This window comes from Gemmatimonadota bacterium (assembly GCA_016720805.1).
Taxonomy (GTDB): Bacteria; Gemmatimonadota; Gemmatimonadetes; order Gemmatimonadales; family GWC2-71-9; genus Palsa-1233.
The window spans coordinates 1-54,841 of the sequence record JADKJZ010000001.1; the positions used below are offsets into that span (position 1 = coordinate 1).

61 protein-coding genes, 1 tRNA gene and 1 pseudogene (1 of these 63 cut by a window edge) are annotated in these 54,841 nt (G+C 68.7%); 49 read left to right on the plus strand and 14 right to left on the minus strand.

Annotated features, from left to right (window positions below; all coding sequences use genetic code 11):
- Nucleotides 1–310 precede the first annotated feature (310 nt).
- The 7 genes from IPP98_00005 to IPP98_00035 all read left to right on the plus strand — a co-directional run bounded on the left by IPP98_00005 (nt 311) and on the right by IPP98_00035 (nt 6,440).
- Nucleotides 311–835, plus strand: coding sequence for a histidinol dehydrogenase (locus tag IPP98_00005; protein MBL0177502.1), 525 nt, complete (start codon nt 311–313; stop codon nt 833–835).
- Nucleotides 796–1,023: a histidinol dehydrogenase gene (locus tag IPP98_00010; protein MBL0177503.1), complete on the plus strand. Its 228-nt coding sequence runs from the start codon at nt 796–798 to the stop codon at nt 1,021–1,023. The genes IPP98_00005 and IPP98_00010 overlap by 40 nt, the downstream gene beginning before the upstream one ends.
- Nucleotides 1,023–2,078 carry a cation diffusion facilitator family transporter gene (locus IPP98_00015; GenBank protein MBL0177504.1) on the plus strand — a complete coding sequence of 352 codons (1,056 nt, stop codon included), beginning with the start codon at nt 1,023–1,025 and terminating at the stop codon, nt 2,076–2,078. The genes IPP98_00010 and IPP98_00015 overlap by 1 nt, the downstream gene beginning before the upstream one ends.
- Before the next feature lie 33 nt (nt 2,079–2,111).
- Nucleotides 2,112–3,965, plus strand: a complete 1,854-nt coding sequence (gene typA, locus IPP98_00020) for a translational GTPase TypA (GenBank protein MBL0177505.1) — start codon at nt 2,112–2,114, stop codon at nt 3,963–3,965.
- Nucleotides 3,966–4,025: 60 nt separating this feature from the next.
- Nucleotides 4,026–4,253 (plus strand): hypothetical protein, encoded by a 228-nt coding sequence (locus IPP98_00025; protein MBL0177506.1) that lies wholly within the window; start codon nt 4,026–4,028, stop codon nt 4,251–4,253.
- Between the two features lie 736 nt (nt 4,254–4,989).
- Nucleotides 4,990–5,199, plus strand: coding sequence for a hypothetical protein (locus tag IPP98_00030; protein MBL0177507.1), 210 nt, complete (start codon nt 4,990–4,992; stop codon nt 5,197–5,199).
- 62 nt (nt 5,200–5,261) lie between these two features.
- Nucleotides 5,262–6,440, plus strand: a complete 1,179-nt coding sequence (locus IPP98_00035) for a hypothetical protein (protein ID MBL0177508.1) — start codon at nt 5,262–5,264, stop codon at nt 6,438–6,440.
- 94 nt (nt 6,441–6,534) lie between these two features.
- Here IPP98_00035 and IPP98_00040 read toward each other — a convergent pair whose 3' ends face one another.
- Complete coding sequence (locus IPP98_00040; protein ID MBL0177509.1) at nt 6,535–8,292, minus strand: M20/M25/M40 family metallo-hydrolase; 1,758 nt, start codon at nt 8,290–8,292, stop codon at nt 6,535–6,537.
- Between the two features lie 115 nt (nt 8,293–8,407).
- Here IPP98_00040 and IPP98_00045 point away from each other — a divergent pair, with 115 nt between their 5' ends.
- Genes IPP98_00045 through IPP98_00055 form a run of 3 tightly spaced genes read left to right on the plus strand, consistent with a single transcriptional unit; the run spans nt 8,408 to nt 10,999 of the window.
- Entirely contained in the window at nt 8,408–8,902 is a 495-nt protein-coding gene (locus IPP98_00045) for a DUF3299 domain-containing protein (protein MBL0177510.1), read from the plus strand.
- Nucleotides 8,899–9,594 (plus strand): ABC transporter ATP-binding protein, encoded by a 696-nt coding sequence (locus IPP98_00050; GenBank protein ID MBL0177511.1) that lies wholly within the window; start codon nt 8,899–8,901, stop codon nt 9,592–9,594. The genes IPP98_00045 and IPP98_00050 overlap by 4 nt, the downstream gene beginning before the upstream one ends.
- A 1-nt stretch (nt 9,595) precedes the next feature.
- A complete protein-coding gene (locus tag IPP98_00055) occupies nt 9,596–10,999 on the plus strand; it encodes an ABC transporter permease (protein MBL0177512.1) in 1,404 nt (467 codons plus the stop codon).
- A 60-nt stretch (nt 11,000–11,059) separates the two neighbouring features.
- Here IPP98_00055 and IPP98_00060 read toward each other — a convergent pair whose 3' ends face one another.
- From IPP98_00060 to IPP98_00090, 7 genes are all read right to left on the minus strand, one after another.
- On the minus strand, nt 11,060–11,377 hold the full coding sequence (locus tag IPP98_00060) for a hypothetical protein (GenBank protein ID MBL0177513.1): 318 nt from the start codon (nt 11,375–11,377) through the stop codon (nt 11,060–11,062).
- Nucleotides 11,378–11,500: 123 nt separating this feature from the next.
- The gene (locus tag IPP98_00065) at nt 11,501–11,956 is read right to left on the minus strand and encodes a hypothetical protein (GenBank protein MBL0177514.1); all 456 of its coding nucleotides are present in this window, start codon (nt 11,954–11,956) and stop codon (nt 11,501–11,503) included.
- Nucleotides 11,956–12,348 carry a flagellar export chaperone FliS gene (gene fliS / locus IPP98_00070; GenBank protein MBL0177515.1) on the minus strand — a complete coding sequence of 131 codons (393 nt, stop codon included), beginning with the start codon at nt 12,346–12,348 and terminating at the stop codon, nt 11,956–11,958. Before fliS ends, IPP98_00065 begins: the two co-directional genes overlap by 1 nt.
- Before the next feature lie 10 nt (nt 12,349–12,358).
- The gene (gene fliD / locus IPP98_00075) at nt 12,359–14,299 is read right to left on the minus strand and encodes a flagellar filament capping protein FliD (protein ID MBL0177516.1); all 1,941 of its coding nucleotides are present in this window, start codon (nt 14,297–14,299) and stop codon (nt 12,359–12,361) included.
- 67 nt (nt 14,300–14,366) lie between these two features.
- Nucleotides 14,367–15,452 (minus strand): hypothetical protein, encoded by a 1,086-nt coding sequence (locus IPP98_00080; protein ID MBL0177517.1) that lies wholly within the window; start codon nt 15,450–15,452, stop codon nt 14,367–14,369.
- Nucleotides 15,453–15,630: 178 nt separating this feature from the next.
- On the minus strand, nt 15,631–16,059 hold the full coding sequence (gene fliW, locus IPP98_00085; GenBank protein ID MBL0177518.1) for a flagellar assembly protein FliW: 429 nt from the start codon (nt 16,057–16,059) through the stop codon (nt 15,631–15,633).
- Nucleotides 16,059–16,907: a hypothetical protein gene (locus tag IPP98_00090; GenBank protein MBL0177519.1), complete on the minus strand. Its 849-nt coding sequence runs from the start codon at nt 16,905–16,907 to the stop codon at nt 16,059–16,061. Before IPP98_00090 ends, fliW begins: the two co-directional genes overlap by 1 nt.
- Before the next feature lie 161 nt (nt 16,908–17,068).
- On the opposite strand from IPP98_00090, the gene IPP98_00095 reads away from it, so the two are divergent.
- From IPP98_00095 to IPP98_00260, 34 genes are all read left to right on the plus strand, one after another.
- Nucleotides 17,069–18,457, plus strand: a complete 1,389-nt coding sequence (locus IPP98_00095) for a sigma-54-dependent Fis family transcriptional regulator (protein ID MBL0177520.1) — start codon at nt 17,069–17,071, stop codon at nt 18,455–18,457.
- Between the two features lie 170 nt (nt 18,458–18,627).
- On the plus strand, nt 18,628–18,918 hold the full coding sequence (locus IPP98_00100) for a hypothetical protein (GenBank protein MBL0177521.1): 291 nt from the start codon (nt 18,628–18,630) through the stop codon (nt 18,916–18,918).
- The gene (gene flgC / locus IPP98_00105; GenBank protein ID MBL0177522.1) at nt 18,881–19,339 is read left to right on the plus strand and encodes a flagellar basal body rod protein FlgC; all 459 of its coding nucleotides are present in this window, start codon (nt 18,881–18,883) and stop codon (nt 19,337–19,339) included. The genes IPP98_00100 and flgC overlap by 38 nt, the downstream gene beginning before the upstream one ends.
- A gap of 22 nt (nt 19,340–19,361) precedes the next feature.
- The gene (locus tag IPP98_00110) at nt 19,362–19,631 is read left to right on the plus strand and encodes a hypothetical protein (protein ID MBL0177523.1); all 270 of its coding nucleotides are present in this window, start codon (nt 19,362–19,364) and stop codon (nt 19,629–19,631) included.
- A gap of 3 nt (nt 19,632–19,634) precedes the next feature.
- Entirely contained in the window at nt 19,635–19,940 is a 306-nt protein-coding gene (fliE, locus tag IPP98_00115) for a flagellar hook-basal body complex protein FliE (protein MBL0177524.1), read from the plus strand.
- A 4-nt stretch (nt 19,941–19,944) separates the two neighbouring features.
- Entirely contained in the window at nt 19,945–21,414 is a 1,470-nt protein-coding gene (gene fliF / locus IPP98_00120) for a flagellar M-ring protein FliF (protein MBL0177525.1), read from the plus strand.
- Nucleotides 21,411–22,439, plus strand: a complete 1,029-nt coding sequence (gene fliG / locus IPP98_00125) for a flagellar motor switch protein FliG (protein MBL0177526.1) — start codon at nt 21,411–21,413, stop codon at nt 22,437–22,439. Before fliF ends, fliG begins: the two co-directional genes overlap by 4 nt.
- Nucleotides 22,420–23,022, plus strand: coding sequence for a hypothetical protein (locus IPP98_00130; protein MBL0177527.1), 603 nt, complete (start codon nt 22,420–22,422; stop codon nt 23,020–23,022). Before fliG ends, IPP98_00130 begins: the two co-directional genes overlap by 20 nt.
- Nucleotides 23,015–24,358, plus strand: a complete 1,344-nt coding sequence (locus IPP98_00135; protein ID MBL0177528.1) for a FliI/YscN family ATPase — start codon at nt 23,015–23,017, stop codon at nt 24,356–24,358. Before IPP98_00130 ends, IPP98_00135 begins: the two co-directional genes overlap by 8 nt.
- Complete coding sequence (locus IPP98_00140) at nt 24,355–24,816, plus strand: hypothetical protein (GenBank protein ID MBL0177529.1); 462 nt, start codon at nt 24,355–24,357, stop codon at nt 24,814–24,816. Before IPP98_00135 ends, IPP98_00140 begins: the two co-directional genes overlap by 4 nt.
- On the plus strand, nt 24,813–25,313 hold the full coding sequence (locus IPP98_00145; protein ID MBL0177530.1) for a hypothetical protein: 501 nt from the start codon (nt 24,813–24,815) through the stop codon (nt 25,311–25,313). The genes IPP98_00140 and IPP98_00145 overlap by 4 nt, the downstream gene beginning before the upstream one ends.
- Nucleotides 25,313–26,851: a flagellar hook-length control protein FliK gene (locus IPP98_00150; GenBank protein MBL0177531.1), complete on the plus strand. Its 1,539-nt coding sequence runs from the start codon at nt 25,313–25,315 to the stop codon at nt 26,849–26,851. The genes IPP98_00145 and IPP98_00150 overlap by 1 nt, the downstream gene beginning before the upstream one ends.
- The gene (locus IPP98_00155; GenBank protein ID MBL0177532.1) at nt 26,848–27,564 is read left to right on the plus strand and encodes a hypothetical protein; all 717 of its coding nucleotides are present in this window, start codon (nt 26,848–26,850) and stop codon (nt 27,562–27,564) included. The genes IPP98_00150 and IPP98_00155 overlap by 4 nt, the downstream gene beginning before the upstream one ends.
- Nucleotides 27,561–28,811, plus strand: a complete 1,251-nt coding sequence (locus IPP98_00160) for a flagellar hook protein FlgE (protein ID MBL0177533.1) — start codon at nt 27,561–27,563, stop codon at nt 28,809–28,811. Before IPP98_00155 ends, IPP98_00160 begins: the two co-directional genes overlap by 4 nt.
- A gap of 250 nt (nt 28,812–29,061) precedes the next feature.
- Entirely contained in the window at nt 29,062–29,547 is a 486-nt protein-coding gene (locus IPP98_00165; protein MBL0177534.1) for a flagellar basal body-associated FliL family protein, read from the plus strand.
- A complete protein-coding gene (locus tag IPP98_00170; GenBank protein MBL0177535.1) occupies nt 29,548–30,555 on the plus strand; it encodes a FliM/FliN family flagellar motor switch protein in 1,008 nt (335 codons plus the stop codon).
- Nucleotides 30,552–30,896, plus strand: a complete 345-nt coding sequence (gene fliN / locus IPP98_00175) for a flagellar motor switch protein FliN (GenBank protein MBL0177536.1) — start codon at nt 30,552–30,554, stop codon at nt 30,894–30,896. The genes IPP98_00170 and fliN overlap by 4 nt, the downstream gene beginning before the upstream one ends.
- Before the next feature lie 3 nt (nt 30,897–30,899).
- Nucleotides 30,900–32,030 carry a flagellar type III secretion system pore protein FliP gene (gene fliP, locus IPP98_00180; protein MBL0177537.1) on the plus strand — a complete coding sequence of 377 codons (1,131 nt, stop codon included), beginning with the start codon at nt 30,900–30,902 and terminating at the stop codon, nt 32,028–32,030.
- 1 nt (nt 32,031) lies between these two features.
- The gene (gene fliQ / locus IPP98_00185) at nt 32,032–32,301 is read left to right on the plus strand and encodes a flagellar biosynthesis protein FliQ (GenBank protein MBL0177538.1); all 270 of its coding nucleotides are present in this window, start codon (nt 32,032–32,034) and stop codon (nt 32,299–32,301) included.
- Entirely contained in the window at nt 32,298–33,095 is a 798-nt protein-coding gene (locus tag IPP98_00190; protein ID MBL0177539.1) for a flagellar biosynthetic protein FliR, read from the plus strand. The genes fliQ and IPP98_00190 overlap by 4 nt, the downstream gene beginning before the upstream one ends.
- Nucleotides 33,096–33,097: 2 nt before the next feature.
- Nucleotides 33,098–34,195 (plus strand): EscU/YscU/HrcU family type III secretion system export apparatus switch protein, encoded by a 1,098-nt coding sequence (locus tag IPP98_00195; GenBank protein ID MBL0177540.1) that lies wholly within the window; start codon nt 33,098–33,100, stop codon nt 34,193–34,195.
- Nucleotides 34,196–34,356: 161 nt separating this feature from the next.
- Nucleotides 34,357–36,363: a flagellar biosynthesis protein FlhA gene (flhA, locus tag IPP98_00200; GenBank protein ID MBL0177541.1), complete on the plus strand. Its 2,007-nt coding sequence runs from the start codon at nt 34,357–34,359 to the stop codon at nt 36,361–36,363.
- Nucleotides 36,353–37,243, plus strand: coding sequence for a hypothetical protein (locus IPP98_00205; GenBank protein ID MBL0177542.1), 891 nt, complete (start codon nt 36,353–36,355; stop codon nt 37,241–37,243). Before flhA ends, IPP98_00205 begins: the two co-directional genes overlap by 11 nt.
- Nucleotides 37,240–38,070 carry an AAA family ATPase gene (locus tag IPP98_00210; GenBank protein MBL0177543.1) on the plus strand — a complete coding sequence of 277 codons (831 nt, stop codon included), beginning with the start codon at nt 37,240–37,242 and terminating at the stop codon, nt 38,068–38,070. The genes IPP98_00205 and IPP98_00210 overlap by 4 nt, the downstream gene beginning before the upstream one ends.
- A 5-nt stretch (nt 38,071–38,075) precedes the next feature.
- A complete protein-coding gene (locus IPP98_00215) occupies nt 38,076–38,840 on the plus strand; it encodes a FliA/WhiG family RNA polymerase sigma factor (protein MBL0177544.1) in 765 nt (254 codons plus the stop codon).
- Nucleotides 38,841–38,997: 157 nt separating this feature from the next.
- Nucleotides 38,998–39,684 (plus strand): flagellar hook basal-body protein, encoded by a 687-nt coding sequence (locus IPP98_00220; protein MBL0177545.1) that lies wholly within the window; start codon nt 38,998–39,000, stop codon nt 39,682–39,684.
- Between the two features lie 31 nt (nt 39,685–39,715).
- Nucleotides 39,716–40,498, plus strand: coding sequence for a flagellar basal-body rod protein FlgG (gene flgG / locus IPP98_00225; protein MBL0177546.1), 783 nt, complete (start codon nt 39,716–39,718; stop codon nt 40,496–40,498).
- Nucleotides 40,482–41,147 carry a flagellar basal body P-ring formation protein FlgA gene (flgA, locus tag IPP98_00230; GenBank protein MBL0177547.1) on the plus strand — a complete coding sequence of 222 codons (666 nt, stop codon included), beginning with the start codon at nt 40,482–40,484 and terminating at the stop codon, nt 41,145–41,147. Before flgG ends, flgA begins: the two co-directional genes overlap by 17 nt.
- Complete coding sequence (locus tag IPP98_00235; protein ID MBL0177548.1) at nt 41,144–41,755, plus strand: flagellar basal body L-ring protein FlgH; 612 nt, start codon at nt 41,144–41,146, stop codon at nt 41,753–41,755. The genes flgA and IPP98_00235 overlap by 4 nt, the downstream gene beginning before the upstream one ends.
- A complete protein-coding gene (locus tag IPP98_00240) occupies nt 41,752–42,777 on the plus strand; it encodes a flagellar basal body P-ring protein FlgI (protein ID MBL0177549.1) in 1,026 nt (341 codons plus the stop codon). Before IPP98_00235 ends, IPP98_00240 begins: the two co-directional genes overlap by 4 nt.
- Complete coding sequence (locus tag IPP98_00245) at nt 42,774–43,115, plus strand: rod-binding protein (GenBank protein MBL0177550.1); 342 nt, start codon at nt 42,774–42,776, stop codon at nt 43,113–43,115. Before IPP98_00240 ends, IPP98_00245 begins: the two co-directional genes overlap by 4 nt.
- A complete protein-coding gene (flgN, locus tag IPP98_00250) occupies nt 43,099–43,605 on the plus strand; it encodes a flagellar export chaperone FlgN (protein ID MBL0177551.1) in 507 nt (168 codons plus the stop codon). The genes IPP98_00245 and flgN overlap by 17 nt, the downstream gene beginning before the upstream one ends.
- A 3-nt stretch (nt 43,606–43,608) precedes the next feature.
- Nucleotides 43,609–44,976 (plus strand): flagellar hook-associated protein FlgK, encoded by a 1,368-nt coding sequence (gene flgK, locus IPP98_00255; protein ID MBL0177552.1) that lies wholly within the window; start codon nt 43,609–43,611, stop codon nt 44,974–44,976.
- Nucleotides 44,977–44,979: 3 nt separating this feature from the next.
- Complete coding sequence (locus tag IPP98_00260; protein ID MBL0177553.1) at nt 44,980–45,249, plus strand: carbon storage regulator; 270 nt, start codon at nt 44,980–44,982, stop codon at nt 45,247–45,249.
- Here the strand turns inward: IPP98_00260 and IPP98_00265 are convergent.
- The 4 genes and pseudogenes from IPP98_00265 to motA form a co-directional block, all read right to left on the minus strand.
- Nucleotides 45,199–45,903 (minus strand): sensor histidine kinase, encoded by a 705-nt coding sequence (locus tag IPP98_00265; protein MBL0177554.1) that lies wholly within the window; start codon nt 45,901–45,903, stop codon nt 45,199–45,201. The two genes, IPP98_00260 and IPP98_00265, sit on opposite strands and share 51 nt — an antisense overlap.
- Nucleotides 45,904–45,996: 93 nt before the next feature.
- Nucleotides 45,997–47,172, minus strand: a complete 1,176-nt coding sequence (locus IPP98_00270) for a hypothetical protein (GenBank protein ID MBL0177555.1) — start codon at nt 47,170–47,172, stop codon at nt 45,997–45,999.
- Nucleotides 47,169–47,939, minus strand: a pseudogene (locus IPP98_00275) (OmpA family protein). The gene IPP98_00270 and the pseudogene IPP98_00275 overlap by 4 nt, the downstream one beginning before the upstream one ends.
- A gap of 62 nt (nt 47,940–48,001) precedes the next feature.
- On the minus strand, nt 48,002–48,871 hold the full coding sequence (gene motA, locus IPP98_00280; GenBank protein ID MBL0177556.1) for a flagellar motor stator protein MotA: 870 nt from the start codon (nt 48,869–48,871) through the stop codon (nt 48,002–48,004).
- 145 nt (nt 48,872–49,016) lie between these two features.
- Here motA and IPP98_00285 point away from each other — a divergent pair, with 145 nt between their 5' ends.
- Complete coding sequence (locus tag IPP98_00285) at nt 49,017–50,537, plus strand: AMP-binding protein (GenBank protein MBL0177557.1); 1,521 nt, start codon at nt 49,017–49,019, stop codon at nt 50,535–50,537.
- A gap of 72 nt (nt 50,538–50,609) precedes the next feature.
- Nucleotides 50,610–50,683: transfer RNA gene (locus IPP98_00290), tRNA-Ile, on the plus strand.
- Nucleotides 50,684–50,911: 228 nt separating this feature from the next.
- On the opposite strand, the gene gltS is transcribed toward IPP98_00290, so the two are convergent.
- Together gltS and IPP98_00300 are read right to left on the minus strand one after the other, a co-directional pair.
- A complete protein-coding gene (gene gltS / locus IPP98_00295) occupies nt 50,912–52,141 on the minus strand; it encodes a sodium/glutamate symporter (GenBank protein MBL0177558.1) in 1,230 nt (409 codons plus the stop codon).
- Between the two features lie 134 nt (nt 52,142–52,275).
- Entirely contained in the window at nt 52,276–53,064 is a 789-nt protein-coding gene (locus IPP98_00300) for a hypothetical protein (protein ID MBL0177559.1), read from the minus strand.
- Between the two features lie 200 nt (nt 53,065–53,264).
- Here IPP98_00300 and IPP98_00305 point away from each other — a divergent pair, with 200 nt between their 5' ends.
- The 3 genes in view from IPP98_00305 to IPP98_00315 are tightly spaced (at most 2 nt apart) and all read left to right on the plus strand, a layout consistent with a single transcriptional unit that may run on beyond the window.
- Nucleotides 53,265–54,104 (plus strand): sugar phosphate isomerase/epimerase, encoded by an 840-nt coding sequence (locus tag IPP98_00305; GenBank protein ID MBL0177560.1) that lies wholly within the window; start codon nt 53,265–53,267, stop codon nt 54,102–54,104.
- Nucleotides 54,101–54,562, plus strand: a complete 462-nt coding sequence (locus IPP98_00310; protein ID MBL0177561.1) for a hypothetical protein — start codon at nt 54,101–54,103, stop codon at nt 54,560–54,562. Before IPP98_00305 ends, IPP98_00310 begins: the two co-directional genes overlap by 4 nt.
- A 2-nt stretch (nt 54,563–54,564) precedes the next feature.
- On the plus strand, nt 54,565–54,841 hold the beginning of the coding sequence (locus tag IPP98_00315; protein MBL0177562.1) for a hypothetical protein. Its footprint extends 368 nt past the window's final position; only the first 277 of its 645 coding nucleotides appear in the window; its start codon is at nt 54,565–54,567; the stop codon falls past the right edge of the window.

Genomic DNA, 54,841 nt, shown 5'->3' on the forward strand with positions numbered 1-54,841 from the left:
TGAGGCCCACGAGGGCGATCACCGACAGCGGCCCGACGGCGATCGAGGTCCAGCTTGTGGAGGGTTCCATTCTGCCGAAGGTTAGCGCGTCCGGGCATCCCGGGAGCGAGTTGGGGCGGTGATCCGCCGAGATGACGCCACCACGGCCCACTCGGGTTGGCGGGGCTGTCGGCTTTTCCTGCCGCCACGACCGATCGGATCACCCAGGAGGCCGTCGCGGCGATCGTCGCCGATGCTGTGGGCACCCGGGGCGACACGGCGGTCCTGGGTACACCCAGCGGTTCGACGGCTCCTCACCTGGCCCGACCGAATGGGAGTTGCCCCTGACCGCCTGCGCGAGGCGCTGGCGCGGATTCCGGACGGGGTGCGTGCCGCCCTAAGGTGGCGAGCCGAGCAGGTCCGGCGCAATACCCGCAGCAGCGCGATACCGGCTTCCCGCGAGGAACGTCCCGACGGCACCCCTGCTCGGGATGCGGGTGACCCCGTGGACGCCGCCGGGCTGGCGTGCCCTGGCGGGAAGGCGGCCTACCCCTCCTCCGTCCTGATGAACGCCATTTCCAGCCGCAAGTCGGCGGGGGTCAAGGAACTGGTGGCCCGCCACCCCGCCCGAACGGGATCAACGCGATCAAGTCCTCGCCGCCCTCGCCATCAGTGGCGTCACCCGGTGTTCAAGATCGGCGGCGCGCACGCCGTGGCGGCACTGGCCTTGGCACCGCAACTGTCCCCCGGGTCGACAAGATCGTCGGCCCCGGCAACAAGTGGGTCGCCGAGGCGAAGCGGCAGGTGTTCGGGCAGGTGGGGATCGACATGGTCGCGGGCCCGACCGAGGTGCTGATCCTCGCCGACGAGACGGCCCAAGCCGACCTGATTGCGGCAGACCTGATTGCCCGGGCGGAGCACGACGAAGACGCCGCCTCGTGGCTGGCGACGACATCGCGCGAGTTGGCCGATGCGATTCCCCGCAGCACTCGAGGCGGCGCGCTTACAGCCCCCCGGGCCGACGTCGCGCGTGCCCCTCACTGATGCGCAACGGATTGGTGGTGCTGGTGGCTGACCGCGCCGCGCTCGCCGAGGTCGCCAACATGCGCGCGGCGGAGCATCTCGAGATTGTCACGCGTGACGCGGACGAGCTGGCGGCACTGGTGCGCCACGCCGGCGCGATCTTCATTGGCGACTCCACGCCGGAGCCGGTGGGCGACTACATCGCCGGGCCGAGCCACGTCCTGCCGACCGGCGGCACCGCGCGTTACGCCTCGCCGCTCGGCGTCTACGACTTCGTGAAGCGCACGTCGCTCATTCGCTACTCGCGGGCGCAGTTGCTGGCCGATGCGCCGCACGTGATGGCGCTGGCAGAGGCCGAGGGGCTCTACGGACATGCCGAGGCGGTACGGCGGCGGGGTGGCCGGATGACCAGTCGCAAGCTGGCCACGGTGCTCGCGCTCACGGCGGGCTTCCTGCTGGTCGAGATCATCGGCGGCGTCATCAGCAATTCGCTGGCGCTCCGGGTGTTGCACGGGCACCATCACCATGACTTGAACGTCCGCGGCGCCTATCTCCATATCATGGGCGATGTGCTCGGCTCGGTCGGGGCCATCGTGGCGGCACTGGTGATCCACTTCTTCGGCTGGCTTCCGGCCGACGCGATCATCTCGGTGCTGGTCTCGGTGCTGATCTTCCGGAGCGCGTGGCGGCTGGTCAGCGAGAGCGGGACGATCCTGCTGGATCGGGTCCCCGAGCACATGCAGGTCTCCCAGGTCGAGGAGCGGCTGCTGGCGGTGGCGGTGTCTCCAGGTGCACGACGTCCACGTCTGGACCGTCACCACGGGGTTGGTGGCGATGAGCGCCCATGCGGTGGCGATCGACCTCGAGGGCCACCCGGCGGTGCTCAAGCAGATGGAGGGGGCGATGGCCGATCTGGGTATCGGGCACGTCACGATCCAGCTCGAGACGGGGGAGGCCTGTGGCGCCGAGGCGTGCGGTCACGAGCACCACGCCGCATCTCCCCTCCGGGGGGGTATGGCGCATCGTCACTGATTGCCTTGCGGCCCCCACCCTCGTCGGGTATTATGGCGCCCTGAGGTAACCTGACGGGCTCGTGGACAGGATTTGTCGTGGATATTCGTAACCTTGCCATCATCGCGCACGTGGACCACGGGAAGACCACCCTCGTGGACCAGATGCTTCGCCAAGCTGGCGCCTTCCGGGCCAACCAGCATGTCGAAGAGCGCGTGATGGATTCCAACCCGCTCGAGAAGGAGCGGGGGATCACCATTCTCGCCAAGAACACCGCCATCACCTGGCACAACGTGAAGATGAACATCGTCGACACGCCGGGGCACGCGGATTTCGGGGGCGAGGTCGAACGTATCTTGCGCATGGTCAACGGCGTGCTGATCCTGGTGGACGCGGCCGAAGGGCCGATGCCGCAGACGCGCTTCGTGACCCGGAAGGCGCTGGCGCTGGGCTTGCAGCCGATCGTCGCGATCAACAAGATCGACCGGCAGGACGCCGAGCCGATGCGCGTGCACGACGAAGTGCTGTCGCTGTTCATGGACCTCGACGCCACGGAGGCGCAGCTCGACTGCCCCTTCCTGTACACGTCGAGCCGCGCCGGAACCGCCACGCTCGAGCTCGACCAGCCCGGCACCACGCTGGAGCCGCTGTTCGAGACGATCCTCAAGACCGTGCCGCCGCCGTCGGGCGACCCGGAGAAGCCGTTCCAGATGCTGGTCTCGACGCTCGACTTCTCGTCGTTCATCGGCCGGATCGCGATCGGCCGGATCGAGCGGGGCCGCATCAATGTCGGCGACCAGGTCTCCCTGCTCCCGCTGGGCGAGCCGGGGATGGTGGCCGATGAGCCGGGCGTCGAGAAGGGGCGGATCACCAAGCTCTATACCTTCGACGGGCTGAACCGGATCGAAACGCCGGTGGCACAGGCCGGTGAGATCGTGGCGCTGTCGGGCTTCGAGACGCTCGAAATCGGCAAGACGTTCACCTCGGTCGAGTACCCGGAGCGGATGGCCGGCATCGCCGTCGAGGAGCCGACGATCTCGGTCGACTTCATCGTCAGCAACTCGCCGTTCGCCGGGCGCGAAGGCAAGTACGTTACGTCCCGGCAGCTGCGCGACCGACTCTTCAAGGAGCTGGAGCGGAACGTCGCCCTCCGGGTCGAGCCGACCGATTCGCCGGACACCCACTCGGTGGCCGGACGCGGTGAGCTCCACCTGGGCATCTTGATGGAGACGATGCGCCGCGAAGGGTACGAGTTCCAGGTTTCGCGGCCGCGCGTCATCCTGAAGGACGGTCCCAATGGCGAGCGCCTCGAGCCGTACGAGGAGTTGACGATCGACGTCCCCGAGGAGTACATGGGCGTCGTGATGGAGAAGCTCGGCCCCCGGAAGACCGAGATGACCGAGATGCGGAACCCGGGACAGGGGATGGTCCGGCTGACCTTCCGGATCCCGTCGCGTGGTCTCTTCGGCTACCGCTCGGAGTTCCTCACGGACACCCGCGGCACCGGGATGATGCACCACCGTTTCCTGGAGTACGGGCTGTGGGCGGGTCCGCTGGCGGGTCGCAAGCGCGGCGTGCTGGTGGCCGACCGCGAGGCGCCGGTGGTCGGTTTCGCGCTGGCCAACCTGCAGGAGCGGGCACAGATGTTCGTCGCCCCGGGTGAATTGGTGTACGAGGGGATGATCGTCGGCGAGAATTCGCGTCCGGGCGACATGGACGTGAACGTCGGCAAGGAGAAGAAGCTCTCCAACATGCGGACGACGTCGACCGACGAGAACATCCAGCTCGAGCCGCCGCGCCCGATCACGCTGGAGTACGCCCTCGAGTACATCGAAGAGGACGAGCTGATCGAGGTCACGCCGGAGAACATCCGGCTCCGCAAGCGGAGCCTGCAGGCCACCGAACGGAAGAAGGTGCAGCGTGCGGCGAACCGGGGCGTCGACGCCTCGTAAATGGTAGTCACCCGGCCCAACTGGTCATCACCCGGAACTGGTCACGTGGAGGAGCACATCATGTCGTCGTGGGAGACGTCCTGGGAGGCGTCGCTGGATACTGCGGTGATGCGCCGCCGGTTTGACGAAGATGGTGAGGAAATTTTCGACGTGGACGATCTCGACCTCGAGGACGAGGACGACGAACTCGACGGCGAAGAAGGTGACGATGACGATGATGAGGACGAGGATGATCTCGACGAGGACTTCGACGAGGACTTCGCGTTCGATGATGATGAAGAGGAGTAGTTGTGAGTCCTGAGTCGTAAGTCGTAGGTCCAAAACAAGGAGGGACCCCAATGCATCGCAGCGTTGGGGTCCCTCCTGACTTACGACCCACGACCGCGCCGAATCCGTGCTCTTCCGCGTCGCCTTGGACGAGTTGTTCGATTCAGGAAGCCGACAGGACTTGCCAAAGACCTCTGTCGGAGTTACCGTGAGTCTACCCCCAATTCATGGACCCCCGAAGATGAGCCGCTTGCTACGGGCGATTTTTTTTGTCGGAATCCCCATTCTCGTGGGTTGCGAACGAACCGCTAGGCAGGAGACTGGCACACCTGAATACCGGGTTGTGCGTGAAGCTGACCTTCGCGAGGCAATCGCGAGTGTCCCCGCGAAGTATGCTCTACTCGTCGATCCTCGCGACTGCTTCTCCTGCTTTCCCGTCCTCGACAGCGTCCGACGCAGCCATGCGGCCGGCATGTCTGGCCCGCCCATCGTCCTTTCCCGACAGCCAACTCCTACAGAAGCACGGTACCTCGTCCTTGCGGGCGTGAAGGCGATTGGTGTTGCGGCACCTGGAACCGATTGGGGAGGACGACTGACCCCTCCCCTCTCCGTTTCGGTGAATAGCGGTGCACTTGTCGCCTCACCGTTGGCTCCGCACAAGTCGGGCGGTGCCACCACGAAGTGACCTGCTGGCCGGCAAGTCACATTATGCCCTCCGGCCCACTCCGGCAGGGTGAACCTCGACCAAGGAGCTTCCATGTTTCCGAAATTGCGCAACCTGATCGTCGTGGCCGCCTGCGCCTTCATCCTCGCCCCGCGCATCCCCAACGCGTCGGCGGAGGAGACTCGCAAGTGGCTGGAGGTCTATCCCTTCTGTACCGGCTTCCCAAGTTGCAAGTTCGAGTGCGACCCGAATACGCCGGAATGTCAGACGGATCCCGACTGCATTTGCACTTGTTTCCGCTGAGGTGATTGGGGGCGGGGGAACGGCTCCGACCGGGCCCCCGCGTCATCAGTGGAATCCTCCCCTTGAAGAAGGACCTCGCCTCGATGAACGCGATCCGGTTGCTCATTCTCGCATTGCTTGCATCATCCACGACTAGCTGCTCGCGAGGTGACAAGGAGGTCGCGGGGCGATCACTGGTCTCGACCACTGCGACGCTGGTTCGAGAAGTCAGGGCCCAGGAACCCGATCCCCCCCTCGGGGCTTACACGTCGTTTATCGCGGTAGCCTCCAACGGCTCCTTCTTCATCACGGATATCGACCGTGGGAGAATTGTCGCTTTTGACCCAGCAGGCTCGGTAACGCGGTCGTTTGGGTCGCTCGGGGGCGGCCCGGGCGAGTTCTCGTTGGCAGCGACACCGGAGGTGATTGGTGATACACTGCTTGCCGTCGCAGACGTGAACGCGAACTCGTTGATGTTGTTCGATGTTCGAAACGGGCAGTACATGAGGACGGTGAAATTGGCAGGATTCAGAAACCTCGCCGGAGATTGGTCCTACGCTGGCGATACCGCCTACTTCGCCACCCTCGATGCGGGTGGCGTCCTCGGGGTCTGGCCGATGGTGAATGACACTGCTCGGCTTCGAGGTGAATTGCCGGCCGAGTATCGTTCCGGCCGACCGAGGGGGCTGGTACGTCGGTACGGCCGCATCGGAATCGCCCCCACTTCCGAAGGGTTCGCCGTGCATCTTCCGACCGAGGACGGAGTCCGTCGGCTTTCCCTGGGCGGAGAAGTCGGGCCTCTCATCGGAATTCCGGCACGCCATCGTCGAGGGATTCCGCCTGAGCTGGTGCAGCTCAAGGCGAACACCAGTCGCTCTCGCACGACGAATTTCCCCCTCGCCTCCTTCAATACTGGACTTGCGCGCCGGGGCGATGGATTGCTCGTTGCATACCATTGGGAATTCGATCATGATCCAAAGTCAAAGGGGTCAGAGTCTGGGGGTGGTCCCGGGATGACAAACCTCCGTCTCTTCGCGACTTTGATCAAACCGGCTCTTGATTCCGCCTGCATCGACATTCGAATTCCAATCGAGACTGACATTCCCCCATTTCCGGTAACGCGCGGGGATACGACCTTCGTCTTTACTCGCTCGGTGAACGTCGCCCAGGGGACAGTCAATTCAAGGCTGGTCGCGTTCCGAGCTGACCCTCGCTCCTGTCAGTGGGAGCCGATCGGTGGAGCGCCTCCCCGTCAACAGTGAAGGGCCGGACACCGGACGCTGCACACGAAAAGGGACCCCAACGCCGAGCGCCGGGGTCCCTTCTCTGTGTCTACGACCTACGACTTACGACCTCCTACCGTGCCGAATCCGTGCTCTTCCGCGTCGCCTTCGACGAGTTGTTGGTCCCGCACATCGGATAGGTGAGCGCGGCCTGGGTGGCCGGGTTCACGCTGATCAGCTGCGGCGCCTGCAGCGTCGGGTCCTTGTCGGCCATGTAGGTCAGCATGGCGACAAGCGTCGCGTTGTTCTTGAGGTCGTCGATCACGACCTTGTCGTAGGTGTCGCGGTTGGTGTGCCAGGTGGTGTTGAAGTAGTCCCAGTTGAGGGCGCCCATCCCGTGCACCGGCGCGCCGCGGCACTGGAAGGTCCAGCCGTCCGTGCTGCCGCTCCCACCGACCGGCGAGGCGGTGGCGCCCAGACGGACCCAGCCGCTGATCGACGACGGCACCGCGTGCAGCCACGAGATCAGGTTGTCGGTCGCGTTGGTGACCGGGCCGGCGCCGAGCGAGGTGACGCGCCCCGTGCCGTTGTCCTGGTTCCAGCCGGCGCGGATCCCCTTCACGATCTCCGGGTGATCCTCGGCGAACGCCTGCGAGCCGTTGAGCCCCTGCTCCTCGCTGCCCCAGTTCCCGATCAGGATGGTGCGCTTCGGGTTCGGGTACACCTTCTTGAGGATGCGGATCGCCTCCATCATCGTGATGGTGCCGGTGCCGTTGTCCGTCGCGCCCGAGCCGCCGTCCCACGAGTCGAAGTGGGCCGAGAGGAGGATGTACTCGTTCGGCTTCTCGGAGCCCTTGATCATCCCGACGACGTTGTACATCGGGAGCTCACCGAGGAACTCGGCGTCGGCATTCACGCGGACCTTCGGGCCCTGATTGTTCTGCGCCAGGCGGAACAGCAGGTTGTAGTCTTCGCAACTGGCATCGAGCGTCAGCACCGTCTGCTTCGGCGAGCCGAAGATCTTGTTGATGCCGGGGTACTGCGACCAGTTCATGCCGATCACGCCGGCGACGCCATACTCCTTGGTCCAGACGTTGATGTTGCCGCCCTGCTTGGTGCGGTCGGCCCACGCAGCCCGCGCCTGGCTGTTGATCGCGGCGAGCTGCTGCGAGGCGCCCGGCTGGCCGAACTCGGTCCACTGCGACGCCATGCGGCAGGAGGCGAGTGGCGCCGAGATCAGCACGAACTTCCCCTTGGCGTTGGCCTTGGCCCACGCGGCGAACTCGTCCGGCGACTTCGTCTCCGGGAAGAGGATCACATCGCCGATGACGTCCTTGCCACCGGTGCCCGGGCTCCAACCCAGCATCGTCGCCTCGAGGGAACGGACGCGCGGTGCAATCATGTCGACGTGGGTGTGCCCGCGGCGCCACGAGTTCCAGGTACCGTACTGCTGCTTCTCGGCCGGGATCCCCCACGAGGCGTACGTCTTGACGGCCCAGTTGGCGGCGTTCATGTAGCCCGGCGAGCCGGTGAGGCGCGGCCCGATCGAGTCCATCAGTACCTGCGCCAGCTTGCCGGCCTGGCCGTTGGTCATCCCTTCGTCAAACATCTTCTGGATGATCGGATCGTCCGGCGGCGTGGTGCGCACGTACTTGGTGCTGTCGACCGACGCGCCACCGCGGCCACCGCCGGCACGACCGCCCGCGGCACCCGGCGCGCCCGCGCCACGCCCACCCGGCGCTCCGGCCGGGGCGGCAGTGGGCGTCGGGGCCTGCGCAGCAGGGGCCGCGGCGGGACGCGCGGCAGGAGCGGGGGTGGTGGCTGGGGTCTTGGAGCCGCCGCATGCGGCGATCCCGAGAACCAGGCCGAGGCCGACTGTCAAACGGGCCATGGGGACTTCTCCGAGCAGTTGGAATTGGGAGGGGAACGGGGCAACTTATTCCGGCGATCATACGTATCATAGTCAATTGCTGTTGTTGCGAAATGGTTCTCAGAGAGGTTCTGCCATGCTCCTGTCCTCGCTCTTGCTTGCCTCGGTGACGGCCTTTGCTCCGGCGCGTCTCGCCCCGATCGTCTTCACCGGCTCGCCGGCCGCCGTGGCCGCCGAGACGTTCGCGACCGACCCGGTCCTGGTCGACTGGCGGATTCTGGGGGGCCTCGACCTCAACACCGGCAAGGCCCCGGCATCCCTTGAGGCGCTCGACGGCAAGCTGGTGAAGATCGCGGCGTTCATCGTCCCGCTCGAAGACAACATGCAGGAATCCGACGAGTTCCTCCTGGTGCCGTACTTCGGTGCCTGCGTCCATACGCCGCCGCCGCCGCCGAACCAGATGGTCTACGTCAAGATGAAGGGCGGCAAGACCGTCAAGATCGGCTGGTGGGATCCGGTGATGTTCGAGGGCGTGCTGCACCTCAAGCAGACCGAATCGGCCTACGGTGCCAGCTACTACGAAATGGAAGGGATCGACAGCAAGCCGTACGCGCCGCCCGCCAAGAAGTGAGCGATCGCCCCACGGCGGTCGCCATCAAGGACCTCGTGTTCGGGTATCGCCCAGGGCGCGAGGTCCTTCGCATTGCCGACCTCTCGATCGCCCCCGGCGAACGCGTCTTCCTTCATGGCCCCAGTGGATCCGGCAAGACGACGCTACTCGGCCTCACGGCCGGCGTCCTGAACCCCACGTCGGGCCGGGTGTCGATTCTCGGCCAGGATCTCGCCGGGCTGCACTCGTCGCATCGCGATGCCTATCGCGGCAGTCACATCGGCTACCTCTTCCAGCTCTTCAATCTGATCCCCTACCTCTCCGTGCTGGAGAACATCGCGCTGCCATGCCGGCTGCACGCGCTGCGACGCGAGCGACTTGGCGGTGCGCTGATCGAACGCGAAGCACGCCGGCTTGCCGAGCGGCTCGAATTGGGCGGGTTCATCGACACCGCGGTGACCGAGTTGAGCGTCGGGCAGCAGCAGCGCGTGGCCGCCGCGCGCGCACTCATCGGGGCGCCCGAGCTGGTGATTGCCGACGAGCCCACCTCGGCGCTCGACACCGACCTGCGCGACCGCTTCCTCGAGCTGCTCTTCGAGTGCTGCGCCGAGGCGAAGGCGACGCTGCTCTTTGTGTCGCATGATCTCTCGCTCGGCGCCCGCTTCGACCGCGTGCTCTCGCTGCCGACCCTCAACACGGCCGGAGGGCGCTGAGATGCTGACCCTGCAACTCGCCCTCCGCTCGCTGCGCAATCGGCGGCTCACCACCATCCTGACGGTGTTGTCGATCGCCCTCTCGGTGTCGCTGCTCGTTGGCGTCGAGACGGTGCGCCGCGGCATCCGCGAAAGCTTCGCCGGCACCATCCGCGGCACCGACCTGATCGTCGGCGCGCGTGGTGGCTCCCAGCAGTTGCTGCTGTCGTCGATCTTCGGCCTGGGGGCGCCCGCGGGATCGGTGGAGTGGAGCACCTACCAGCGTTGGTCGCACCATCCGGCGGTGGCGTGGACGATTCCGATCTCGCTGGGCGACTCCTACTTCGGCTACCGTGTCGTCGGCACGACCTCAGCCTTCTTCGAGCACTACAAGTACCGCAACGACGGCCGCGTGACGGCCGCCGAAGGCCACCTGCTCGAGGGCGATCGCGAAGTGGTGATCGGCATCGAGGTGGCGAAGACGCACAAGCTCTCCATCGGCAGCAAGGTGGTGCTCACGCACGGGCTCCGCGGGACGGGGATCTCCGATCACGAGGAGCATCCGTTCACCGTGGTCGGGATTCTCGTGCGCACGTCGACGCCGGTCGATCGCTCGCTCTTCATCACCCTCGAAGGGATCGAGGGGATGCACGAGGGGATGCCGCAGGATTCGCCGAATGGCTGGGCGCAGCCGAAGTTCGCGCCGCTACAGCGGCCTGGTTCCTCGGCACCAGCTGCGGCCGCCTCACCCGCGGCGACGCCGGCCGTGACCGCCATGTCCGGCGCGGAACCGCCGCCCCCCTCACCTGGGGCGCAGGCGATGCCGGGCGCGGAGCCACCGGTCGTCGGCGGCGACGAACACGCCGACCACGATCACAAGCTCACCGCCTTCCTCCTCGGCACGAAGGCGCGCGCGGCGTCGCTGATGCTGCAGCGACAGATGAACACCGACAAGGTCGAGCCGCTCACCGCGATCCTGCCGGCGGTGGCGCTCACCGAATTGTGGCACGCGATCGGGTACGCCGAGGATGGCGCGCGGATCATCACGGGCGCGGTCCTGCTCGTTGGGCTGCTCGGGATGTTGGTGGCGCTGTATAGCACGCTGCAGGAGCGGCGGCGCGAGATGGCCATCCTCCGCTCGCTCGGCGCGGGACCGGGGCGGATCGCAGCGCTGCTGGTGCTGGAGTCGGGGCTGCTGGCGTTCGTTGGCGCGGTCGTCGGTGTCGCGCTGGTGTATGCGTTGCTGTTCGTGGGGCAGGGACTCGCCGAGGAGCACTTCGGAGTCTACATCCCGATCACGGCACCGCAGGCGCTGGAGTGGTTCTACTTGGCCGGCGTGGTGGTGGCAGGGATTCTCGTCGGGCTGGTGCCGGCGTGGCGCGCCTACCGCAACACGCTGCAGGATGGGCTGACCATCCGACTGTAACGCAGCACGGCGGGGCATCTGCCCCGCCGTGCGGTGGACCTGCATTCAGTTCCCTCGCGGTCATGCGCCGCCGAGGAGTTCCTTCATGATGCGGTCCGTCAGCATCGCCAAGGTTGGCGGTGCCTCGTACTGACCCTCGGCGATCTTCTTGGTGATCTCCCGGAGACGGATGGGCTCGATCTCTGCCTTGGGGATCTCGGCGCCGGCCAGCGCGATCGCTTCGGGGGACAACTGCACTGTGTCGGCTGCGGCCGCATCGGCGCGCACTCGCTCGATGCCGGCGGCGGTGGCCGCCACTGCGGCGCCCTTCGCGGCGGCGTCCGCGCGGCGTGGGTCAGGCTGGGGTGTCCCGGAGCGGCCAAGACTGTCGATCGTCATTGCGTCCTCCTTTTCCTGGTGAAGCGCCCTGGCCCAGTCCCGGTTCCGACCACCAGAGTAACTGGTCGGTGCGGGAGTAGCCATTGAATACACTATCGGCCAAGTCCCTGAGAGTCTGAGCAGCTACCCCGTACGGTCAATCATGACGGGGGCGGCGGAGTCGCCGGCGCCCCGATAGGCGCCGTTGGTGCGGTCGAGTTGGCCGGTCACGTCGGCGATTTCATGGGCGATCGAGACCGCCTCCCGCCCCATCTGGGCGGCCAGATCCCGGGCCGCCGCCGAGGCCAGGGCCCGTTCTCGCTCGACCCGGGCATGCAGCTCGGCCACCGGATGGCCCGCTGCCATATGGGCCGGGGCCGCCTGGACCGCGGCCCGCACGGCCAGCAACTGGACTTCGCGGGCCGAGATGTCGGCGACGATGCCGTCGGCCTCGTTGGCGAAGATCTCCAGCAACCCCGCATCGCCCATCCTCAGCACCGCGCGCTGCGCCTGCACGACATGGCGGTAGCGCGCCAGGTCATCCAGCTGGGCCGCCAGCAACGTGGCGGCGCGTTCGCTCTCGGCGGGGGTGTTCAGCATCAGGCCGCCGCGTTTCCGCCGGCGAGTTGCGCGGCGGCTGCCTGCCAGGCACCGTGCAGTTCGGTGACGATCGCCACCACCGCGTCGAGCTGGGCCAGGTTCGGCTTGGCCTGAATCGTCGCGAACTGGCCCAGCATCCAGCCGTAGAGGGCGGCGAGGCGATCGGCGAACTCGCCGCCGGCGTCGCGATCCAGCGAGCAGAGCAGTTCGTGCACGATCTCTTCGGCCTTGATGAGCCGCTCGCCGCGCGCCTCGATCTCGCCGCGCTCGATGTGACCGCGCGCCTGCCGCAGTGCCACCAGGAGGTGGGTGTAGAGCGCCACCAACCGCTGGGCGGGCGACATCGCCTGCACTTCCATCTCGCGGTACCGATCGCTCGATCCGTAACTCATCGTCACTGCCTCAGGAGCTGCTGTTGGAGCTGCCGGTCGAGCCAAGCAGCGAGGTCGACTGTTGCTTGAGCCGAGCGATGGCGGTTTCCATCTGGAGGAAATTCGCCAGCAGGACGGCGCGGCGCCGTTCGAGCCGGGCATCCAGCGCGGACACGCGAGTCGCCAGCCGGGCGCTGCTGGTGTCCAGCGCGGAAACCTTGCTGTCGATCAGCCCGTTGCCGGTATTGAGGAACTGGTCGAGCAAGCGCTCGATCCGAGCCCCGGCGCCGAGCGAGAGATTGACGCTGCCGGCCGCGCCGATCGTCAGGCCGGTGTACTGGACCGTGAGCCCTGCCGCGTCGGTACCGCTGGTGCCGACCAGCAACTGCCCCGTGCCGGTGGCCGCGAAGCCGCCGATCGTCCCCGCGACGTCGGTGCCGGCAGCGGAGGTGTCGGTGGACCATGCCTCGCCCGCGCCATCACCCAGCCCGGTGAAGACCAGGCCGATACCGGCGCCGCTGCCAAAGTTGAGCTGGTCGAGCTGGATCTCGTTCCCGACCTGGGTGGCGGTGAGGTTGAGGCCGTCGGTGTCGAATGCCGTCTGCAGCGCCTGCACGATATCGGCGGTGGTCATTCCGGTGGTCAGTGCCACCGTGGTGGTCCGACCCGAATTCGTGTCGGTCACGGTGACGCCATCGGCCGTGCCCCCCGCGTCGTAGGTACCCGCGAAGCCGCTGGTCACCAACGTGGCCTTCGTGGCGATCGCGGTGATGTCGATCGCCCGCGCCCCGCCGGTCGCCGTCTGCGCCGAGGAGACGAAGGAGAGGCCGGTGCCGGTGGCGGTCCGCTGCTCGGTGAAGAGCGTGCGGAGGTCGGACTGCCGGTTCTTGAAGGCGTCGTCGAACTTGGCGCTGTCGAGCGTCAGGGTGCCGTCGCGGGTGAGCGAGAGGCCGGCCTGGCCCACGGTGGCGAGATCGGCAGCGGCTCCGCCAACGGCCTCGAGCAGCAACGACGGCAACTGCGAGCGCGCGGTCCGGATCACCGACTGCCCATAGAGCGGCGGCGTCGAGCCGGTGCTCGCCGTGCCCTGGGCTTTGAGGAAAGCGACCAGGCCGTTGTAGGCGTCGACGAACCCCTGCATCGAGGTGCGGGCGGCGTCGACGAAGCGGTCCACCTGGATGGAGGTGACGGCGCCGACATCGTCGGCCGTCAGCGTCAGGGTGACACCGGTGATGGCGTCGGTCACCACGTTGCTGGTGCGGGTGAGCGGGATGTCGTCGATGCGAAAGAGGGCATCGGCACCGTTCACCAGCACCGACCCGGCGAGTTCGGCACCGTTGATGTCCTGGAAACCGAGCGTCTGCAGCGTGGTCCCAAGGGTGTCGGCGAGGGCGATGCCGGCCGCGCCGCTCTTGGCGCTGGTCAGGATCAGCCGCGAGTCGCCGGGCGCCACCGTGAGGATGGTCGCCGTGACACCGGACGGGGTGGAGCCGCTGTTGAGCGCATTGATCGAGTCGCGAAGCGTGGTCAGGGTATCGGTCGCGGCCACCGTGACGGTCTGGCCGTTTACCGTGAGCGTGCCGCCGGCGCCCAGCGCCGTCGCGGCATCGCGACCAATCGTGCCGGCCAACTTTTCCGCCTTGGCGAGCTGGTCGACCTTGATCTGGTAGCTGCCGGCCGTGGCGGTCGCGTCGGCCGTGGCCGAGGCAATAGCGCGCGTGCCGGACAGCACCGAGGTCGTGGTGCTCATCGCGTCGAAGGCGGTACCGGTGCGGAGCGTCTTGGACGCCGTGCGGACCTTGTCGAGGAGGCCGCGATAGGTGTTCAGCGCGTTGGTCTGCGCGGTGTTGGCGCTGCTCTGGGCCTCCCAGCGATCGGCGGGCACGCGGGCCTGCGCGATGATGGCATCGACGAGGTCCCGGTAGTTGAATCCCGAGATCAAGCCGGAAATGGAGGAGAGCGAGGTCGCCATCAATCAGTCCTGGTGTGAGGGTGGTTGGAGGGCCGCCGAAGCGACCCCCCGCCCGGTGAAGCCGAACTTACCGCAGCAGCGACAGCACGTTCTGCGAGGTCGCGTTGGCCTGTGCCAGCATCGCGATGCCGGCCTGCTGCAGGATCTGGAACTTGGTGAACGCCGTGGTCTCCATCGCCATGTCGGCGTCACGGATGGTGCTCTCGGCCGCGATCACGTTCTGCGTGACGGTGGCGACGTTCGCCGTGGCGAACTCAATGCGGGACTGCGCCGCGCCGATGGTGCCGATCGCGGTGTTGGAGAGGTCGATCGCCGTGTCGAGACGCGCCAGCGCGGTCTGCGCGTTGCCGGCGCTGAGCACGTCGAGGCCGGCGACGTTCAAGCCCGTCGCGCCCGTGGTGAGGTTCACCTGGGCCAGCGAGACCAGGTCGTTGCCGGCATAGGCACCCGACGACGAAACCTGGAAGTTCACGGCGGTACCGGCGACGGTGATCGTCTGGGTGTTGACGCCGTCGACGAGGTAGCCGGCGGCGTTCGTGACCGAGACGCCGAGCTTGTCGAAGTTGTACGTGCCTGCACCCGCCGGCATCGCGATCGCCTGCGTGACCAGCGTCGCGCCCGCGCCGAAGCTCAGGGTGGCCACACCAGCGGCCGAGGCGAAGGTGTAGGTGCCCGACTGGGCGCCGTTCAGCACGGCCTGGCCGGCATAGGTGCCGCCGGTGACCGCGTTGCCGAGCGTGCCGTTCACCAGCGCCGAGCCCTGGTACTGGGTCGTGGCGGCGATACGGTTGATTTCGGCGGCGAGCGACTGGAACTCCGCGTCCAGCTTGGTGCGCTGGGTGCCGATCGACGACGAGTTCGACGCCGTCGCGAGTTCCTTCATGCGGTCCAGGATGCCGGCGATCGTGTTGACCGCGCCGTCGGCGATCTGGAGCATCGAGTTCGCCTGCGACGCGTTGCGCGAGGCCTGCTGCAGCGAGCGGCTCTCGGCGCGGAGCTTGTTGGCGATCGCGAGGCCGGCGGCATCGTCACCCGAGCGGTTGATGCGGAAGCCGGACGACAGCTTGGCGATCTGCTTGTCGAGGCCCGCGCTCGAGGTTGCCACGTTACGGAATGCGGTATTCGCTGCGATGTTGTTCTGGATACTGGCCATGGTGCTGTTACTCCCTTAACAGTTGTCGACGGAGCGTCCGTGCTCCGGAACTAGGTTAGAGCCGGCCGGGATGTCGGCCGCTGTTCTGTTATCGGGAGAGATGGCTGGAGTCTGAGCGGGGAGGGGTCGGACGGGGGCGCCGCACCCCATGGTGGGCGCCCCGGGCAAGCGGGCGGTGCTAGGCGGCGGGGACCAGCGCAGCCAGGTCGAAGGCGTGGGTGGTGCCCCAGGCCGACTCCGGCGCGATCAGCTGGCGCCCGGTCGTCAGGACGGGGTCGATCAGGATCGGCGCCTGCAGGTTGGCCGAGGCGGGGCCGCGGCCGGCGGGAAGGGTCACGATCGCCAGCGCGGTTGGATGCGCCGGCCACGCGCTCGGGGCGATCCGTCGGCACTCGACCACCAGGAAGGCGAGCGCGGCCTCCTGCACGGACTGCAGCCAGTACAGCCCGGCGGCCGAGGTGGGCAACAGCGTGTAGCGCTGGTACTCCTCGAAGCCGGGGATCCCGTCCGGGAAGGTGACGATCTCCTGGCGTGGCACGGTGAGGGTGCCGAACAGATGCGACTCGAAGGTCAGGTCACGTGGCAGGGGAATCGTGGCGGCGGACATCAGAGGTACTCCGTCAGGGAAGTCTGCAGGATGCGGGAGGTCGCCTCGTAGGCGGCGCGCATGGCAGTCTGGATTGCCGAGAAGTTGAGCATCGCTTCCTCCAGCGGAATTTCGGCCGCCGCGCTCCGCTTGGCGTCGAGTGCCGTCTGCAGCGCGGTCAGCGAGCCGGTGGTGAGCTCGAGATTCCGGGTCCGCGCGCCGACTTCCGTCAGGGTGATCTGCGTGGCGTTGAAGGCGGTGTCGAGCGGCCCGCCCGAGGCCAGCACCCCCGCCGGGTTGTTGGCCGTGAGGGCATCCCGCAAGGCGGTCAGCGAGCTGAGCACCCCGCTGGTCACCAGCAACTCCTCGCCGCTATGCACGGTGTCCACGAGAATGCCGTCGCCCACCTCGGCCTGGCGCCCGGTCGGCGTGCCGACGTAGGTGCCGTTGGGCTGGAACGGCGGCGCATCGGTCGCGAGTCCGCCAAAGAGGTAGTCGTTGCCGAATCGGAGGTTGCCGAGGGAGATCGCCTGATCGATCAGGCTCTGGACCTCCACCGCCGTGGCGGCGCGGGTCGTGGCGTTCCCGGTGCTGCTGCCCTGCGCCGTGGCGAGTTCCTTGGCGCGGGAGAGGAGGTCGCCCAGCTGGTCCAGCGTGGTCTCCTCGGCCGCCTGTCGCGATTGGACCGAGGTGACGCTGCGGCGGTATTGCTCTACCGCGCGCAGGGCCGTGTCGCTGGCGAGCACCTGGGACCCGGCGATCGGATCGTCGGAGATCTTCGAATTTCGCAATCCGGTGGTGACTTGATCCGAGGCGCGCAGGTACTGCGCCCCCTGTTCCTGGAGATTGCGGAGGAGCCGCTCTTGCATCACGCTGTTGGTTATCCGCATGGCCCCGGAATTCCCCTTCGAAAGGATGACTCTCCCACGTTTATCGACTATTTTGGTGAGAGTATGAGTCCGCCCCCCCAGGGCCCTCCCACGCGACCACCATCGAGGACGTCCATCCTGCGGCTCACGCCCCCGATGCTGTGACCACGATCCTCTGCGTTGATCAGGAGCCGGCCGTTGCCGCGCTCTTCGAGCAGATCCTCCTCGACCTCGGGTACGGGGCGGTGCTTGCCGACTCCGCCGCCGAGGCGGTCCAACGCCTGGATCGGGGGGGTATCGACCTCGTCCTCGCCGACTTGATGCTCGCCGACCACGACGGGCAGGCCTTCCTCGAGCACCTCCGCACCCGCGACCCGCTGGTCCCCTTCATCGTCGTTTCCGGCGACTCCTCGATCGAACAGGCCGTGATGGCGATGCGGTCGGGCGCCACGGATTACGTGGTGAAGCCGGTCCGGGCCGAGAAGCTCCAGATCACCATTCAGCACGCGTTGGAGTATGCCCGGCTCCGGCAGGAGAACGAGGCGTATCGGCAGGAGATCTCCCGGATCCACTCCGGCCGGAAAATCGTGGGGCGGAGCGCGGCGTTGCGCGACCTGCAGGAGATGGTCGCGACCGTCGCCCCAACCCGCGCCTCCGTCCTCCTGGAAGGGGAATCGGGGACCGGCAAGGAGTTGATCGCCCGCTCGCTCCACGAACAGAGCCCGCGCAGCCATCGGCCCATGATCACGATCAACTGCGCCGCGATGCCGGAAGGGCTGGTCGAGAGCGCGCTGTTCGGCCACGAGAAGGGTGCCTTCACCGGCGCGACGGCCCGCGCGGCCGGCGCATTTGAGCGAGCCCACGGCAGCAGCCTGCTCCTCGACGAAATTTCCGAGATGCGGCTGGACCTGCAGTCGAAGTTGCTCCGTGCCATCCAGGAGCAGGAGTTCGAACGGGTGGGCGGCCGCGAACCGATCAAGGTCGACGTTCGCCTGATCGCCACCACCAATCGTGACCTGCGGACCGAGGTCGCCGCTGGCCGATTCCGTGCCGACCTCTACTACCGTCTGCAGGTGGTGCCTATCCGGACCCCGCCGCTGAGGGAACGGCCCGAGGACATCCCGCTCCTGGTGCAACATTTCCTGCGGACCGCCGCCGATCATCTGGGGGTCCCGGTCCCCGAGGTCCCCGAGGCGACGATGGACTACCTCCAGGCCTATTCGTGGCCCGGTAACGTCCGCGAGCTTTCCAACGCCATGGAACGCGCCGTGATCCTCGCGCGCGGGCGGCCGATGTCCACCGGACTCTTCTCCGACCACCTCCACGTGCTCGAGGCCCCCCTCTCGATCTCCCTCAGCACCTCGAATCAGTCGGTCTCCGCGGCGACCGCGACCGACGGCGAGATGCCGCTCAATCTCGCCGACCTCGAACGGATCACCATCGAGCGCGCCCTCGCCGCCACCGGTGGCAACCGCACTCGCGCGGCCCGACTCCTCGGCATCTCCGAACGCACCCTCCGCAACAAGCTGAATTCCCCCACCGCCGCCTGACCCCCCTCGGCAAGGTTGACCGAGTGCCAAGGGGAACTTTCTTCCGCACGACCCCGAAATTCCCTGCCGCGTCAATTGCTAACCAGTTGCAGTAAAAAGACTTGCACTGATAGTCGCATCCGGGAATGACGCTTGCATCAGTGGGCCGTGGACCATCACCGGGAGCGACGATGATCAGCGGCTTGTTTGGCCAAGGCACCGTGACCCACCAGCTGCGCGGCGGGCTCGAGGAGCAGAGCGCGACCCACAAGGCGATCGCTGCCCGTGTGGCCAACGCAGCACAGCAAAGCGCGACCTCCGGCTTCGCTGGCCAGCTCGACGCCTCGCTCGCAGCCCGCGACGCCGACCTCCAACAGGACATGGCGTCGCTGGCCGACACGCAGCTCCGCTACGAGGCGACGACCAAGCTGCTTCAGAAGTCCTATGGCGACCTCCGGACAGCGATGCGCGACCGTGGCTGAGCCGGGCGGAGGCTTCCCGATCACGTCGCGGCCCTTCCGGCAGCTGCTCGGACCGCTCGGCATCAGCGCCGGCGGGATGTCGCGCCAGCAGAAGTTCATCGAGGTGATCGCCACCAACATCGCCAACGCCGAGACGACACGGACCGCGCAGGGCGGACCATACCAGCGGCAGGTGGCGGTGGCGGGTGGTGACCCGGCCAACGGCTCGATGACGACGCAGGTGGTGACGGACAAGGCCGCCGGTCGGCTGGTCTACGACCCGGGCCACCCCGATGCCGACGCCACCGGCTATGTCCGCTATCCCAATGTCGACCTGGCCACTGAGACCGTCGACCTGATGATCGCGCGCCGCATGCACGAGGCGAACGCGACCGTCTTCCAGTCGGCGAAGGCGATGTTGCGCCGCGCTCTCGACATTTGACCGAAGTTTTGGAGTCTGACGCGTGACGATTTCCCGGGTCCCAGCAACGCCGATCTACCCGACACCCCCATCCGCACCGGGCGCACGCGGCAGCGCGCCGGTCGCGGCATCGTCGGCGTCGGCGCTGGCACCGGCCACCAAGCCTTCGCCGCTCTGGAACGTGTTGACCGCCGAGGAGCGGGCGTTCTTCCTCAGCACGGCGGCGCTCGGCTCGCTCGGGTATGGCCCCAGTGGCGCCGTGACCCGCGAGGTCGACGCACCGATCGGCCAGCGTCTTGACGTGAGGGCCTGACCGATGAGCAGTCCGATCCTGCCGATCAGCACGGGCATCGCCCCGCTGATGCGCCAAACGGGGACGCCCATCGGGATGGGCGACAGCGACGCTCCGTTCGGCGACCTCCTGAAGCGGGCCTTGGGTGATGTGACGGGCATGCAGGACCGGAAGGAGGACATGATCGGTGCCTTCCTGCGGGGCGAGCCCGTCGAACTGCATCAGGTGATGGCGGCGGCCGAAGAAGCCTCGCTGTCGCTGGAGTTGCTGGTCGAAACCAGGAACAAGCTCACCGATGCGTATCGGTCCATCATGAACATGCAGGTCTGACCCGATGTTCAGCGCCTTCCGCGGGCTCGATGCGAATCGTCGTTTCATGGTGCTGGCGCTCGCCGCCGTGCTGCTCGTCGCGGCGGTCTTCCTCGGCCGTCAGGCGAGCGCGCCCACCTATGTCTCGCTCTTTCAGGGGCTGCCGCTGGCCGAGGTTGGCAAGATGACCGACGCACTCACCAAGGCGTCGATCCCCTACAAGCTCGATGGCGAGGGGACGCAGTTGCTGGTGGCGAGCGCGGACGCCGCGCGCGCCAGGGTGTTGCTCGCGCAGGACGGGTTGCCCAGCGAAGGGCGACCGGGGCTGGAGCTGTTCGACAAGCCGTCGTGGGGGATGACCGACTTCACCCAGCACGTCACCTATCGTCGCGCGCTCGAGGGCGAACTGGCCCGCACCATCGGCACGTTGAAGGGGGTCGAGCGGGCACAGGTGCACATCGGCTTGCCCGAATCGTCGGCGCTGCGTCGGCTGGAGCGCCCGGCCCAGGCCGCCGTCGTCCTCTCCCTGCGCGGTACCGAGCCGTTGAGCCCCGAGCAGGTGCGGGGCATCGCGCAGCTGGTGAGCAACAGCGTCGAGCGTCTCGCCGTCGAGGATGTCGCGGTGCTGGATGACAGTGGTCGCCCGCTCTCCGGCCTCGGCGGGAGTGAGACGAACACCGGCATGGCGCTCTCGTCGCGGCAGCTCGAAATGCAGCAGACCGTGGAGAAGCACCTCGGCGCCAAGGTGGAGCAGTTGTTGACGACGGCCGTCGGTGTGGGCGACGTCCGCGTGCAGGTGTCAGCACGGCTCAATTTCGACCAGCTCGACCGGACGGTCGAGGCCTTCGATCCGCAGGGCCGCGTGTTGAGCTCCGAGAGCCGGAGCGACGGCGGCGACTCGGCGAGTGCGCCGGTCGGCGGCCCCCGGGTGGTGAACCTCGAATACAAGACCTCGCGCACGGTCGAGAAGTTGATCGCCGGGGTCGGCAACGTGACGCGGCTCTCGGTGTCCGCGATGGTCAACTCGCGTGCGCTCGACGGGGGGAAGGGGTTGCCCGAGGATCAGCGCGTGCAGTTGGAGAACCTGGTTCGCACGGCCGTCGGGTACGACTCGCTGCGCGGCGACCAGGTCACCGTGGCGGCGGTACCGTTTGGCGGACCGACGCCGGAGAAGGTGATCCCGGTGACGAAGGAGGAAGCGCCGACGACGTCGATCATCGAGACCGCCGGCCGGTTGACCTATCCGGTCGCGTCGGTGCTGGCGATCATCGTCGCGCTCTTCCTCGGCCTCAAGGCGCTGCGTGGCGGTGGTGGGCGGGTCGGCGCTGCGGGAGCACCGCTGCTGGCCGGGCAGGATGCGTCCTCCGCCGTGTTGCCGATCGCCGCCACTCCCGAGGCGGCCCAGCTGCGCACCCGGGCCCAGAGCGAATCGCTCTCTGCGCCTGAAGCGTCGGCGCGGGTGGTCCGCAGCTGGCTCGCGGAGCCGACGGCATGAGTGCCGTGGCGACTCGGCCGCCGCGCGCGGGTGCCCTCACCGGGACACAGAAGGCGGCGATCCTCTGCCTCGCGCTCGGCGCGGAGGCCTCGGCACGCATCCTCCAGCAACTCGGGCCGGAGGACGTCGAACAACTCTCGCGCGAGATCGCGCGGACCGGCATGGTGCCGGGCGAAACGGTGGATGCCGTCCTGCTGGAGTATCGCGACGTGTTGCGGACCGTGGAACAGAACGCCGAAGGCGGCGCCGAGTATGCGCGGCAGATGCTGGAGACGGCACTGGGCGGGGCCCGGGCGCGGTCGGTCTTCGACCGGATCACCAAGGAGCCCGAAGAGATCGGCTTGTCGCGGTTCCGCCGCGCCTCGCCGGACGTGCTTCACAGCGTGTTGCGCGGCGAGCATCCGCAGACCGTGGCGCTGGTGCTGGCCCACATCGCACCGAAGCTCGCCTCGGGCGTGCTCGAGGCGATGGGCCCCGAGCAGGCCGGCGAGGTGCTCTTCCGGATTGCCCAGATGGAGCGCGTGTCGCCTGAGGTGCTGCAGATGGTCGAGGACTCCATCGGTGCTCGTGCCGACTTGACGCTCTCGCAGGCGATGACGGCGGCCGGTGGACCGGGTGCGGCCGCGCGGATGCTCAACCAGCTGGCGGGCGGCCGCGAGACTGTGCTGCTCGATGCCGTGGGCAGCCGCGACAGCACCGTTGCCAGCGCCATCCGCAACCTGATGTTCGTCTTCGAGGATCTGTTGCTCCTGGAGAGCCGCTCGATGCAGCGGGTGCTGCGCGATGTCGACAGCAAGTCGCTGGCGCTGGCGCTCAAGGCGGCAAGCGACGACCTCACCAAGCACATCTTCGCGAACATGTCGGAGCGTGCGGCAGGGGCGTTGCGCGAGGAGATGGAACTGCTCGGCCCGGTCAAGGTGCGCGACGTCGAGGCGGCGCACGTGACGATCGTGACCGTCGTGCGCGACCTGCAGGAAGCCGGCGAGATCCAGGTGGAGCGGGGGGATGACGAAGTCATCGCCTGAGACCAGCGCCGCGGGCGTGCTCGCCTGGCAGCCGCCCGACCTCCGGACCGTCCCGGCGCCGTCGGTCGGCGGCGTGGTGTCCACGGGGCCGACCGTCGAGGAAGCCGCCTTCCAGCGCGGGTATGCGCAGGGGCAGGCCGACTACGCCGAAGCGCGCGAACATGAACTGGGTCAGGTGGTCGGTGGGGCCAAGGCGGCGGTGCACGCACTCGAGACCGCCGCCGACACGCTCCGCAGTCAGCTGGCCACCACCGTGCACGCCCTGGCGCTGGCCATCGCTCGGCATCTGGTGGAGCGCGAACTGACGCAGTCGCCGATCGACGTGCAGCGACTCGTCGAGAAGGCGCTGGCCCTTGCCCCGACTTCCGGGCCAGTCGTCGTTCGTCTGAATCCCGGCGACCTCGCCGCGCTGCAGGAGATCGGTGGCACGGCGGCGCTGGCCACGACGGCACTCGAACTGCGCTGGACCGCCGATGCGACGGTGTCGCGCGGGTCCTGCCTCGTGGAGACCGCCGTCTCGGTGATTGATGGCCGAGTGGACCGCGCGCTGCTTGACCTCTACGAGCGCCTCAGCCATGAGTGACGTCGCACTGCTCGAGTCGGCGCTCGGTCGCCTCAAGACGTTGCCGCGCCTGGTGCAGCTCGGACGGGTCACGCGCGTGATCGGACAGGTTGTCGAGGCGTCCCAGGTGCCGGTGGCCGTCGGTGAAGTGTGTCGACTCTCGACGGCGCAGCGCAGTGTGCTGGCGGTGGTCGCGGGCTTTCATGACCGGGGCATCCTGCTGTTGCCGATCGGGGAGCTCGAGGGCATCCACCCTGGTGCGATGGTGGCACCGCTCGGTCGGTCGCTCTATGTCGCCGCAGGTCGCGGGCTGATCGGACGGGTGCTCGATGGCCTGGGCCGACCCATCGACGGGCTCGGACCCGTCGGGCCGACCGTCTCGCGCTCCCTCTACAGCGATCCGCCGAATCCGCTCGAACGACCCCCGGTCGACACGCCATTCTCCACCGGCGTCCGTGCCCTCGACGGGCTCGAATCGTTCGGCCGAGGGCAGCGCGTCGGCATCATGGCCGGCTCGGGTGTCGGCAAGAGCGTTCTCCTCGGGATGATTGCGCGCGGCGCGTCGTCCGATGTCAACGTGATCGCCTTGCTCGGCGAACGCGGGCGAGAAGTCCGCGAATTCATCGAGCGCGACCTCGGCCCGGAAGGGCTGGCGCGCTCCGTCGTGATTGTCGCCACCTCTGACCAGGCGGCCGTGGTTCGTGCCACCGGCGCGCTCGTGGCCACGACGATCGCCGAGCACTTCCGCGACGAAGGGAAGGCGGTACTGCTGATGATGGACTCGGTCACCCGCGTGGCGATGGCGCTGCGCGAGGTTGGCCTTTCCGTCGGCGAGCCCCCGACGACGAAGGGCTATCCACCCTCGGTCTTTGCGGCGCTGCCGCGCCTGCTCGAGCGGGCGGGCAACGGGCGCATTGGCAGTATCACGGCGCTCTACACGGTGCTGGTCGAGGGCGACGACTTCAACGAGCCGGTGGCCGACGCGGCCCGATCGATTCTCGATGGTCACGTGGTGCTGGCGCGGCGCCTCGCGGCGGCGAAGCAGTTTCCGGCGATCGACGTGCTCGAAAGCGTGAGCCGGGTGCGCGATGCCGTGGTCGATCCCGAACACCGCGCCGCGGCGAACACGTTGATCCGCCTCGAAGCGGCGTTTCATGCGCACGAGGACCTGATCTCGGTGGGTGCCTACAAGCCGGGCGCGAACCGCGCCGTCGACACCGCGCTGGCGATCCGCCCCGAGATGCTGGCGCTGCTCCAACAGCGCCCCGATGAACCGAGTCGCTTCGCGCTGGCGCGCGATGCGGTGGTCGCGCTGGCGCATCGCGCCACGCTGATCGAGCAGGGAGGCACACCGTGAAGCCATTCAAGTTTTCGCTCCAGCGCATCCTGGACCTGCGCGCCGCCGCCGAACGGCAGCAGGCGTCGGCCCTGGGTGATGCCCTGCAACACGAGGCGACGCAGCGCCGCACCTCCGAGGCGCGGGCCGAACAACTCGAGCAGGTGCATGAGCAGGTGGAGCAGCAGACCGGGACGCATCCGGCCGCGGCGGGATTGCATCACGCCTATCGGCTGACGGTCGACGCCGCCGAGGCGCGGCTCGAGGCCGTCGAGGAGGCGCTGCGCGAAGCAGAGGGCCGGCGGGCGGAGGAAGACCAGCTCTTCGCGGAAGCCCGGATGGCGCGGCGCACGTTGGAGAAGTTGCGCGAGCGTCGCGAGGCCGACCACGCGCTCGAAACGGGGCGCGAGGAACAGCGCGACCTCGACGAGCTCACTCGCCGTTCGCCGAAGGATCCGGACATGGAGCGCACCGCATGAAGATCGCCGTCGTCGTCCCAGTGGCACTCGTCCTTGGCCTCGGCCTCGGCACCGCGGCGGGGCGCATGCTGCACCCGCCCGAGGCCCCGGCTGCCGAGCACGATTCCTCCGGAGCGGAGGCGAAGGACTCGCTGAAACCGGAAACCGCTCCCCACGAAGGAGAAAAGCCGGCCGAGGCACCGGCCGCCGACAGCGGCCACGCTGCCATGACGCCGGTGCCGCTCGACGCCACGCCGGCCCCCGTGACGACGACCCCCGTCGTCCCGGCCGGCACCAAGGCGACGCCTGCGGCGGATGTGCAGCGGATGGCGAAGATCTTCGATCGGCTCCCCGCCGCCGACGCGGCCGCGCTGGTGGCACAGATGAGCGACGCGGAGCTGGAAGGGGTGCTGCGAACGATGGACGTGGCCAAGGCAGGCGACCTGATCGCCGCGCTTCCCAAGCCGCGTGGTGCGGCGCTCAGCAAACGGCTGCTCGCGCCGCCGGCAAAACCGTGATGACCGCCGCGATTGGCAGTGCGCTGCCGCTCCAGAGCGCTCCGGCCCAGGGTGAAGGCGACGTTGTCGACCCGGCGGCGGCGCAGCCGTTTCTTGCGGCCCTCGCGGCCGCGGTGGCCGCGCCGATCGCCCCGCCGAAGCCGCTCCTCGTGGCGGTGGTCGCCACGGAACAGGCCGACGCGGAAGGTGTCGTGGACGGCGAGGCGTCGGGGGAGAGCGGCGACGATGCGCGCGTCGACGATGCGGCGCCGACTCGGCCGCCTGCCTCGGAGGCGGATGCCTCGCAGACGAAGGGCACGCTCCTCCGGGTACTGGTCGCCGAGCGGGCGGCGCCGGATGCGTCCGCGGTCCGTAGCGTGCCGCCTTCGGCCGTCTCGGGCGGGGACGCGTCGACCGACAAGGCGGCGGAGGGTGATGCGTCATCGTCGCACGACAAGGCGCTCGGCCACGGCGATCGCGCGGAGCATGCGCTTGTGCTCCCCGTGGCTGCTGAGTCGCCTGCGGCGACACCATCGCTCACGATGTGGCAGGCTGCGGTGCAGGCCCAGGCCGCACCGGCTCGCGCAGCGGACTCTGACCACGCTCCGGCGCTCGATGCACCACCTGCGGCACCGTTCCGCACGCCCGCCACTGGAAGCGGTGAAGCAGGCCGCCCGCCGGCCAACGCCACCAGCGTGGCCGCCGGGGTGCTGGCGGCGATGCACGCCGCACACGTGGCGCAGGCGGACGACGCACGCGCCAGTGCGCCCATGGTGGAGTTCGCGGAGCAGGTGGTTGCGACACTGACGCTGCAGGGCGGCGTCTCCCCCGGGGTGGAGCAGGCCGGTGCCGACATGCCGGCTGGCGCAGCGAAGGCCATGGTCGACGCCGGAGACTCCGCACCGTTGCCGACACCACAACGCGTGTTGGTGACCGCGCGTCCTGCCACCACGCAGGGCGAGCACGACGCGACGAGCGACGGTCGACACGATGCTCCCGGCGAGGAGCGTCACGCGGTGGCGGCACCTCCGCTCGAGGGGGTCGAGGCACCGATGACGATGGCGCGGGCACCGTGGCCCGGGGGCGAAACGTCGACGCCGACAAAGGTCATCGATACCGCGCGACCGACGGCCGAGGTGCATCGGACGATGGAGCCCCCGGCCACACCACCGACGCCGACTTCGCAGGTGACGGTGGAACTGGATGCCGAACGCACCGGTGTGCAGCGCGTGCGGGTGGCGGTGCGCGGCGACGTGGTGCACGCGACGCTGGTGACCGATCGGGGCGGGGTCGAGGCGATGCGGCCGCAACTCGACGACCTCCGGCATGCCTTGGAGGGTCAGGGATTCCGCGAGGCGCATGTCCAGGTGCGGATGGCGGGCGACGGCACGCCGGCGGCGGTGGGTGGCGCCACGGCGGAGCTGCGGCTCCGCAACGACGCCCCGTCGCGGGCGCCCGATGGCTCGAGCAGCGAGCAGCAGCCCCGTGGTCGGCAGCGCGGCCAGGATCAGCACCCGCCAGCCGGCGGTCAACCAGATTTTGAGGAGGAGATCCTGTGACGACACCTGTCACCAACACCGGGACTGCGGCCCCCAAGTCGACGGACACCGGCAGTCTGGCCGGCAAGGCCGTGCTCGGCAAAGATGATTTTCTGCGCATCCTGGTGACCCAGCTGCGCAATCAGGATCCGTTGAATCCGATGGAGGGGACCGAGTTCGCCACGCAGTTGGCGCAATTCTCCTCGGTCGAACAGCTGATCCAGATGGGTGAGGCGATGACCGCCTCCACAGCCGCCACCACCGAGCTCAAGCTGACGGCGCAGACGACGCTCGGCGCCACGATGGTCGGGCGCGACGTGCTGCTCGAGGGCTCGAAGGTCACCGTGGATGGCGACAATCCGAGTCGGGTCACCTTCGACCTTGGCGCGAATGCCGCGGACGTGACGGTGCGGATCCTTGACGCGAAGGGGAAGGCCGTGCTCACGCAGGATGTCGGCTCGCTGGCGTCCGGCCGCCGCACGGTGACGCTCGACACCGACAAGCTTGCCGACGGCACCTACAGCTACGACGTGGTCGCCAAGGATGCCGCCGCGAAGGCGGTCACGGCTACGCCGTTCACCCGTGGTCGGGTCGACGGCATGGCCTTCAGCGGGGGGACGATCTCCCTGCGCGTGAACGGGACGCTCGTCCCGATGCTCGATGTCATCGAAGTGCTGGCCGCCCCGAACGCGGCTGCGAGCGTTCCCACACCTCAGGAGCCTACCACCCCATGATGCGATCCCTCTTTGCCGGCGTGTCCGGCTTGCGGAACCACCAGACGCGACTTGACGTCATCGGCAACAACATTGCCAACGTCAACACCGTGGCCTTCAAGGCCTCGCGCGTCACGTTCAAGGAAGCCTTTGCCCAGCTGTTGCAGGGCGCGTCCCGCCCGCCCGGTGACCTCGGCGGCGTGAACCCGATCCAGATCGGTTCGGGCATGAACATCGGCTCGATCGACCAGCTCTTCACGCAGGGCACGCTGGAGTCGACGGGGCAGAACACCGACCTCGCCATCCAGGGCGACTCCTTCTTCGTGGTGGGCAACGGCAACCGCCGCTTCTACACCCGCGCGGGCGCCTTCCAGCTCGACGCCGATGGCCGGATGATCGCGCCCACCAACGGCTTCGTGGTCCAGGGGATCAACGCCAACTCGGCCGGCGTCTTCTCCTCCTCGTCGTCAATCACCGACATCATCCTGCCGCTCGGGCAGATCACGCCGGCGAACATCACCACCGTGGCGCAGATGCGCGGCAATCTCAACGCCTCGGCGGCGATCGGCGACACGCACGCGATGGGTGTCACGGTGTACGACGGCGTCGGCACCCCGCACCAGCTCGACATCACCTTCACCAACACGGCCCCGGGCGCGTGGGATTGGTCGGTGACCAGCGGCACGGCGACGCTGCCGCTGACCTCCGGCACGGCGACCTTCGGCACGGCCGGTGAGTTGCTGACCTTCACCTATCCGGGTGGCGGGGCCGTGTTGACGGTCACGCCGACGGGCGCCGGTGCGCCATTCGACATCACCTTCGACGCGGGCACCATCGGCGATGTCGATGGGCTGGCAGGCTTCTCGAACGCCTCGAACGCCGTCATCCGCTCACAGGACGGCTATCAGTCGGGCGACCTCGAGTCGATCGCGATCGACAAGAACGGCGTGGTCACCGGCTTCTTCACGAACGGGGTGACCCAGGCGCTGGCGCAGATCGCCCTCGCCCGCTTCAACAACCCCTCGGGCCTGCTGCGACAGGGCGACAACATGTTCACCGAGTCGGCCAACTCCGGCCTGCCGGTCCTCGGCTTCGCCGGGACGAGCGACACGTCCAGCATCACCCCGGGCGCGCTCGAGAACTCGAACGTGGACCTGTCGCAGGAATTCACCTCGATGATCATTACCCAGCGCGGCTTCCAGGCCAACGCCCGGGTGATCACCACATCGGACGAGATGCTGCAGGAGCTGGTGAACCTCAAGCGGTAATCGCCGGCAGCAGAACTTCTGAGGGCGACTCCGGCAGCAGGCAGGCCGGGGTCGCCCTCGTGGCGTGTCCGGCAACTCTCGCCGCCCCGGCGGCAGTCTCTTCCCGTCGCCGACCGGCACGGCTGGGGGCCGGCCCGCGAGGGCCCGGTCAACTCGTTGTCCTGACGTGAGATACGCCGTGTCGAAACGCATGGCACTGCCGTTGCCATAGATCGCGCGCGACAGCACGTGTCCCCGTGAGGAGTCCCCGATGGCCGATCCGATCACCGAAGATGTTCCCGCCGCCTCTGGTGGCAAGCTCCCGATCATCGCGGCCGCTGGCGCGCTGCTGGTCGGCGTGGCGGCCGGGATGTTCGTGATCGCGCCGCGCCTCCCGGGGGCCGCCCCGGCCGCGGCCGAGGCGGGCGCGGCGGAAGGGAAGGAGGGCGAGGTCCCGAAGAAGGTGCTCTTTCAGCTCGAGAATGTGATCGTCAATCCGGCGGGCTCGCAGGGGCAGCGCTTCATTGTGGCCACCGTCGCCTTCGAAGTCGCCTCCGAGCAGATCCGCAACGTCCTGCACGAGTCCGAGACTCAGATCCGTGATGCGGTCACCGGCGTCCTCGAGAAGAAGACGGTGGATGAGCTGCTCGCGGTCGGAGCCCGGGACTCGCTCCGCAGCGCCTTTGCGGAGGTCGTCAAGCCGTATCTCAAGGGCGAAAAGGTCCAGGTCTTCATTCCACAGTTCCTGGTGCAGTAGGTGGCCACCCCGGACCCGCTCTCGCAGCAGGACGTCGATTCGCTGCTCAAAGGTGCGACTCGTCCCGCCGCGCCGACCGAGGTGGTGCCCTACAACTTCCGTCGCCCGCCGCGGATCTCGCGTGAGCGGCAGGCCGCGCTCGACGCCATGCACGAGCGGCTCGCCAGCGGCCTGCAGGGCGTCTTTTCCTCACGCCTCCGCCGCAATGTCGACATCGGCGTGGTCAGCGTGGTCCAGGCGACCTTCGGCGAATTCCTCCTCGCCCTGAGCACGCCGTGCGCGGCCTACATCGTCGAGCTGGGCGACGAGCGGAGCTCGAGCGGGGTCGTGGACTTCGATCCCGAGCTCGCGGCGTTTCTGGTCGACCGACTCTTCGGCGGCACCGGCGAAACGCCCGGGCCGCGGCGCGCGCTGACCGCCCTGGAACAGGGCGTGCTTGGCGACCTGACCGACCGGCTCCTCGCCCAGCTGCAGACCGCCTACGCCGACACGGTGCCGATCGCGCCGCGCCGCGGCGGCTTCGAGGCGGTGGCGGATTCGCTGCATGTCGCCGGCCGGGAAGACAACGTCCTGATCGTGATCCTCGAGGTGAAGGGCGGGCCGAGCACCGGCTACCTCACCCTCTGCCTGCTGCTCACGGCGTTCGAGCGCTTCCTGCAGGAGAAGGCCGGACCGCAACTACAGGCTCCGCGTGGCCGCCCCGAGGACATTGCCCAGGCGCGCCAACTGATCGATGGCCACGTCCGATCGGCCGGCGTGCCGATCGCCGTGCGCCTTCCCGAGTTCCGAATCTCGGCGCTCGACGTCGCGCTGCTCCGCGAGGGCCAGCTGCTCGAGACGGGTCAGTCCGCCTCGGGCGAAGTCGAATTGCACGTGAATGGCCGTCGCCTCGCGCTGGGCCACCTCGGCCGCCAGCAGGGCTTTGTCGGCCTGCGCATCACCGGGTGGACGCCGACCACCGAACCACTCCCCGCCACTCGACCCTCTCGCAGGAAGCGTCCCGGATGACCGGACCGTCCACGCCGTCCCCCGCACCCGCCGCACTCGACGAACTCGGCCTCGGCACCGCCGCTGCTGGCGGCGCCAAGCTCGAGTCGTTGCTCGACATGATGCTGCCGGTGGCGATCGAATTCGGCCGCACCAGCATGGCCATCCAGGAAGTGCTCGACCTCGGGCCCGGCTCCGTCATCCAGCTGGACCGGATGGTGGGCGAGCCGGTCGACATCTTCGTCAGCGATCGTCGGCTCGCCGAGGGCGAGGTCGTCGTGGTGGGCGAGCACTTCGGCGTCCGGATCACGCGGGTGCTCTCGTTGCCGCGCGACGCGGCGCCGCGCACCGGGGGACGCTAAAGCGTGCTCAGCGCCCTCGCTGCCCTCCTCATCACCGCGGGAGTCATGGTGCTGGCTCTCAAGCTGCTCGGCCGACTGCAAGGGGTCGCGCCTCGTGGTGAACAGAGCGGGGCACTGCAGGTGCTGGACCGCATCGCGACGGGGCCGCGTCAGGGCGTCGTGCTGCTCCGGGCCGCGGATCGTGTGCTGATCGTCGGCGTGGGTGACGGTCATACCCTGCTGGGCGAGCTGGACCCCGAGGCGTCTGCGGCGCTGCTGGCCCGACGCGATCGGGCCGCCACGTCCCGCACCGATGGCGCACCGTGGCGGGCCGCGCTCTCGCGCGTCGGGCTGGTCGCGGCGCTGGTCCTGCTCCCCGCGATGGTCTCGGCGCAAACCATCACGGTCCCGCAGCCGGCCGCCACGGGGCGTGCGGCGGCGACCGCAACCAAGGTGCCCACCGTGAAGGCACCGACGCCACCGACGATGGATGTTCGGGTGGGCGACGGCGGCGAGCAGTTGCGGCTCACCGGTGCCGTCGGCGTGGTGGTGCTGATGGGCGCGCTGACGCTGCTGCCGGCGGTCTTCATGTTGATGACCGGCTTCACTCGCATCCTGATCGTGCTCTCGTTCCTGCGTTCCGCGCTCGGCACCCAGGGGGCGCCACCCACGCAGCTGCTGGTGGCGATCGCCATCATCCTCACCGGCGTCGTGATGCAGCCGACGCTGACCGAGGCGAATCGCGATGCCCTGCAACCCTATCTGCGCGGCGAAATCGGGCAGGTCCAGGCGTACGAGGCGGCGATCGTCCCGATGCGTCGCTTCATGCTGGCCAACACGCGCGACAAGGATCTCGGCGTCTTCGCCGAGTTGAGCGCGGTGCCCGATTCGGTCGCGGTGGAAGACTTGCCGACCGCCACGGTGATGTCGGCCTTCGTGACCAGCGAACTGCGCACCGCCTTCCAGATGGGCTTCATCATCTTCCTCCCCTTTCTGGTGATCGACCTGATCGTCGCGTCGGTGCTGATGAGCATGGGGATGTTCATGCTGCCCCCGGTCCTCGTCTCGCTGCCGTTCAAGTTGCTGCTGTTCGTGCTCGCCGATGGCTGGACGCTCGTGATGCAGAATCTCGTCGCCTCCTTCCGGCCGGGCTGAGATGACCCCGCTGATTGCCGCCGACTTGCTGCAACGCTCGCTCACGGTGGTGCTGACCGTGGGCGGTCCGCTGTTGCTGGCCGCACTGGTCGTCGGCGTCGTCATCTCGCTGATGCAGGCCGTGACGCAGGTGCAGGAGCAGAGCCTCACTTTCATTCCGAAGCTGGTGGTCGTCGCCGTGGTGTTCGTCGCGGCGCTGCCCTGGATGCTCCGGGCGATGGTCGAGTTCACCGTCGGCATGCTGCAGTCGTTGCCCCAGGCCGCTCGATGAATCCGCTGACGCTGATCGACGCGCTGCAGCCGATCAACTGGCCCAACTTCGCGTTCGTGAGTGCGCGTGTCGCGGGCCTGATGACGGTCGCCCCGCTCTGGGCAATGACGGTGGTGCCGGCGCGGTTGCGCGGCGCCATCGCGGTGGTGCTGTCGCTCGCGCTCCTGCCGCTGGTGCCACCGGTCGAGTGGCCGATCGACGGGCCCTCGCTCGTCGTGCCGCTGGCGGCGGAGTTGCTGCTGGGGCTGGCGATCGGACTCGCCGCCGCGTGCTTCCTCTACGGGGTGGCGGTCGCGGCGGAAGTCGTCTCGCTGCAGATGGGGCTGTCGCTCGGCGCCGCGATCGGTGGCATGACGAACATCGGCTCCCCGGGCATCGGCCAGCTCGAAGGGCAGTTCGTGCTGGCCGTCTATGTCGCGGTCGGTGGACATCTCACGCTGCTCACCGGGCTCGCGCGGTCGCTGCTCGTGATTCCGCCGGGCTCGGCGATCGATGTGGCCGAGGGTGGCCGGTACATGGTCGCGCTGGCCGGCGGGATTTTTTCCACCGCGGTGCAGGTGGCGGCACCGATGATGGTCGCGCTGCTGGTGACCAACCTCGCCCTCGCGGTCGTCAATCGCGCGGTGCCGCAGCTGAACACGATGATGGTCGCCGTTCCGGTCACGGTGGCGGTCGGCTTGATCGCGCTGGGCGCGACGCTGCCCTTGGCCACCGGTTTTGTCACGGGATGGGCCAATGACCTCGGCCGTGGGACCGACGCCGTGGTGCAGTCCTTCGTGCCGGCGGGGCCCTAGCCATGGCCGAAGATCAGGCCCAGGAAAAGAGTGAACTCCCCACCCAGCGCCGGCTTGATCAGGCGATGGATGAAGGGCGCGTCCCGAAGAGCCAGGAGCTTTCCGCGGCGATCGTGCTGCTGTCTGGTGCCACCGCGCTCGCCGCGTTCGGCGGGAGCGCGCTGGGGGAGGGATCGTTCAGCGTGCTCCGCCGGACCGTGGCCGCGCTCTCGGGGCCGGAGATGACGGAAGCCGGAGCGGCAGCATTGCTGCGGGGCCTGATCGAGACGACGCTCACCGCACTGTTGCCGTTCCTCGCCGCCGTGCTCGTCCCGGTGCTGGTGGTCAACGTGATCCAGGCGCGCGGTGTCCTCTCGTTCACGCCGATCACGCCACAACTCTCGCGCATCTCGCCGATCGCCGGCCTCGGGCGACTCCTCTCGGTGCAATCGCTCTTCGCCCTCGGCAAGGCGATGGTGAAGCTCGGGGTCATCGGCTGGGTGACGTGGGTGGCGCTCTCCCGCGCATGGCCCGAGCTGACCGCGCTGGTGGGCGCGACCGCACCGGCGGTCCTGGCCACGACGCGGTCGGTCACCATCCGGCTGGTGCTCTTTGCCGTCGGCGCCTTCGCCGCCGTGGCCGTCGTCGACTACCTGTTCGAGGTCTGGCGCCATCAGAAGGGCCTGCGGATGACGCGCCGCGAGATCTTCGACGAAATGCGCGAGAGCGAGGGCGACCCGATGCTGCGGAGCCGCCGCCGGTCCTTGGCGCAGAGCTTTGCGCGCCGCCGGATGCTCCAGCAGGTCAAGCAGGCCGACGTGGTGATCGTCAACCCGACCGAGATTGCCATCGCGATCCGCTACGACGGGCGCAAGTCGATCGCGCCGGTGGTGGTGGCGATGGGGCAGCGCAAGCTCGCCGAACGGATCCGCGCGATCGCCCGCGAGGCCGGCGTGCCGATCGTGCGCAACGTCCCGGTCGCCCGCGCCCTCCTGGCCGGCGCGCGCGTCGGCCAGCCGATCCCGCCGGCGCTCTACGCCGCCGTCGCCGAAGTGTTGGCGTTCGTCTATCGTGTGCGCGGGCGCCTGCCGCAACACCTCGCTGAGGTGCGCAACCGGTGAGCGCCGTCGGCGGACTCGCCCCGATCAGCACCACCGCGGCGGAAACGTCCGGACGCGCCGTGGGTGCCCTCCCCGCAGCGAGGAGCGGGGCCGGTGGGTCGACGGCGCCGAACGCCTTCCAGCGCGCCCTGGGGACCGAAGGGTGGCTCGCGGTCGGTGTGATGCTCATCGTGGCGTTGTTGGTGGTGCCGTTGCCGACGATCCTCCTGGACGGCCTGCTCGCGTTGAGCATCGCGCTGTCGGTGCTGGTGCTGCTCGTGACGCTCGGCACCCGCGATCCGATCGACTTCAGCGGCTTCCCGTCGCTCCTGTTGCTGCTGACCCTCTTCCGCCTCGGGCTGAACGTCAGCACCACGCGCCTCATTCTGGCGAACGGCTATGCCGGCGAAGTCATCAACGCCTTCGGCAACTTCCTGATCGGCGGCAACGTCGTCGTCGGGCTGGTGATCTTCCTGATTCTCGTGGTGATCAACTTCATGGTGATCACCAAGGGTGCCGGGCGCATCGCGGAAGTCGCGGCGCGCTTCACCCTCGACGCGATGCCCGGCAAGCAGATGGCCATCGACGCCGACCTGGGTGCCGGCCTGATCGACGAGGCCGAGGCGCGGCGGCGCCGCACCGACGTGGCGCGCTACGCCGACTTCTACGGCGCGATGGACGGCGCGGCGAAGTTCGTCCGCGGCGACGCCGTGGCGGGCTTGATCATCACGGCGATCAACCTCGTGGGTGGCTTCGCGATCGGGATGATGCAGCAGGGGCTCAGCGCGGGCGACGCGATCACCCGCTACAGCGGGCTCTCGATCGGCGACGGCCTCGTCTCGCAGATCCCGGCGCTGATCGTCAGCACCTCGGCGGGCATCATCACGACCTACGGCGCCTCCTCGCCCGGTGTCGGCCAGGCGCTCGGCGGCCAGTTGACGCGCAACCCGCGCGCGCTGGGCATGTCTGCAGGTGTGCTGGCGCTGCTGGCCGTGCTGCCCGGCCTTCCGGCGCTGCCGTTCCTGGCCCTGGCCGGGGCGGCGGGTGCGATGGCCTGGGTCGGCCGTCGTCCGGCGAGCGTGTCGACGCCGGTGAGCACCACGCCAAGCTCCAGCGTGGCCGCGGCGGTGCCGGGGACGGCGCAGATGCGCGAGTTGCTCCAGGTCGAGCCGATCGAGGTCGAACTCGGCTACGCCCTGATTCCGCTCGTGGACGAGGCACAACAGGGCGACCTCCTGCCGCGGATCGGCCTGCTCCGTCGGCAGCTTGCCACCGAACTCGGCATCATCGTCCCGCCGGCGCGCATTCGCGACAACATCCAGCTCTCGCCGACCGAGTATGCCATCCGGTTGCGCGGCGTGCGGGTCGCCGGAGGGGAGATCATGCCGCGCTATCTTCTCGCGCTCGATGCCGGCGGTCGCGGGCTGCCGCTCGACGGCATTCGTACCACCGATCCGACCTTCGGGATTCCGGCACTCTGGATCACGCCCGATCGGCGCATCGAGGCGGAGGCGAGTGGCTACAGTGTGGTCGAGGCGCCGACCGTCCTGGCCACGCACCTGATGGAGACGATCCGGCGGCATGCCGGCGACATCCTCTCGCGGCAGGATGTGCGCGAACTCGTCGACGGGCTGCGCGAGACGCATCCCGCGCTGGTGGACGACCTCATCCCCGCGAAGCTGCCGCTCGGAGCTCTGCATCGCGTGCTGCAACGGCTGCTGCGCGAGGGGCTGCCGGTTCGCGACCTCGTCACCATTCTCGAGACGCTGTCCGACGCCGCGGACCAGAGCAAGGAGCCGGAAGTGCTCACCGAGCACGTGCGGCGCGCGCTGTCGAATGTCGTCGCGCAGCTCTTCGCCGATCCGGACGGCACCGTGCGCGGCATCACGATCGGGCCGCGGCTCGAGTCGGCGTTGATGACGCTGTTCGCCCCGCGCGCCGCACGCGACGGCCACTCGCTCGAGCCCGACCAGCTGACCGGCCTGCTGCGGGCGCTGAATGAGCTCGCCACGACGGCGCGCCGCGATGGCCGCGCCCGGCCGCTGATCACCCCGCCTGCGCTGCGCGTGGGCATCCGTCGTCTGGTTGAACCGATCCTGCCCGATCTCCCGGTGGTCTCGCTCGGCGAATTGCCGCCGCAGATGCCGGTGCAGAGTCTCGCGATGTGGGAGCTGACCCGTGGCACTTGAGACGTTTACCGGGACGCATGTCCCGTCGCTGCTGCAGCAGGCCCGTGAATCCCTCGGCGCAGATGCGACGATCATCGCGGTGCATCGCGAAGGCGGACGCTTCACCGTCGTCGCGACCGATGAGCCACCTCCGGTGATGCGCCCCGCGCACGCCGCACGTACCGTCGTGCAGGAACCGCGCGATTTCCGCCGGATCCTGACCGATCAGGTGAGCGATGTGCCGGCTCGTCCCGCCCCCGCCACCGCGAGTCGTCGCGCCAAGGCGCGCCCGCGAGTGATCGCGCTCGTCGGCCCGACCGGGGCGGGGAAGACCACCACCATCGCGAAGCTGGCGACGTCGGCGGTGGCCTTCGGGCAGCAGCGGGTCGGCCTGCTCGGACTCGACAGCTATCGCATCGGCGCCGTCGAACAACTCGCCGCCTATGCCGACATCGCGGGATTGCCGCTCGCGACCGCCTCGAGCGAGGCCGAGCTCGCCCCGGCGATGGCTCGCCTGGCCGATTGCGACGTGATCCTGATCGACACCCCGGGACGCTCCCCCAAGCAGGGGGAGGATCTCGCCACGCTGCGTCGGTGGTTGCTCCACCTCGCCCCCGACGAAGTGCATGTGGTCATCCCGGCCGGGTTGATGCCGCAACTGGTGCGGCGGATCGTGGCGCAGTACGCCAGCTTCGGCTTGACGCATCTGCTTGCCACCAAGCTTGACGAATGCCCGACCGACTCCCGGGTGTTCGACATCGCCGTCGCCGACCGGCGGGCGATGCGCTGGTGCACCGACGGGCAGGAAGTCCCGAACGACCTGCACGCCGCCGAGCCGTGGTTGGCGCCGGCCGCGGCACGGTTTGCCGAACGACAGCTGCGCACGCAGGAGGTCGCATGAACGATCAGGCCGCTGCCCTCCGCGAGGCGCGCCGCGATCCGATCCGTTTTCCCCTGCCCGCCGGCGGGGGCGACACGCCAGCCGTGGTGGTGGGAAGCGGCAAGGGCGGCGTCGGCAAGTCGATTGCGGCGGCCTCCTTCGCGGCGTCGCTCGCCGAGGCGGGCCACCGCGTGCTGCTGGTGGATGGCGACCAGAACCTCGGCAACCTCCACGTCCTGCTCGGCGTGCGCCCAACGCTCACGCCGGAGGCGCTGCTGCATGAGTCGCTCGCCCCGTCCGATATTGTCCTTCCGGTTGCCGAGCGCCTCTTCCTGATGCCGGCTGACTCCGGCACCGACGCCGTGCAGCGTCTCGGTCCGACCGACCGCGCGCGACTCCAGCGGCGGGTGAGCGGGATCTACGCCGACTACGATGCCGTGATCGTCGACGCCGCGGCCGGCCTCGACAGTGCGCTGCGCTGCGTGGCACTCCATGCAACTCGCCTGGTCGTGATGACGATGCCGGAAGCGACCGCCCTGACCGACGCATATGCGTTGATCAAGGTCGTGCACGGGCAGTTGCCGCGGTTGCCGGTCGACATCGTGGTGAACCGACTGCACGAGCCGCGCGAAGGGGAAGTGGCGTTCGACAAGTTGCGCGCCGCCGCCGCCCGCTTCCTCGGCCGTCCGATCGACTACCTCGGTGGCGTCCCGGAAGACCGGGAGATGCGCGCACTGGCCGCCGACCCGGTGCGGCTCCTGCGCCCGAGTCAGGGCACGGCTGCCCAGCGCGCCTTCGCCGGCCTGGCGACGCAGCTGATGTCACGCCCCGCCACCCCGGCGTCCTGAGCACCATGACCACGCCCAGCGAGTATCTCTGGCAACGCTGGCGTGACGAGCACGATGCGTCGGCGCGCGCGGAGCTGCTGTCGCAGCATCTCGGGCTCGTGCATCACGTGGTGAGGCAGATCGCGGCCCGGGTCGGCGATGCCGTCGCGTACGACGACCTGGTCGGGGCGGGGACGCTCGGGTTGGTGCAGGCGTTCGAAGGATTCGATGTCACCAAGGGTGCCGCCTTCAGCACCTACGCCACCACGCGCATTCGCGGCGCCGTGCTCGACGAGTTGCGGGCCGCCGACTGGCGCCCACGCTCGGTGCGGACCCGGGTCCGCGAGCTGCATGCCGCCGCCGACCTGCTCGCCCGTACCCTCGGGCGGACGGCCACGCCGGAGGAAGTCGCGACGGCCCTGCAGATCGACGTGCCGACCTACTGGCGCTGGCATGCCGATGGCGAGACCACCACGATGATCCCCATCGACGCACCGGTCCCGTCGAGTGAGCGCGGCAACGTCACGCTCGCGGAGATGATCCCCGACGCCGATGGTCCGGCGCCCGATGCGCCGTTGGAGGAAGAGGAGTCGAAGCGGGTCCTCCGCGAGGCGATCGCCGGGCTGCCCGAACAGCAGCGCACCGTCCTGGCGCTCTGCTACTTCGAGGAGCTCACGCTCCGGCAGATCGCGGAGGTCCTGCACGTGACCGAATCGCGGATCTCGCAGGTGCGCACGGCAGCGCTCAAGCGGCTGCGGGAACTGCTCACCGCCGATGGATTTGCCCTGTGAGGCGGCGCCGGATCGGCACGACTTGCCGGACGGATCTGCCGCACCGCCCGCGCGGGTTGGCAGCGTTCGTGCAAACGGTTGCAGCCAAACGAGTTACGGAGGGTTCTGGCGCGGCACATCGCTTGCACCTTCAGGGCCTGCATCTCTTGGAGGCTCCATGACCTTGCCTGCGATCGTTACCTCGGCGCGCACCCTCGGCTACTACACCCGGCTCCAGGAAGTCACCGCCAACAATCTGGCCAACGTGTCGAGTGACGCCTACAAGGGCGACCGCATCACCGCGCAATCGCTCGCCGGTGACAACTCGCCGACGGCGGTGCATACCCTCGACCTCCGTCAGGGAACGCTCCGGGAGACCGGGCGCGGGCTCGACGTCGGCCTCGAGGGTGATGGCTTCCTCGTCGTGCGAACCGCTCAGGGCGAGCGGCTCACCCGTGGCGGGTCGCTGGAAATCTCGCGTGACGGCTTTCTGGTGGATCGCCACGGCGACCTCCTCCTCGGCGAGGATGGTCCGCTGCACGTCGCCGGCAAGGAGCTCGTCCTCGAGGCCGATGGCACCGTGCTGGTGGATGGGGCTCGCGCCGGGCGCCTGCGCTTCGAGACGGTCGCCAATCCGACGGCACTGCTGAAGGAGGGCGAAGGCCGCTTCCGCGCGACCGCCGCGACCATCGGCGCGGCCGAGCTGCACGTGCGGCAGCGCGCGCTCGAGGAGGCGAATGTCTCACCCCTGCTCGGCACGGTCGACCTGATCATGATCCAGCGCGCCTATGCGGCCAACACCGAGGCGCTGCGCACGATGGATGGCGTCCTCGGCACGGTCACCGGCGACATCGGCCGCGTCTGATGCGGCGACTCACGGCACACGGAGACTTCACATGAATCCCGGCATGCGCACCTCGGCGAGCGGCATGATCGCCCAGCAGAAGATGGTGGACGTGATCGCCAACAACCTCGCCAACGTGAACACGACCGGCTTCAAGCGGAGTCGCGCGGCCTTCGAGGACGTCCTCTACGAAACGGTGCAGGGGCCGCGTTCGCCGAATGGCGAATCGGTGATCGGCGCGATGCAGATCGGCCACGGCGTCAGGCTCGCGGCCGTCACGCGGATCGACGGGCAGGGTGGTCCCGAGATGACGGGCCGTCCGCTCGACCTCACGATCGAAGGCGAAGGCTTCTTCCAGGTCGAGACCGCCGACGGCGGCATCGCCTACACGCGCGACGGCTCCTTCACGCTCTCCGAGAGCGGGCAACTGCTGACGCAGGGCGGTTACGCGCTGGTCCCGGGGATCGTGATTCCGCCCGACGCGACGGTGGTGACGATCAGTGGCAACGGCATGGTGTCGGTGTCGGTCGGCCGCGATGCCCAGACGGTCGAACTCGGGCGCATCGAGCTGGCCCGCTTCGCCAACACCACCGGCCTCCTGAGCGCCGGCGGCAACCTCTACACCGAGTCGTCCGCTTCCGGCGCCCCGATGACCGGAATGGCCGATGAGAATGGCTTCGGCCGGATCCTGCAGGGATCGCTCGAGTCAAGCAATGTCGAGGTGGTGCAGGAGATGACCGACATGATCGCGGCCCAGCGCGCGTACGAAATCAACGCCCGCGCGATTCGCGCGGCCGAAGACATGATGCGCTCGATCGATGACCTCATTCGCTAGTCTGGCGCTGCTCGCGCAGCTCGCCGCGACCTCGCCAGCACCTGCGGTTCCCGCGGTGCTGGCGACGCGTGTTCAGGCGGCGGTGGCGGAGCAGTGGCAGGTGCCGCCGACGGCGGTGCAGCTCGCCTGGGGCGCGCTTCCGGCGTGGCGTGCGAGCGACCTCGAGGCGCCGCTTCGCCTCGGCGCGATCGGTCGTGACGGCTGGCTGGTGGTCACGCTGGAACCGACGGGCGCCCCGCCGCACGCGGTGCGGGTGCGCGCGGGCGCTGCCGCTCCGTTGCCGGTGGCGGCGCGTGCGCTCGCGGCGGGCGTCACTCTCACCGCCGCGGACATTCGCTGGGAGTCGCCGGTGCAGTGGGGCGAGCCGGAGGCGGCCTCGTCGCTGGTTGATGTCGGCTGGGAAGTGCGCCGGCCGTTGCGCGCGGGCGACGCGCTCCGCGGCGTGGCCGTGGCCGCCCCCGCCGGGGTCGCCAGCGGCGCACCGTTGCGCATTGTGTGGGCGCGGAATGGCGTCGAGATCGAGATGGACGCGGTGGCATTGACGGCCGCGCGTGTTGGCGAAAAGGTGCAGGCTCGCACGACCACCGGACGCGTGATGGCGCGGATGACCGCGCCCGGGATCGCCCGGATTGAGGGAGGAGAACGATGAACACTCATCGCGCGCTGGCGGTTGCGATGCTCATGACCGCCGGCCCACTGGCGGCCCAGGCGCCCGTCACTCCTGCGAACACCGACAGCCTGAGGCCGTCGGCGCCGCCGCCTGGCGGGCGTCGGCTTGGTTGGACCTCCGACCGGCGCCCACTCCGCGTTGGCGATCTGCTGACGGTCATTGTCGATGAGCAGACCTCCGCCAGCGAGCGGGTGATCACCCGGGCCAAGACCGATCGCAGCCAGAAGGGCACCATCGACGCCAACGCCGCGCCGGTCGATCTCCAATCGGTCGGCATCGGCTACAAGTCGGAGTCGGACCAGACCGGGCAGCGTGACCGCACCGGTGACCTGGCCGCGATGCTCACGGTGCGGGTCACCAGCATCGAGCCGAGCGGGGTGCTCCGGGTGGACGGCGGCAAGTTGGTGACCGTCGACGGGCGCAAGCAGGAGGTGCGGCTCGGTGGCCTGGTGCGGCCCGAGGATGTCACCGCTGGCAATGCCGTGCTGTCGTCCCGCATCGCCGACGCGTCGATCAGTTACAAGGGGAAGAACATCGACCCGAAGACCGGACTCTTCGGCAAGATCCTCGGGTTGCTCTGGCCGTGAGATGTGCCCTCGCAGCCGCGTGGTTGCTGCTCCCGCTGGCGCTCGGCGCGCAGGTCCGCGTCGGCGATCTCACCACCCGCACCGGCGAAGTGCCGGTGCGCCTTGTGGGGTATGGGCTGGTCGTCGGTCTCGACGGCAGCGGCGATCGCTCCTTCGGGACCTCGTCCGGCTCGGTGCAGACGGTCCGCTCCGTGGTGAACCTCCTCCGCCGCTTCAATATCGAAGTGCCGCCCGAGCGGCTCCGACTGCGCAACGTGGCCGCGGTGCTGGTCACGGCTGAGGTCTCGCCGTTCCTCCGTCCGGGCGGCCGCTTCGAGGTGCAGGTCGCCTCGATCGGTGACGCGACCTCGCTCCGCGGGGGCGTCCTCTGGATGACGCCGCTCGTGTCGGACCCCGATCAGGCCCCGGTGGCCACGGCCCAGGGCGCGATGCCGGTGCAGGCCGACGACCGGGGCCGGTGGGGGAATCGTGGAGCCTCGAGTGGCCGCATTGTCGACGGCGGCCTGCTCGAGTTGGCCCTCCCGGCCGTCGCCGTGGTCACGGAACCGCGCCTCCTGCTCCGGACCCCCGACTACCCGCTCGCGGCCAAGGTCGCGGCGGCGGTGAACGCCGTCTTCGGCGACAGCACCGCCCGGGTCGAAGATCCGGGCTCGATCCGGCTCAGGGCTCCGGCCGGAGCGACCGATAACCTTCCGGCATTCCTCGCCTCGGTCGACACCGTCCCGGTGACGGTGCCGATGGTGGCTCGGATCATCATCGACGCCCGGAGCGGGGTCGTGGTGGCGGGGGGCGATGTCCGCGTCGGTCCGGCGGTCGTCTCGCTCAAGGGGATCACGGTGCGGGTCGGCGATGCGCCCCCAGCCACCCCGACACAGGGTGTGGTGGCGGTGGGCCCCCAGGCGACGGTGCGGGACATCGCGGTGGGGTTGCAGTCGATCGGCGCCGCACCGGCCGACGTGGCCGCGGTCTTCGATGGCCTCCGCGCCGCCGGCGCGATCACGGCGATGGTGGTGGTCCGATGAGCAGCGTTGGCGCGGTACCGGGACAGGGTCCGACGCCGCCGAGCGCGCGCGACCGGTTGCAGCAGCAGGCGCAGGCGCTGGAGTCGGTGTTCTATGCGCAGCTCTTCCAGGCGATGCGCCAGACGGTGCCCAGCGAAGGCGGGTTGCTCGAGCAGTCGACCGGCGAACAGATGTTCACCGGCATGCTGGACGAACAGGTGGCGCGGTTCGCCGCCGAGCGCAGTGACAGCGGACTCGCCGCTGCGATGACGAGGCAGTTGGGTCGCAACCTCCCACCGGAGGACGCGGCGGTGACCGCGGCTCCGGCCGCAGGGAGCGGGAATGTCCGACGTGGGTGAAGCGGCGCCGCTGCGCGCTGCGCAGATCATCGCGGCGATCCAGGCCGAGGAGCGGCTCCTCTCGGAGCTGCGTGGCGCGCTGGAGCGCCAGCGTGCCGGCATCGCCGAGGACGACACCGCCGCTATCGATGCGGCGACCCATGCCGTGTCGCGTTCCGTGTTGACGCTCGACGAGGCGCGTCGCCGTCGGGAGCAGCTGGTCCAACTGGTCAGCGGGGGCGAGTCGGTCGGCCTCGACGGGATCGATCGCTTCATCGGCGAGGTCCCCGGCCTCCGCGAGGCGCGCCGGGCCGTCCGCCGTGCCGCCGAGGCGGCCGTGAGCGAGCTGGCGATGAACCAGGCCATCCTCCGGAGTGCCATGCGGACAGGCGATGCGTACCTGCAGTCGCTATTTTCGTCGGTGAGCGGGCCCGCCTCGCACTACCTGCCCCAGGAGGGGCTGGTCGACTCGCCCACCCCCAGCGGCGTCGTGCTCGACGCGCAGGCCTGAGCCATGTCGCTTGCCTCGATTCTGTCGATTGCCCGGTCCGCGTTGATCACGCAGCAACGCGCGATTGACGTCACCGGCCACAACATCGCCAACGCCACGACGCCGGGGTACACGCGCCAGCGCTTGGAGCTCGTCGCCGAGACGCCGTTCCGCACCCCGAAGGGGACGGTCGGGCGCGGCGTCTCCGACGCCGGCGTCTTTGCCAATCGCAACGTCTTTCTCGACGCGACCGTGCGCCGGGAGCAGGGCAATCTTGGCCGGTCGGACACCCTCCGCGACATGCTCGGTCAGGTCGAAGCGGTCTTCGGCGAGCCGTCGGACACCGGGCTCGGTGCGACCCTCGATGCCTTCTTCAGCGCCTTCAGTGACCTCGCCAACGATCCCTCCTCGCTCGCCGCGCGCAGCGTGGTCCGGCAGGCCGGCAGTTCACTGATTCAGCAGGTCGGACTGATCTCGGGTCGGCTCACCGATCTCGCGACCGACACGACGACGCGGACGGAAGATGCCGTCAGCCAGGTCAATGCGCTCGCCACGGCGATCGGCGAACTGAATCGTGACATCGTGGTGCAGGGCGGGCCGAACAAGACCGCGCCCGATCTCGAGGACCGCCGGGGCCAGCTGATCGACCAGTTGTCGAACCTGATCCAGGTGCGGGTGATCGATCATGCCGACGGTTCGGTGGGCGTCATCACCGGCGACACCTTGCTGGTCGACGGGAAGTTCGCGCAGCAGCTCGAAGTCCGTCCGCTGGTTGGTGGCGGCGTCGGCGTCGGCGTCATCGGCAGCGCGCGGTTGATCGATCCGGTCGGCGGGACGTTGGCGGCGCTCACCACGTTGGGGCAGCAGGCGGTGCCGAGCATTCGTGCCGAACTCGACCGCCTGGTGGCCGGCGTGGTGGGGGCGGTCAACACGGTCCATGCCGGCGGCACGACGCTGGGTGGGCTCACCGGCATCAACTTCTTCGATCCGGCCGGGGTCACCGCGGGCACGATGCGGTTGTCGACCGATGTCGCCGCCTCGGTGTCCAATGTCGTCGCCGGGACGACTTCCGCAGCGGGCGACAATCGCGTCGCGCTCGCATTGGCCGGCTTGCGCAACGCCGGCATTCCCTCGCTCAACAGCAGCACGCCGGGCGAGTTCTATACCGCGCTGGTGACCACGGTCGGCACGCTGGTGAGGGATGCCGAGCGCGACGCCGAGGTCGCCAGCACGCTGGCCGACTCCGCGTCGTCACGCCGCTCGTCGGAAACCGGCGTGTCCACCGACGAAGAGATGGTGAAGTTGATCGTGCAGCAGCAGGCCTACGCCGCAGCGACCCGTCTGGTCACCACGGCGAATGCGATGATGGACGACCTGCTGCGGATGGTCTGAGCGATGCTGGTCCTCAACCGGCGGCCGGGTGAGGCGATCATCCTCGACGGGGGGATCCGGGTCGTGGTGCTCTCCTGCGACAAGCGGGGGGCCCGTCTTGGCATCGAGGCACCGGCCACGACCGGCATTCTGCGCGAGGAGTTGGTCAAGCAGGTGGCGTCGGAAAATCTGCGCGCGGCCAGCGCCGGCGATCACACGGCGGCCTGGGCCGCCCAACTGCCGCTACGCGCGCCGGGTGTTGAGGGTGGCAGCGGCACGCCGCCAGAGCGGTAAACGGAAGGCGAGCACCGCGCCCGCGGTCGCCTCAGTCTCCAGTTGCAGGTCCCCCCCATGACGACGGATGAGATCACGCGCGACCGGCAGTCCGATGCCGTGCGCATTGGCCGCATTCGCGCCACTCACGAAGAGCTCGAAGACGCGATCGCCCTCACGCAGCACTTCGGGAATACCGGGACCCGTGTCCGCGACGCGCACCACCACGGCATCGCCCTCCACAGCGCCCGACACGGAAATATCCCCGCCCCCCTGTGTCCGCACCGCCTCGATCGCATTCTCCAGTACGGCGTACAGCGCCTCGGCCACGTCGCCGGCAATGCCGATCGCGGGAGGCAAGGTGCGCGGCACCTCGGTGCGCAGCGTGATCGGCGTCGGGCCGATCGCACGGCGCGCCAGCCGGACGGCCACGTCGGTGACGTCCGCGACCGACAACGGCGTGATCCGTTGCCGTTCGGTGAGCGCGAACGCCTCGAGCAGCGAGATCTCGGCGAGCAGTGAATCCCGCAAGCGCGCGCAGGCCAGGTCGTGCGCCCTCATCCCATCGGGACCCCGCGAGGCCGTCAGCTCGACCACGTCCACGACCTGCGCGAGGTCGCGCAGCGCGTGCGCAACGCTTCGCGCGATCGCCTCGCCCAGCCGCTCGCGATGCACGCTGCGGAGGAGCTCAAGGTCGGTCGCGGATGTGCTGCTGGAGAACGGAGCCAGAGAGCGGTCCTCGGGAAGTGGGGCATCCCCACCCCGATGTCAGCCGGTGGTGGGTCGGATCGGAACGCCGTGCACGATCGGGTCGGAGAGGTGCCGCCTGCGGATCAGGTCGAGGGTGGCCTGGTTCAGGACCGACCCGGCCGACAACAGCTTGACCCCCGAGGCGGTGTGCAGGTCCGCGGCGAGGATCATCCCCTCGCGGAGCCGGGCCGGTGGAACCAGCTCCTGACGACGGAGCCAGCCGGGATCCATCTCCGTGGAGACGAGCACCTCCATCGCGGCAAGCACAGCCGGGTCGTACCAGGTGCCCGCATGCTGGCCCAGCGACGCCAGGGCCGCCCGGAGCCTCCCGGAGCCGATCCCGGGGGTGCGGTCAGCCGCCGCGAGCAGGTCGTGGCTGGCCCGGAGGATTCGGGACCGCATCGGGATCTGCCCCTGCTGCAGGTCGGTGGGTGCCCCGGAGCCGTCCCAGTTCGCCCCCATCCCTTCGAGCAGCATGGCGGCATCCGCCAATGCTGGAATCTCGCCCAGCATCGCCGAACCCGCGAGGGTCACCTCCGACGACAGCCCGTACCCCGAGCCGGGTGACGGGTCGGCCGTCGTGCCGATCCGCCCGATCTCGTGGAGCCGGGCGGCGTATTCCATTGGGAGGAGGAGGTCCGAAGGGACATCGATCGCGTTGGCGACCGTGACCGCCGCCTGCGCGACCGCCTCGCCGCGCGACCGCGCCCCCGGGATGGCGGCATCCAGAGTGGTCGCCAGCAACCCCACCAGGCGCCGGATGCTGTCGTCGGGGCCGGAGATCCGGCTGCTGTGGCTTCGCGCGGCGGCCCGCCGCTCCATCAGCACCATGAGGGCGCCGGCCACGTCCACCGGATCGGCAGGCCAGGTCAGGATGGCGTCCACGCCTTCCCGCCAGGCGGCGATGCGGATCGTGGCGGCGTCCTGCTCGGCGAGCAGCACCGTCGCAGGGTCCTGACGCTGATCCTCGGAGTGCAGCGTCCGCAGCAAGACGATCCCCTCGAGGTCGGGCGGCTGATGCACCCCGACCACCGCGTCGACCGGCATGGTGGCGAGTGTGTCGAGGGCCGCATCGAGGGTCCGGACCCGCACCACCTTCACGCCGCCAAGTCGATTCAGGTCCGCCGCGAGCACATCCGTCCCCGCCGGGCGCGCCTCCACGAGCAGGACGGTCCGCGCCGGGGCGCGGCTCAACGCGGTGCCCGAGGTGGCGACGGCGGAAAGCGGGTCGGATCCTGCTTCGGCGGAAGCGAATCGGCAGCGGGCACGGCCAGTTTGACCTCGATGGTGACGCGGCGGTTCTGGGGGGCGAGCGGGTCGGCGGCGACGCGGAGGGACCGATCGGCCAGCCCGCGCACGGCCAGAATCTGGCCGTCGCTCAGTCCGCCCCCGACCAGCAGTCGACGCACCGCATTGGCACGATCGGCGCTGAGCTCCCAATTACTATAGCCGCTTCCGTCGCCGTACGGGCGGGAGTCGGTGTGGCCCTCGATCACGATCGGGAACTTCGCCCGGGCCAGCATGCCGCCGAGGGCCTTGAAGATCGGTTCGGCCAGGCCGCGCGGCGTCGGCGAGCCGGTGGCGAAGAAGACGCCGGTCGAGTCTTCCAACAGCGAAATCCGCAGCCCATCCGCCGTCATCTCGATCACCAGGTTCTTCTTCATCGCACCGGTCATCATCGAGTCGCCGATGCTCTCCTGCAGCGCCTTGCTCAACGCCAGCAGGTCGGCCTTCCGCCCGATGCTCGATTGCACCTGGATCGGATTGGTCGACGGGATGAGCGGCTGACCGGCGCCGGGGATCATCGAGGTGCCGAACTGGTCGCCGCGGCCGAGCGGGTCCTGGAAGTAGCCCGCGATTGCGCTGCGGACTTCCGAGCTCTGCGTGATCAGCCACAACACCAGGAACAGCGCCATCATCGCCGTCATGAAGTCGGCGAAGGCGACCTTCCAGGCACCACCATGGTGCCCGCCATGTTTGTTGACCTTGCGGACGATGCGGATGACCGTTTCGCGGTCACTCTTCACGCCGCCTTCTCCTGCCGCGTGGCCTTGCAGGCCGCTTCCATCTCGGCGAACGACGGTCGGGTGTCGGCGGTGATCGCCTTGCGGGCGAACTCCGAGGCGATGATCGGCGGCAGGTTCTTCGCGAAGGCGACGATCCCGGCCTTCAGCACGAGGAAGATCCGGTGCGAATCGCCGTTCTGCGTCTCCACCGCCGTGGCGATCGGCGCCACGAAGCCGTACGAGAGGAGAATGCCGAGGAAGGTGCCGACCAGCGCGGAGGCGACGTGGTGGCCGATCTCCTCGATCGGGCCGGCGATCGCCTGCATCGTCACCACGATGCCGAGCACGGCGGCGACGATGCCGATGCCGGGGAGCGAGTCGGCGACGCGCGTCAGTGCCGCGACGGTCTTGGCATCCTCGTCGTGGTGCACCTCGATCTCGGCTTCGAGCATCGCCTCGAGGTCGTAGGCCGGCACCGAGCCGGCGAGGACGGTGCGCAGCGCGTCGCAGAGGAACTCGACGGCGTGGTGGTCGCTGGAGATCGACGGATACTTCTTGAAGACGCTGCTCTCCTCGGGACGCTCGATGTGCGACTCGATCGCGATCAGGCCGTCCCGCCGGGCGAGCTGGAAGAGCTCGAAGAGGAGGCGGAGGACGTCGAGGTATCGCTCCTTGGAGGGGGCGGCGCCAGTAAAGACCTTGGGAATCTTCTTGGTGAGGTGGCCGAGGACGGGCTTCGGGGTGGAGATCAGGACGGTGCCGACCGCGGTGCCGACGATCACCACCCACTCGGACCAGGCCAGGAGGACGGCGAACGGGCCATGGGCCATCGCGAAGCCGCCGAGGACCGAGCCGAGAACCACGATGATGCCCAGAATTGCAAACACGCCCGTCGCACTCCCGATGATGGTGACTCGTCTGTTATCGGTCGGGCTGGGCGCCAGCATTACCGGTCCGCCTCTGGCGGCTGGGCCCGCTTCTGTTAGACTCGGAGCGGTTCCCCTGACCTCCAGCGACCCCTCCGGACGGGCCATGCTCCTTCACCACCGCTTCCTGCGCACCGCCAAGGTGTATGCCGGCAAGACGGCCATCATCGACCGTGCCACCGGCACCCGTCTCACGTATGAGCGGGCGCTGATCGCCTCGCTCATCCTCTCCGAGAAGTTTTCGGACGAAGCGGAGGGCTTTCTCGGCATCATGCTGCCGACGTCGGCGGGGTGCGTGCTCTCGATCCTTGGGTGCCTGATGGCGGGCCGGACGCCGGTGATGATCAACTACTCGACCGGGGCGGCCGCCAACTGCGTGTATGCGCAGAAGAAGTGCGCCTTCAAGACGGTGATCACGTCGCGGGCCCTGCTCGAGAAGATCAACTGCCCGACACTGCCGGGGATGGTCTTCATCGAGGACCTGATGGCCGGGATCTCGGGAGTGGACAAGGCACTCGCCGCGTTCCGCGCCAAACTGCCGCTGGCGCTGCTGCTCAGGACGGTGCATGGCGGCAGTGTCGATGACGGGGCAGTGATGCTCTTTACCAGTGGCAGTGAGCGCGACCCGAAGGCGGTTCCCCTCACGCACCGGAATATCAACGCCAATCTCGAGGCGATCTCCTCCCTCCTCGCCATCAGCTCAGACGACATCTTCCTCGCCAATCTTCCCCTCTTCCACGTCTTCGGTCTCACCACCAATCTCTGGCTGCCGTTCTTCCACGGCATGACCGTGGTGACCTACGCCAACCCGCTCGAGTTCAAGACGATCTGCGAGATCATCCGCTCGGAGCAGGTGACGTTCGTGGTGGGGACGCCGATTTTCATGTGGGGCTACCTGCGGAAGTCGGAGCCGGGCGACTTCGCCTCGTGCCGGATCATGTTGACGGGGGCGGACAAGACGCCCGACACGTTGCGGCAGGAGTTCAAGCAGAAGCACGACCTTGAACTGCGCGAGGGCTACGGCTGCACGGAAACGAGTCCGGTGATCTCCTTCAACTTCCACGGCGCCAACCGGCCCGGCAGCGTCGGGCGGCCGTTGCCGAACGTCCGCGTGCGGCTCGAGCACTACGAGACCGGCCAGCCGTGCGAGGTCGGGGAGATCGGCAAGATCCTGGTGCAGGGCGAGAGCGTCATGCTGGGGTACTTCGATGACTTCGAAGCGACCACGCTCAGCATGCGGAATGGCTGGTACGACACCGGTGACATGGGGTACCAGGACGCGGATGGCTACTTGTGGCACGTGGGGCGGCTGAAGCGCTTCGTGAAGATCGGGGGGGAGATGGTCTCCCTGATCCGGGTCGAGAACGTCCTGGAGCGCTTCCTCCCCGAGGGAGTGGCCTGCTGCGTGGTCGAGGTGCCGGATGGGGTCCGTGGGGCACGGATCGTCGCGGCGGTCTCCCAGCCGGTCGACCAAGGGGCGCTCCTGAAGCAGCTGGCCACCGAGCTGCCCAACATCGCCCTGCCGCGGGACTTCGTGGTGATCGAGGAGCTCCCGACCATGGGGAGTGGGAAGATCGACTTCCGCCGGACCACGGAACTGGTCCGGGACATCGTCCAGGGCGGGTAGGGCAGGGTGCAGGAGAGGGTCCCGAGCGGTTGACCCACGGGGCCGGGACGGCTAATCTTGGCGGCTCTACTGGGGCTTGTAGCTCAGGTGGTTAGAGCGCACGCCTGATAAGCGTGAGGTCGGAGGTTCAACTCCTCCCAGGCCCATAGATATTGCCACCCTCGGCGCTTCGGTGTCGGGGGTGGTTTGTTTTTGGGGGTGAGGGGTGAGGGGTGAGCGGTGAGGGGTGAGGGGTGAGGGGTGAGGGGTGAGGGGTGAGGAGTGAACGGTGAACGGTGCTGTCATCCCGAACATCGTGAGGGATCTGCGTAATCGCGATCACGCAGGTCCCTCGCTTCGCTCGGGATGACCCCTCACCCCTCACTCCTCACCCCTCACCTCACCAAATTGATATAAAACGTGATGATCATCGCGTTGCTGAAATCGATGAAGAACGCCCCCACCATCGGCACCACCAGGAACGCCCTCGGCGCCGCCCCGTACCGCTCCACCAGCGCGCGCATGTTGGCCACGGCGTTGGGCGTCGCGCCCAGGCCGAAGCCGCAGTGCCCGCCGGCCATCACGGCCGCGTCGTAGTCCCGGCCCATCATCCGAAACGTCACGAAGTAGGCGAACGCCGCCATCATCACGACCTGCACCGAGAGGATGACCATCAGCGGCACGGCCAGCTCGAGCAGTTCCCACAGCTTGAGCGACATCAACGCCATGGTCAGGAAGAGCGACAGGGCGATGGTGCCGAGGTCGTCGACCGTGCGCATGTCGAGGCGGAGCAGCCGCGTGCTCTCGCCAACATTCCGGAGCAGCGCGGCGACGAGCATTGCCCCGATGTAGCCGGGCAGGGTGACGAACTGGCCCAGCCACCCCGAGAGCAGGCCGCCGAGCGCCATGCACACCAGCACCACGGTGAGCATCCGGAGGATGCCGATGGCGGTGGGCGCCTCACCCGCCGGCTCGGTGTTGATCTCGGCGTCGAGCGGCGCGGCTTCGGCCGCGCTCACGACGGCCGGGTCGCTCGGGGTGGTTCCGCCCCGCAGGCCAAAGGTGGTCATCAGCCGCGTCCCGACCGGTCCCCCGATGAGTCCGCCGCTCACCAGCCCGAAGGTGGCGGCGGCCATGGCCAGCGGCACGGCCCCCGCCAGCTGGTATTGGTCCTCCATCAGCTTGCCAAAGGCCGCCCCGGTGCCGTGGCCCCCGGTCATGGTGGTCGACCCGGCGAGCAGGCCGAAGAGCGGATCGATGCCAAGCAGCGAGGCGAGGCCAACGCCGACGCCGGACTGGACGACGGCGAGCAGCGACGCGAGCACCCAGAATACCGCCACCTGCGGCCCCCCCTTCTTGAGCAGGCCGAGGGAGGCGCCGAGTCCGATAGAGGTGAAGAAGGCCACCATGAACGGGGTCTGGAGCGTGGTGTCGAACTCGAACGCGAAGACGCCCGATTGGCGCAGCGCCAACGCCAGCGCGGCAAAAAGGAATCCGCCAATCACCGGCGCCGGAATGTTGAACCGATCCAGGAAGCCGATCCGGCGGCGAATGCCGTAGCCGACGAAGAGCAGGACGGCCGCGAGTGCCACGGTCTGGATCATGTCGAACTTGAGCGAGGGCATCGGGAGGCTCTCTGGCGCGGTGGGGAGACCGGGCAAGCTACCCGCGCGGTCGAGCAGGCGCCACGGATACCCGAGGCCGCCAGACCACCCCCGAGACTCCGATTTCGGGGGTGGTTTGACGTTCCGGGGGTGCCCTACGGTGTATACGTCAGCCGAATGGTCGGCACCGCGACCTCGGTGGTCACCGTCGCGTGGCGCGTCGGACTCGCGGCCCCCAATTGTGCCGCGGTGATGCTGAACGTGACGTGCATGGTCTCGAGCGTGCAGACCGTCTTCGGCTCGGGATTGCCGTTGGGGCACGGGCCGGACGGTGCATCGGAGGAGAAACTCGCGGTACCCGTCGAAACATTCCAGGTCGTGAGGCTGTTGGCAGCCCCGACTTGCAGGAGCTGGCCGTTCACGATCCCCATGCCGTCGCCGATCGTGCCGTTGACCGAGGAGGGTGCGGTCGCGGACGCACTCTGCGCAAAGCCGGTGACCTGGATCACGTTGGCGAACGCTGCCGGATCCTCGAACCCGACGAGCGTCCAGGTCGAGAAGGAGCCGCCCCCCGCCTGGTGAATCACGCGGTGGAGGCCAACGAAGTACAACGGAGCCGTGGTGAGGTCGGTCTGCACATCTACCCGCTTCATCACGACGCCGGCCTGCAGCGCCAGCAGCGTCGAGTCGACCAGCGACTGCAAACTGCCGTTGCCCGGATTCGCGTCGGCAAGGTGCCCCGCGCGCGTGTTCATTGCCGACACCTGCGCCTGCGACAGCGTGAACTCCGCGCCGGTGGGTGGGTTGGGCATGGTCGGCATGCCGTCGCCGCACCCGAGTGCGGCGAGCCACGCCGCGGCGAGGCAGGTTGTGGCCTGGAGCGCCCGGCGCGATCCTGACCGAGCCTGGCCATGCGACATTGCTTCGGTGTCTTGTGGTGTCATCGGAAGCGCTCCTGAGTAGTGCTCGCGGTGGCCGAACAGGTGCCCGACTCGCCCGGCAGCGTATGCAGTGCTGGGGACGGTAATGCCTTGGTGCAGTGACACCGGCCAGGCAAGTGTTGGCATCGAGTAAGAGGGGTCGCGCCGACCCGGGGGACTGGGCCGCTCTTCCCGCCCCGCCTCCGGCGCCCTACCTTCGATCCATGCAACGACGCGACTTCCTCGCCACGGCCTCCGCCGCTTTCGCTGGCGCCGCCCTGGCCCGCCCCGCCTCTGCCTCCCTCCCGCTCCGGCGGGTCGGCCTCGAGCTCTATTCCGTCCGCACCGCGATGCGGAAGGACCCCGAGGGCACCCTCAAGGCCGTCGGCGCGATGGGCTACGACGACGTCGAGCTGCTCTGGTCATTCAAGAACTTCGACCGCACGCGCGAACAGGTGAAGGCGTCGCTCGCCGAGGCCGGGCTCAAGGCCCCTTCGGCGCACATCGCCCCCGAGATCCTGCTGAAGGATTGGGACAAGAGCCTCGACGACGCCCACTTCCTCGGCCACCAATACCTGATCGTCCCGTCGCTCCCCATCGACAAGACCAAGCCACTCGATTCGTGGCGCCAATGGGCCGACCACTTCAACACCGCCGGCGCCGCCGCGCGCCGCGCCGGCCTCTGGCTCGCCTTCCACAACGAGCCCGATCACCAGACGCCGATCGACGGCATCATTCCGTATGACGTCTTCCTCGACCGCACCGATCCGTCGCTGGTCCGCCTGCAGCTCGACACCGGCAACATGACGATGGGCGGCGGCGATCCGATGCGCTACCTGAAGCAGCACACCGCGCGCTACTGGAGCTTCCATGTCAAGGATGTGGTCGCCGATCGATCGAGCGATACGGAGCTCGGCAAGGGCACGGTCGACCTGAAGACGTTCCTCGCCGCCATCCCGCAACTCGACCAGAAGCCGGTGATGGTCGAACAGGAAGGCGGCCCCGATCCGATGGCGAGCGCCAAGCGCAACGCCGCCTACCTGCGGAGCATCGCGCCACGATGACTGCAGCGGGCATGGAACGTTGGCGCACCGTGCTGTTGTACGTGCTCGTCGTCGGCGCGCTCGGGATCCTGGCCGAGCTGCTCCTCCTCGGCCACGACGACGATACCCTGCAGTTCATCCCCCTCGGCATCGGCGCGGCGTATCTGCTCGCCTTTGCCTGGTACGGCGCGACGCGCGCCCGCCGTGCGGTCCTCGCGGTGCGCGTCGTCTCCGGGTTGGCGTGCGTGAGTGCGGCGGTGGGGATCTTCCTCCACTACCGCGCGAACGTCGAGTGGGAGCTCGAAACCACGCCGACCATGCATGGCATGGAGCTGTTCCGCGAAGCCGTCACCGGCTCGTTGCCGCTGCTGGCTCCCGGCGCCATGCTCCAGCTCGGGCTCCTCGGCCTGCTCTGGTCCCATCGTCACCCTGCGCTCGCCATCACGGCGGGCGGTCGCACCCTACCCACGGAGTCTTGATCATGTCGTTCACGCTTCGCCGATTCGCCCCGCTCGCGTTGCTGCTGCTGGCCACGACGCCGCTCTCGGCGCAGGTCGGCAAGAACCTCGGCGCCCTGAATCCGAACCTCGCCACCGCCGAACAGCTTGCCACGCTTCCCGGCATGACCCCGGCGATCATCGAGGCCGTCGTTGCCGGCCGCCCATATCTCACGATGACCGCGCTCGATGCGGCGCTTGCCAAGAGCTTCACGGCGGCCCAGCGGAAGGCGCTCTATCCGAAGCTCTTCCTCGAAGTGA

What these genes read in the sequence shown, in the direction of transcription:
- IPP98_00160 (MBL0177533.1), top strand. Translation starts at nt 27,561, where the DNA reads ATGATGCGATCCCTCTTTGCCGGCGTGTCCGGCTTGCGGAACCACCAG.
- fliD (MBL0177516.1), bottom strand. Translation starts at nt 14,299, where the DNA reads ATGGCGACCTCGCTCTCCTCCATTTCCGGCTTGATCTCGGGATTCAAC.
- flgG (MBL0177546.1), top strand. Translation starts at nt 39,716, where the DNA reads ATGAATCCCGGCATGCGCACCTCGGCGAGCGGCATGATCGCCCAGCAG.
- fliW (MBL0177518.1), bottom strand. Translation starts at nt 16,059, where the DNA reads ATGTCCGCCGCCACGATTCCCCTGCCACGTGACCTGACCTTCGAGTCG.
- fliE (MBL0177524.1), top strand. Translation starts at nt 19,635, where the DNA reads ATGAGCAGTCCGATCCTGCCGATCAGCACGGGCATCGCCCCGCTGATG.
- IPP98_00235 (MBL0177548.1), top strand. Translation starts at nt 41,144, where the DNA reads ATGAACACTCATCGCGCGCTGGCGGTTGCGATGCTCATGACCGCCGGC.
- IPP98_00260 (MBL0177553.1), top strand. Translation starts at nt 44,980, where the DNA reads ATGCTGGTCCTCAACCGGCGGCCGGGTGAGGCGATCATCCTCGACGGG.
- fliQ (MBL0177538.1), top strand. Translation starts at nt 32,032, where the DNA reads ATGACCCCGCTGATTGCCGCCGACTTGCTGCAACGCTCGCTCACGGTG.
- IPP98_00045 (MBL0177510.1), top strand. Translation starts at nt 8,408, where the DNA reads ATGCTCCTGTCCTCGCTCTTGCTTGCCTCGGTGACGGCCTTTGCTCCG.
- IPP98_00150 (MBL0177531.1), top strand. Translation starts at nt 25,313, where the DNA reads ATGACCGCCGCGATTGGCAGTGCGCTGCCGCTCCAGAGCGCTCCGGCC.
- IPP98_00285 (MBL0177557.1), top strand. Translation starts at nt 49,017, where the DNA reads ATGCTCCTTCACCACCGCTTCCTGCGCACCGCCAAGGTGTATGCCGGC.
- IPP98_00195 (MBL0177540.1), top strand. Translation starts at nt 33,098, where the DNA reads ATGGCCGAAGATCAGGCCCAGGAAAAGAGTGAACTCCCCACCCAGCGC.
- flgK (MBL0177552.1), top strand. Translation starts at nt 43,609, where the DNA reads ATGTCGCTTGCCTCGATTCTGTCGATTGCCCGGTCCGCGTTGATCACG.
- IPP98_00190 (MBL0177539.1), top strand. Translation starts at nt 32,298, where the DNA reads ATGAATCCGCTGACGCTGATCGACGCGCTGCAGCCGATCAACTGGCCC.
- flgA (MBL0177547.1), top strand. Translation starts at nt 40,482, where the DNA reads ATGACCTCATTCGCTAGTCTGGCGCTGCTCGCGCAGCTCGCCGCGACC.
- IPP98_00135 (MBL0177528.1), top strand. Translation starts at nt 23,015, where the DNA reads ATGAGTGACGTCGCACTGCTCGAGTCGGCGCTCGGTCGCCTCAAGACG.
- IPP98_00060 (MBL0177513.1), bottom strand. Translation starts at nt 11,377, where the DNA reads ATGACGATCGACAGTCTTGGCCGCTCCGGGACACCCCAGCCTGACCCA.
- IPP98_00215 (MBL0177544.1), top strand. Translation starts at nt 38,076, where the DNA reads ATGACCACGCCCAGCGAGTATCTCTGGCAACGCTGGCGTGACGAGCAC.
- IPP98_00005 (MBL0177502.1), top strand. Translation starts at nt 311, where the DNA reads ATGGGAGTTGCCCCTGACCGCCTGCGCGAGGCGCTGGCGCGGATTCCG.
- IPP98_00300 (MBL0177559.1), bottom strand. Translation starts at nt 53,064, where the DNA reads ATGACACCACAAGACACCGAAGCAATGTCGCATGGCCAGGCTCGGTCA.
- IPP98_00040 (MBL0177509.1), bottom strand. Translation starts at nt 8,292, where the DNA reads ATGGCCCGTTTGACAGTCGGCCTCGGCCTGGTTCTCGGGATCGCCGCA.
- fliG (MBL0177526.1), top strand. Translation starts at nt 21,411, where the DNA reads ATGAGTGCCGTGGCGACTCGGCCGCCGCGCGCGGGTGCCCTCACCGGG.
- IPP98_00245 (MBL0177550.1), top strand. Translation starts at nt 42,774, where the DNA reads ATGAGCAGCGTTGGCGCGGTACCGGGACAGGGTCCGACGCCGCCGAGC.
- flgC (MBL0177522.1), top strand. Translation starts at nt 18,881, where the DNA reads ATGGCGACCTCCGGACAGCGATGCGCGACCGTGGCTGAGCCGGGCGGA.
- IPP98_00015 (MBL0177504.1), top strand. Translation starts at nt 1,023, where the DNA reads ATGCGCAACGGATTGGTGGTGCTGGTGGCTGACCGCGCCGCGCTCGCC.
- flhA (MBL0177541.1), top strand. Translation starts at nt 34,357, where the DNA reads ATGCTCATCGTGGCGTTGTTGGTGGTGCCGTTGCCGACGATCCTCCTG.
- IPP98_00080 (MBL0177517.1), bottom strand. Translation starts at nt 15,452, where the DNA reads ATGGCCAGTATCCAGAACAACATCGCAGCGAATACCGCATTCCGTAAC.
- IPP98_00030 (MBL0177507.1), top strand. Translation starts at nt 4,990, where the DNA reads ATGTTTCCGAAATTGCGCAACCTGATCGTCGTGGCCGCCTGCGCCTTC.
- IPP98_00100 (MBL0177521.1), top strand. Translation starts at nt 18,628, where the DNA reads ATGATCAGCGGCTTGTTTGGCCAAGGCACCGTGACCCACCAGCTGCGC.
- IPP98_00305 (MBL0177560.1), top strand. Translation starts at nt 53,265, where the DNA reads ATGCAACGACGCGACTTCCTCGCCACGGCCTCCGCCGCTTTCGCTGGC.
- IPP98_00090 (MBL0177519.1), bottom strand. Translation starts at nt 16,907, where the DNA reads ATGCAAGAGCGGCTCCTCCGCAATCTCCAGGAACAGGGGGCGCAGTAC.
- IPP98_00210 (MBL0177543.1), top strand. Translation starts at nt 37,240, where the DNA reads ATGAACGATCAGGCCGCTGCCCTCCGCGAGGCGCGCCGCGATCCGATC.
- IPP98_00310 (MBL0177561.1), top strand. Translation starts at nt 54,101, where the DNA reads ATGACTGCAGCGGGCATGGAACGTTGGCGCACCGTGCTGTTGTACGTG.
- fliN (MBL0177536.1), top strand. Translation starts at nt 30,552, where the DNA reads ATGACCGGACCGTCCACGCCGTCCCCCGCACCCGCCGCACTCGACGAA.
- fliS (MBL0177515.1), bottom strand. Translation starts at nt 12,348, where the DNA reads ATGAGTTACGGATCGAGCGATCGGTACCGCGAGATGGAAGTGCAGGCG.
- IPP98_00055 (MBL0177512.1), top strand. Translation starts at nt 9,596, where the DNA reads ATGCTGACCCTGCAACTCGCCCTCCGCTCGCTGCGCAATCGGCGGCTC.
- IPP98_00130 (MBL0177527.1), top strand. Translation starts at nt 22,420, where the DNA reads ATGACGAAGTCATCGCCTGAGACCAGCGCCGCGGGCGTGCTCGCCTGG.
- IPP98_00220 (MBL0177545.1), top strand. Translation starts at nt 38,998, where the DNA reads ATGACCTTGCCTGCGATCGTTACCTCGGCGCGCACCCTCGGCTACTAC.
- IPP98_00025 (MBL0177506.1), top strand. Translation starts at nt 4,026, where the DNA reads ATGTCGTCGTGGGAGACGTCCTGGGAGGCGTCGCTGGATACTGCGGTG.
- IPP98_00145 (MBL0177530.1), top strand. Translation starts at nt 24,813, where the DNA reads ATGAAGATCGCCGTCGTCGTCCCAGTGGCACTCGTCCTTGGCCTCGGC.
- IPP98_00065 (MBL0177514.1), bottom strand. Translation starts at nt 11,956, where the DNA reads ATGCTGAACACCCCCGCCGAGAGCGAACGCGCCGCCACGTTGCTGGCG.
- gltS (MBL0177558.1), bottom strand. Translation starts at nt 52,141, where the DNA reads ATGCCCTCGCTCAAGTTCGACATGATCCAGACCGTGGCACTCGCGGCC.
- flgN (MBL0177551.1), top strand. Translation starts at nt 43,099, where the DNA reads ATGTCCGACGTGGGTGAAGCGGCGCCGCTGCGCGCTGCGCAGATCATC.
- IPP98_00165 (MBL0177534.1), top strand. Translation starts at nt 29,062, where the DNA reads ATGGCCGATCCGATCACCGAAGATGTTCCCGCCGCCTCTGGTGGCAAG.
- fliF (MBL0177525.1), top strand. Translation starts at nt 19,945, where the DNA reads ATGTTCAGCGCCTTCCGCGGGCTCGATGCGAATCGTCGTTTCATGGTG.